Origin of the sequence: Xenorhabdus sp. SGI240, assembly GCF_040081915.1 — a bacterium.
GTDB lineage: Bacteria > Pseudomonadota > Gammaproteobacteria > Enterobacterales > Enterobacteriaceae > Xenorhabdus > Xenorhabdus bakwenae.
On the sequence record NZ_JBEBMB010000010.1, the window covers coordinates 1 to 47,211 of the forward strand.

At 47.6% G+C, this 47,211-nt stretch carries 67 protein-coding genes and 2 pseudogenes; 20 read left to right on the forward strand and 49 right to left on the reverse strand.

From position 1 onward, the window contains the following. The 15 genes from ABLA76_RS03695 to ABLA76_RS03765 form a co-directional block, all read right to left on the reverse strand. A partial coding sequence (locus ABLA76_RS03695; protein WP_348986910.1) for a phage tail protein occupies positions 1 to 724 on the reverse strand: 724 nt, incomplete at its 3' end. After that, positions 721 to 1,329 carry a phage tail protein I gene (locus tag ABLA76_RS03700; protein WP_348986911.1) on the reverse strand — a complete coding sequence of 203 codons (609 nt, stop codon included), beginning with the start codon at positions 1,327 to 1,329 and terminating at the stop codon, positions 721 to 723. The genes ABLA76_RS03700 and ABLA76_RS03695, both read right to left, overlap by 4 nt. Further along, positions 1,322 to 2,230 (reverse strand): baseplate assembly protein, encoded by a 909-nt coding sequence (locus tag ABLA76_RS03705; RefSeq protein ID WP_348986912.1) that lies wholly within the window; start codon positions 2,228 to 2,230, stop codon positions 1,322 to 1,324. The genes ABLA76_RS03700 and ABLA76_RS03705 overlap by 8 nt, the downstream gene beginning before the upstream one ends. 2 nt (positions 2,231 to 2,232) lie before the next feature. After that, on the reverse strand, positions 2,233 to 2,574 hold the full coding sequence (locus tag ABLA76_RS03710) for a GPW/gp25 family protein (protein WP_348986913.1): 342 nt from the start codon (positions 2,572 to 2,574) through the stop codon (positions 2,233 to 2,235). Beyond that, positions 2,571 to 3,209 carry a phage baseplate assembly protein V gene (locus tag ABLA76_RS03715; RefSeq protein ID WP_285811020.1) on the reverse strand — a complete coding sequence of 213 codons (639 nt, stop codon included), beginning with the start codon at positions 3,207 to 3,209 and terminating at the stop codon, positions 2,571 to 2,573. Before ABLA76_RS03715 ends, ABLA76_RS03710 begins: the two co-directional genes overlap by 4 nt. 66 nt (positions 3,210 to 3,275) lie before the next feature. After that, the gene (locus ABLA76_RS03720; protein WP_348986914.1) at positions 3,276 to 3,953 is read right to left on the reverse strand and encodes a phage virion morphogenesis protein; all 678 of its coding nucleotides are present in this window, start codon (positions 3,951 to 3,953) and stop codon (positions 3,276 to 3,278) included. Continuing rightward, positions 3,913 to 4,329 carry a phage tail protein gene (locus tag ABLA76_RS03725; protein ID WP_348986915.1) on the reverse strand — a complete coding sequence of 139 codons (417 nt, stop codon included), beginning with the start codon at positions 4,327 to 4,329 and terminating at the stop codon, positions 3,913 to 3,915. The genes ABLA76_RS03720 and ABLA76_RS03725 overlap by 41 nt, the downstream gene beginning before the upstream one ends. Positions 4,330 to 4,339: 10 nt before the next feature. Continuing rightward, positions 4,340 to 4,801, reverse strand: a complete 462-nt coding sequence (locus ABLA76_RS03730; protein WP_348986916.1) for a lysis system i-spanin subunit Rz — start codon at positions 4,799 to 4,801, stop codon at positions 4,340 to 4,342. After that, on the reverse strand, positions 4,798 to 5,193 hold the full coding sequence (locus ABLA76_RS03735; RefSeq protein WP_348986917.1) for a structural protein: 396 nt from the start codon (positions 5,191 to 5,193) through the stop codon (positions 4,798 to 4,800). The genes ABLA76_RS03730 and ABLA76_RS03735 overlap by 4 nt, the downstream gene beginning before the upstream one ends. Next, the gene (locus tag ABLA76_RS03740; protein WP_047769483.1) at positions 5,186 to 5,509 is read right to left on the reverse strand and encodes a phage holin, lambda family; all 324 of its coding nucleotides are present in this window, start codon (positions 5,507 to 5,509) and stop codon (positions 5,186 to 5,188) included. Before ABLA76_RS03740 ends, ABLA76_RS03735 begins: the two co-directional genes overlap by 8 nt. Before the next feature lie 3 nt (positions 5,510 to 5,512). Then, positions 5,513 to 5,716: a tail protein X gene (locus ABLA76_RS03745; protein ID WP_047769485.1), complete on the reverse strand. Its 204-nt coding sequence runs from the start codon at positions 5,714 to 5,716 to the stop codon at positions 5,513 to 5,515. Then, positions 5,716 to 6,180: a head completion/stabilization protein gene (locus tag ABLA76_RS03750; RefSeq protein ID WP_285811010.1), complete on the reverse strand. Its 465-nt coding sequence runs from the start codon at positions 6,178 to 6,180 to the stop codon at positions 5,716 to 5,718. Before ABLA76_RS03750 ends, ABLA76_RS03745 begins: the two co-directional genes overlap by 1 nt. 86 nt (positions 6,181 to 6,266) lie before the next feature. After that, the gene (gene gpM, locus ABLA76_RS03755) at positions 6,267 to 6,926 is read right to left on the reverse strand and encodes a phage terminase small subunit (protein ID WP_348986918.1); all 660 of its coding nucleotides are present in this window, start codon (positions 6,924 to 6,926) and stop codon (positions 6,267 to 6,269) included. Positions 6,927 to 6,929: 3 nt separating this feature from the next. Then, positions 6,930 to 8,012, reverse strand: coding sequence for a phage major capsid protein, P2 family (locus ABLA76_RS03760; RefSeq protein WP_348986919.1), 1,083 nt, complete (start codon positions 8,010 to 8,012; stop codon positions 6,930 to 6,932). 12 nt (positions 8,013 to 8,024) lie between these two features. Continuing rightward, complete coding sequence (locus ABLA76_RS03765) at positions 8,025 to 8,855, reverse strand: GPO family capsid scaffolding protein (RefSeq protein WP_348986920.1); 831 nt, start codon at positions 8,853 to 8,855, stop codon at positions 8,025 to 8,027. A 160-nt stretch (positions 8,856 to 9,015) separates the two neighbouring features. On the opposite strand from ABLA76_RS03765, the gene ABLA76_RS03770 reads away from it, so the two are divergent. Continuing rightward, on the forward strand, positions 9,016 to 10,773 hold the full coding sequence (locus ABLA76_RS03770) for a terminase ATPase subunit family protein (protein WP_348986921.1): 1,758 nt from the start codon (positions 9,016 to 9,018) through the stop codon (positions 10,771 to 10,773). Beyond that, positions 10,773 to 11,813, forward strand: a complete 1,041-nt coding sequence (locus ABLA76_RS03775) for a phage portal protein (protein ID WP_348986922.1) — start codon at positions 10,773 to 10,775, stop codon at positions 11,811 to 11,813. Before ABLA76_RS03770 ends, ABLA76_RS03775 begins: the two co-directional genes overlap by 1 nt. A 350-nt stretch (positions 11,814 to 12,163) precedes the next feature. Here the strand turns inward: ABLA76_RS03775 and ABLA76_RS03780 are convergent, their stop codons facing one another. From ABLA76_RS03780 to ABLA76_RS03835, 12 genes and pseudogenes are all read right to left on the reverse strand, one after another. Continuing rightward, the gene (locus tag ABLA76_RS03780; protein WP_348986923.1) at positions 12,164 to 12,502 is read right to left on the reverse strand and encodes a hypothetical protein; all 339 of its coding nucleotides are present in this window, start codon (positions 12,500 to 12,502) and stop codon (positions 12,164 to 12,166) included. 18 nt (positions 12,503 to 12,520) lie between these two features. Further along, a complete protein-coding gene (locus ABLA76_RS03785) occupies positions 12,521 to 13,210 on the reverse strand; it encodes a hypothetical protein (protein ID WP_348986924.1) in 690 nt (229 codons plus the stop codon). 1 nt (position 13,211) lies between these two features. Next, complete coding sequence (locus ABLA76_RS03790) at positions 13,212 to 13,412, reverse strand: hypothetical protein (protein WP_047769500.1); 201 nt, start codon at positions 13,410 to 13,412, stop codon at positions 13,212 to 13,214. Between the two features lie 20 nt (positions 13,413 to 13,432). Then, positions 13,433 to 14,431: pseudogene (locus ABLA76_RS03795) on the reverse strand (DNA cytosine methyltransferase); the annotation flags it as partial. Next, on the reverse strand, positions 14,431 to 14,688 hold the full coding sequence (locus tag ABLA76_RS03800; RefSeq protein ID WP_047769505.1) for a hypothetical protein: 258 nt from the start codon (positions 14,686 to 14,688) through the stop codon (positions 14,431 to 14,433). The gene ABLA76_RS03800 and the pseudogene ABLA76_RS03795, both read right to left, overlap by 1 nt. After that, on the reverse strand, positions 14,685 to 16,808 hold the full coding sequence (locus ABLA76_RS03805) for a replication endonuclease (protein WP_348986925.1): 2,124 nt from the start codon (positions 16,806 to 16,808) through the stop codon (positions 14,685 to 14,687). The genes ABLA76_RS03800 and ABLA76_RS03805 overlap by 4 nt, the downstream gene beginning before the upstream one ends. Continuing rightward, on the reverse strand, positions 16,805 to 17,623 hold the full coding sequence (locus ABLA76_RS03810) for a Dam family site-specific DNA-(adenine-N6)-methyltransferase (protein ID WP_348986926.1): 819 nt from the start codon (positions 17,621 to 17,623) through the stop codon (positions 16,805 to 16,807). Before ABLA76_RS03810 ends, ABLA76_RS03805 begins: the two co-directional genes overlap by 4 nt. Next, entirely contained in the window at positions 17,613 to 18,023 is a 411-nt protein-coding gene (locus ABLA76_RS03815; RefSeq protein WP_348986927.1) for a hypothetical protein, read from the reverse strand. Before ABLA76_RS03815 ends, ABLA76_RS03810 begins: the two co-directional genes overlap by 11 nt. Position 18,024: 1 nt before the next feature. Continuing rightward, complete coding sequence (locus ABLA76_RS03820; protein WP_047769513.1) at positions 18,025 to 18,246, reverse strand: TraR/DksA family transcriptional regulator; 222 nt, start codon at positions 18,244 to 18,246, stop codon at positions 18,025 to 18,027. Continuing rightward, on the reverse strand, positions 18,239 to 18,433 hold the full coding sequence (locus tag ABLA76_RS03825; RefSeq protein WP_053014247.1) for a DUF2732 family protein: 195 nt from the start codon (positions 18,431 to 18,433) through the stop codon (positions 18,239 to 18,241). Before ABLA76_RS03825 ends, ABLA76_RS03820 begins: the two co-directional genes overlap by 8 nt. A 75-nt stretch (positions 18,434 to 18,508) precedes the next feature. After that, a complete protein-coding gene (locus tag ABLA76_RS03830; protein ID WP_047769517.1) occupies positions 18,509 to 18,868 on the reverse strand; it encodes a DUF5347 family protein in 360 nt (119 codons plus the stop codon). A gap of 124 nt (positions 18,869 to 18,992) precedes the next feature. Next, a complete protein-coding gene (locus ABLA76_RS03835) occupies positions 18,993 to 19,229 on the reverse strand; it encodes a hypothetical protein (RefSeq protein WP_053460693.1) in 237 nt (78 codons plus the stop codon). Between the two features lie 142 nt (positions 19,230 to 19,371). Between ABLA76_RS03835 and ABLA76_RS03840 the strand changes: the two genes are divergently transcribed. Beyond that, positions 19,372 to 19,530, forward strand: coding sequence for a hypothetical protein (locus ABLA76_RS03840; RefSeq protein WP_348986928.1), 159 nt, complete (start codon positions 19,372 to 19,374; stop codon positions 19,528 to 19,530). Between the two features lie 17 nt (positions 19,531 to 19,547). On the opposite strand, the gene ABLA76_RS03845 is transcribed toward ABLA76_RS03840, so the two are convergent. The 4 genes from ABLA76_RS03845 to ABLA76_RS03860 all read right to left on the reverse strand — a co-directional run bounded on the left by ABLA76_RS03845 (position 19,548) and on the right by ABLA76_RS03860 (position 21,049). After that, the gene (locus tag ABLA76_RS03845; protein ID WP_348986929.1) at positions 19,548 to 20,330 is read right to left on the reverse strand and encodes a hypothetical protein; all 783 of its coding nucleotides are present in this window, start codon (positions 20,328 to 20,330) and stop codon (positions 19,548 to 19,550) included. Positions 20,331 to 20,357: 27 nt separating this feature from the next. After that, on the reverse strand, positions 20,358 to 20,549 hold the full coding sequence (locus ABLA76_RS03850; protein ID WP_348986957.1) for a DNA-binding protein: 192 nt from the start codon (positions 20,547 to 20,549) through the stop codon (positions 20,358 to 20,360). 125 nt (positions 20,550 to 20,674) lie between these two features. Continuing rightward, positions 20,675 to 20,890 (reverse strand): DNA-binding protein, encoded by a 216-nt coding sequence (locus tag ABLA76_RS03855; protein WP_285810998.1) that lies wholly within the window; start codon positions 20,888 to 20,890, stop codon positions 20,675 to 20,677. 6 nt (positions 20,891 to 20,896) lie between these two features. Then, complete coding sequence (locus ABLA76_RS03860; RefSeq protein ID WP_348986930.1) at positions 20,897 to 21,049, reverse strand: hypothetical protein; 153 nt, start codon at positions 21,047 to 21,049, stop codon at positions 20,897 to 20,899. A 117-nt stretch (positions 21,050 to 21,166) separates the two neighbouring features. Between ABLA76_RS03860 and ABLA76_RS03865 the strand changes: the two genes are divergently transcribed. From ABLA76_RS03865 to ABLA76_RS03890, 6 genes are all read left to right on the forward strand, one after another. Beyond that, entirely contained in the window at positions 21,167 to 21,508 is a 342-nt protein-coding gene (locus ABLA76_RS03865) for a helix-turn-helix transcriptional regulator (RefSeq protein WP_285810996.1), read from the forward strand. Between the two features lie 224 nt (positions 21,509 to 21,732). Further along, the gene (locus ABLA76_RS03870) at positions 21,733 to 22,116 is read left to right on the forward strand and encodes a helix-turn-helix transcriptional regulator (RefSeq protein WP_285810994.1); all 384 of its coding nucleotides are present in this window, start codon (positions 21,733 to 21,735) and stop codon (positions 22,114 to 22,116) included. A 62-nt stretch (positions 22,117 to 22,178) separates the two neighbouring features. After that, the gene (locus tag ABLA76_RS03875; RefSeq protein WP_285810991.1) at positions 22,179 to 22,718 is read left to right on the forward strand and encodes a hypothetical protein; all 540 of its coding nucleotides are present in this window, start codon (positions 22,179 to 22,181) and stop codon (positions 22,716 to 22,718) included. Positions 22,719 to 22,724: 6 nt separating this feature from the next. Continuing rightward, positions 22,725 to 22,997: an integrase gene (locus ABLA76_RS03880; RefSeq protein WP_348986931.1), complete on the forward strand. Its 273-nt coding sequence runs from the start codon at positions 22,725 to 22,727 to the stop codon at positions 22,995 to 22,997. Between the two features lie 92 nt (positions 22,998 to 23,089). Next, entirely contained in the window at positions 23,090 to 23,464 is a 375-nt protein-coding gene (locus ABLA76_RS03885) for a DUF2511 domain-containing protein (protein WP_348986932.1), read from the forward strand. Between the two features lie 2 nt (positions 23,465 to 23,466). Then, the gene (locus ABLA76_RS03890; protein ID WP_348986933.1) at positions 23,467 to 24,468 is read left to right on the forward strand and encodes a tyrosine-type recombinase/integrase; all 1,002 of its coding nucleotides are present in this window, start codon (positions 23,467 to 23,469) and stop codon (positions 24,466 to 24,468) included. Between the two features lie 294 nt (positions 24,469 to 24,762). Here ABLA76_RS03890 and ABLA76_RS03895 read toward each other — a convergent pair whose 3' ends face one another. The 5 genes from ABLA76_RS03895 to ABLA76_RS03915 form a co-directional block, all read right to left on the reverse strand. After that, entirely contained in the window at positions 24,763 to 25,779 is a 1,017-nt protein-coding gene (locus ABLA76_RS03895; protein WP_047769540.1) for a tyrosine-type recombinase/integrase, read from the reverse strand. Further along, positions 25,779 to 26,000, reverse strand: a complete 222-nt coding sequence (locus tag ABLA76_RS03900) for a DUF4224 domain-containing protein (protein ID WP_047769542.1) — start codon at positions 25,998 to 26,000, stop codon at positions 25,779 to 25,781. Before ABLA76_RS03900 ends, ABLA76_RS03895 begins: the two co-directional genes overlap by 1 nt. 71 nt (positions 26,001 to 26,071) lie before the next feature. Further along, entirely contained in the window at positions 26,072 to 27,454 is a 1,383-nt protein-coding gene (locus tag ABLA76_RS03905; protein WP_348986934.1) for a DEAD/DEAH box helicase, read from the reverse strand. 42 nt (positions 27,455 to 27,496) lie between these two features. Continuing rightward, on the reverse strand, positions 27,497 to 28,342 hold the full coding sequence (locus ABLA76_RS03910; protein ID WP_348986935.1) for a Rha family transcriptional regulator: 846 nt from the start codon (positions 28,340 to 28,342) through the stop codon (positions 27,497 to 27,499). Positions 28,343 to 28,352: 10 nt separating this feature from the next. Next, positions 28,353 to 28,529, reverse strand: a complete 177-nt coding sequence (locus ABLA76_RS03915) for a hypothetical protein (protein ID WP_348986936.1) — start codon at positions 28,527 to 28,529, stop codon at positions 28,353 to 28,355. A gap of 125 nt (positions 28,530 to 28,654) precedes the next feature. Between ABLA76_RS03915 and ABLA76_RS03920 the strand changes: the two genes are divergently transcribed. Then, complete coding sequence (locus ABLA76_RS03920) at positions 28,655 to 29,086, forward strand: Arc family DNA-binding protein (protein ID WP_348986937.1); 432 nt, start codon at positions 28,655 to 28,657, stop codon at positions 29,084 to 29,086. Here ABLA76_RS03920 and ABLA76_RS03925 read toward each other — a convergent pair whose 3' ends face one another. From ABLA76_RS03925 to ABLA76_RS03980, 12 genes are all read right to left on the reverse strand, one after another. Then, a complete protein-coding gene (locus tag ABLA76_RS03925) occupies positions 29,087 to 29,221 on the reverse strand; it encodes an Arc family DNA-binding protein (RefSeq protein ID WP_348986938.1) in 135 nt (44 codons plus the stop codon). Beyond that, positions 29,218 to 29,487, reverse strand: a complete 270-nt coding sequence (locus tag ABLA76_RS03930) for a VRR-NUC domain-containing protein (protein WP_348986939.1) — start codon at positions 29,485 to 29,487, stop codon at positions 29,218 to 29,220. Before ABLA76_RS03930 ends, ABLA76_RS03925 begins: the two co-directional genes overlap by 4 nt. Beyond that, the gene (locus ABLA76_RS03935) at positions 29,444 to 29,686 is read right to left on the reverse strand and encodes an ANR family transcriptional regulator (RefSeq protein WP_348986940.1); all 243 of its coding nucleotides are present in this window, start codon (positions 29,684 to 29,686) and stop codon (positions 29,444 to 29,446) included. Before ABLA76_RS03935 ends, ABLA76_RS03930 begins: the two co-directional genes overlap by 44 nt. A 9-nt stretch (positions 29,687 to 29,695) precedes the next feature. After that, complete coding sequence (locus ABLA76_RS03940) at positions 29,696 to 29,965, reverse strand: hypothetical protein (RefSeq protein WP_348986941.1); 270 nt, start codon at positions 29,963 to 29,965, stop codon at positions 29,696 to 29,698. Between the two features lie 3 nt (positions 29,966 to 29,968). Beyond that, a complete protein-coding gene (locus tag ABLA76_RS03945) occupies positions 29,969 to 32,029 on the reverse strand; it encodes a DNA polymerase (RefSeq protein WP_348986942.1) in 2,061 nt (686 codons plus the stop codon). Next, a complete protein-coding gene (locus tag ABLA76_RS03950) occupies positions 32,022 to 32,663 on the reverse strand; it encodes an Nmad5 family putative nucleotide modification protein (protein WP_348986943.1) in 642 nt (213 codons plus the stop codon). Before ABLA76_RS03950 ends, ABLA76_RS03945 begins: the two co-directional genes overlap by 8 nt. A gap of 53 nt (positions 32,664 to 32,716) precedes the next feature. Next, the gene (locus tag ABLA76_RS03955; protein WP_348986944.1) at positions 32,717 to 33,277 is read right to left on the reverse strand and encodes a DUF2815 family protein; all 561 of its coding nucleotides are present in this window, start codon (positions 33,275 to 33,277) and stop codon (positions 32,717 to 32,719) included. 33 nt (positions 33,278 to 33,310) lie between these two features. After that, positions 33,311 to 34,597: a DUF2800 domain-containing protein gene (locus tag ABLA76_RS03960; RefSeq protein ID WP_348986945.1), complete on the reverse strand. Its 1,287-nt coding sequence runs from the start codon at positions 34,595 to 34,597 to the stop codon at positions 33,311 to 33,313. A 2-nt stretch (positions 34,598 to 34,599) separates the two neighbouring features. Then, positions 34,600 to 35,391, reverse strand: coding sequence for a hypothetical protein (locus ABLA76_RS03965; protein WP_348986946.1), 792 nt, complete (start codon positions 35,389 to 35,391; stop codon positions 34,600 to 34,602). Between the two features lie 242 nt (positions 35,392 to 35,633). Further along, positions 35,634 to 36,035 (reverse strand): hypothetical protein, encoded by a 402-nt coding sequence (locus tag ABLA76_RS03970; RefSeq protein ID WP_348986947.1) that lies wholly within the window; start codon positions 36,033 to 36,035, stop codon positions 35,634 to 35,636. Between the two features lie 5 nt (positions 36,036 to 36,040). After that, on the reverse strand, positions 36,041 to 36,451 hold the full coding sequence (locus tag ABLA76_RS03975) for a helix-turn-helix transcriptional regulator (RefSeq protein ID WP_348986948.1): 411 nt from the start codon (positions 36,449 to 36,451) through the stop codon (positions 36,041 to 36,043). A gap of 411 nt (positions 36,452 to 36,862) precedes the next feature. Then, positions 36,863 to 37,540, reverse strand: coding sequence for a S24 family peptidase (locus ABLA76_RS03980; RefSeq protein WP_348986949.1), 678 nt, complete (start codon positions 37,538 to 37,540; stop codon positions 36,863 to 36,865). A gap of 144 nt (positions 37,541 to 37,684) precedes the next feature. Between ABLA76_RS03980 and ABLA76_RS03985 the strand changes: the two genes are divergently transcribed. The 7 genes from ABLA76_RS03985 to ABLA76_RS04015 all read left to right on the forward strand — a co-directional run bounded on the left by ABLA76_RS03985 (position 37,685) and on the right by ABLA76_RS04015 (position 42,959). Beyond that, positions 37,685 to 37,885: a helix-turn-helix domain-containing protein gene (locus tag ABLA76_RS03985; RefSeq protein WP_348986950.1), complete on the forward strand. Its 201-nt coding sequence runs from the start codon at positions 37,685 to 37,687 to the stop codon at positions 37,883 to 37,885. A gap of 13 nt (positions 37,886 to 37,898) precedes the next feature. After that, positions 37,899 to 40,157 (forward strand): DUF5906 domain-containing protein, encoded by a 2,259-nt coding sequence (locus tag ABLA76_RS03990; RefSeq protein WP_348986951.1) that lies wholly within the window; start codon positions 37,899 to 37,901, stop codon positions 40,155 to 40,157. A 392-nt stretch (positions 40,158 to 40,549) separates the two neighbouring features. Next, entirely contained in the window at positions 40,550 to 40,942 is a 393-nt protein-coding gene (locus ABLA76_RS03995) for an antiterminator Q family protein (RefSeq protein ID WP_285810611.1), read from the forward strand. Positions 40,943 to 41,597: 655 nt separating this feature from the next. Then, complete coding sequence (locus ABLA76_RS04000) at positions 41,598 to 41,921, forward strand: phage holin, lambda family (protein WP_285811547.1); 324 nt, start codon at positions 41,598 to 41,600, stop codon at positions 41,919 to 41,921. Continuing rightward, positions 41,918 to 42,322 (forward strand): structural protein, encoded by a 405-nt coding sequence (locus ABLA76_RS04005; RefSeq protein ID WP_348986952.1) that lies wholly within the window; start codon positions 41,918 to 41,920, stop codon positions 42,320 to 42,322. The genes ABLA76_RS04000 and ABLA76_RS04005 overlap by 4 nt, the downstream gene beginning before the upstream one ends. Next, on the forward strand, positions 42,319 to 42,777 hold the full coding sequence (locus ABLA76_RS04010; RefSeq protein WP_348986953.1) for a lysis protein: 459 nt from the start codon (positions 42,319 to 42,321) through the stop codon (positions 42,775 to 42,777). The genes ABLA76_RS04005 and ABLA76_RS04010 overlap by 4 nt, the downstream gene beginning before the upstream one ends. Next, positions 42,777 to 42,959 carry a Lar family restriction alleviation protein gene (locus ABLA76_RS04015; protein ID WP_348986954.1) on the forward strand — a complete coding sequence of 61 codons (183 nt, stop codon included), beginning with the start codon at positions 42,777 to 42,779 and terminating at the stop codon, positions 42,957 to 42,959. Before ABLA76_RS04010 ends, ABLA76_RS04015 begins: the two co-directional genes overlap by 1 nt. A gap of 58 nt (positions 42,960 to 43,017) precedes the next feature. On the opposite strand, the gene ABLA76_RS04020 is transcribed toward ABLA76_RS04015, so the two are convergent. Next, on the reverse strand, positions 43,018 to 43,230 hold the full coding sequence (locus ABLA76_RS04020) for a KTSC domain-containing protein (protein WP_193851173.1): 213 nt from the start codon (positions 43,228 to 43,230) through the stop codon (positions 43,018 to 43,020). 386 nt (positions 43,231 to 43,616) lie between these two features. Between ABLA76_RS04020 and ABLA76_RS04025 the strand changes: the two genes are divergently transcribed. The 3 genes and pseudogenes from ABLA76_RS04025 to ABLA76_RS04035 all read left to right on the forward strand — a co-directional run. Then, the gene (locus ABLA76_RS04025; RefSeq protein ID WP_348986955.1) at positions 43,617 to 44,186 is read left to right on the forward strand and encodes a terminase small subunit; all 570 of its coding nucleotides are present in this window, start codon (positions 43,617 to 43,619) and stop codon (positions 44,184 to 44,186) included. Between the two features lie 4 nt (positions 44,187 to 44,190). Beyond that, positions 44,191 to 45,810: a TerL protein gene (locus tag ABLA76_RS04030; protein WP_348986956.1), complete on the forward strand. Its 1,620-nt coding sequence runs from the start codon at positions 44,191 to 44,193 to the stop codon at positions 45,808 to 45,810. Then, positions 45,810 to 47,155: pseudogene (locus ABLA76_RS04035) on the forward strand (DUF1073 domain-containing protein); the annotation flags it as partial. The gene ABLA76_RS04030 and the pseudogene ABLA76_RS04035, both read left to right, overlap by 1 nt. Positions 47,156 to 47,211 lie beyond the last annotated feature (56 nt).

Sequence of the window (47,211 nt, forward strand, 5' to 3'; positions counted from 1 at the left end):
CATCCGATAAACCGAGGTTTTTCACAAACTCCGGTTTGTTGGGAATATCTGCGCCGTTCTTGTTTTTCTCCAGGCAACTATTGGCATTATTATTCGCCGTCGCCGCCAAATCATACGCCGCCCTGACCGCTTTCGGGGTTGCCGCCTGTGTTTCGCTGTTGCTGTCCACTGCGCTGCTCAGGATCACAAATCCCTTTTCTTTCAGTGTCGCGTCAGGATGGCGGCGGCTTTGTTCATGCTCGCGGATAGCGTTAGCGACCACGGCATCCGCATACTCGCGGGTGGCCAGCACCACGGACGGATCAATTTTCAATGTCACCGCGTCCGTATGGCTGACAATCAGCACCATGCGAATAGTTTGAGTACGCCCAGAACCTTCCTGCAATTGCGGCTTGTAGGTCTCCGCGCAGTTGCCGACCGCAATTAAAATGCCGTCCTTATCAAACAGGCCAATTTCCCGTATCCACCAACCGCCTTCATTTTCCGGTATAACCTGTTCAGCCATAATCTGGTTGGTGTTTTTGGGATCAACACTCAGGACATTAATCGCTGCACGGCGGCGTTCGTTAACGAGTTTAGTTTGTGCGGTGTCCGGTGTCGGCAATTTCCCGCCCCCATCGCCCACCGCCATATGGGTGATGTTCAGTTTGGTGCCCAGTGCGGCGGCATTGGCGAGTTTGTCCGCGCCCAGCCGGGTTAACAGGGCAAAGAATTTCGTGCTCATGATTTAATCCTCATTTCATCAATAACATGGACTGCCACGCCCACCACGTCAGCGCCGGAGACAACCACTTCTTTAGGTAAATAGGGGTAGACAGTCAGGCTATCCCCGCTGTAGCTGGTCACAGCACAATAGGCTGTACCGCCCGTTTCCAATTGAATGGACATGCCAATCAAATGGCGAGAGGCGGGCTTGGCATCAAAAATCAGACGTTCCAGTTCCTGATAGGTTTCAGCCGTAATACCGGTTTCCATCACGCCGATATCGAGCCGGAAAGTGCCCGGCGCCTCGTTGGTCTGCCACCACTCAATCACGCGGATCAGGTAACCGAACGGCTCGACCACGCGCCGGATAGCACCAATGGTGCCCTTGTGCTTATGCACAAACATTGCCGCCTTGATGGATTCACGTTTGGTGCGTTCGGGCCAGTCCATATCCCAGCGGTCAACCGACCACGCCCACGCCAGATACGGCAACAACGGCACCGGACAATGATCGGGGTTCCACAGGTCACGGAGGGGGACAGGAATAGCCGCCAGACTGGACAGGGCTTCGGCGGCGGCCACTTCCAGCGGTGAGGAACCAACCGGCAGCAAGCGGTTATTCATCGGACCCCCCGATAGTCACGGTGGCACGGGTACAGAAACTCGCCTGGGTTTTATCCAGTATCATGTCCTGTGCGGGGGTTTTCAGTTCAACACGTTGTACGCCGGGGACATGCAGTGCGGCAAAAATGGCACTGCGCACGATATCGCGGCCAATCCGGTGCTGCTCGGCGGTATAACGCGCCAGTCTGGCCCGTGCATCCTGCAATATCGGCTCGTATTCGGGCGTGGGATAGCAGTACAACACGGCGTCAATGTCATAATCAATAATCTTGGCCGATTGCACGGTCAGGCGGTCGGCGACGGGGCGCACGTCCTCATCATTCAGGGCGTGACTGACAGTAGCAATCAGCTCATCACTGGCAGCGCCGTTCCCCTCACGGGATAAAATACTGACTGTCACATAAGCCGGCGCGGGGCTAACAACCGAGGCATCGGCGACACGACCGTCAGCACTGCGTGCATGGTATTCATAGGCACCAACGGGACCGGCAACGCTCAGTCCCTCAAACGCCTGCGGAATACGCACGCGATAATCGCGGTCAGGCTCCAGCACGGCAGGCACCGGCGGTACGGCATTATTGTCAGCCGGCTGCAATATCAATCGACTGACGTTATTGTTTGCGCCCAGCTGGTCTAAATCACTGCCGCCGGCATACGCTACCATCGCCGCCCGCGCCGCTTCATTAATGCGCTGGCGCAGCAACAACTCACGGTAGGTATTTTCCTGTAACAGCTTGGTAATGGGTTCCGATTCCAGTGCTAAAGTGCGCGTAATAGCCTCGCGCTGCTCCAGTGGGTACAGAGCAATGAACGCGGCCTTACGCTCCGCAAACAGCGTTTCAAAATCCAGCGGTTCAACCACATCGGGCGGGGGTAACTGACTTAAGTCAAGGGTAGGCATTGTCACCTCACTGGCACGGAAAACGCAATCGGATCACGGGCGGGGGAATAATGGCCGCTGATATCGACCGTCATTTGTCCGGCCGCATTTTGACTGAGTGTTATCGCCGTGACGATGATGCGCGGCTCCCATTGCTGGATAGCGGTATAACAGGCCGCCATCAGTTGCAGGCGCAGCGCTGGGTTTTGAGGTGCATCTATCAGTGCCGACAACAGGGAACCATACTGACGGCGGGCGATCCGGCTGCCCACGGGCGTCATTAAAATATCGCTGACGGACTGGCGAATATGGTTAATACCCGTCAGTTGCTCACCGGTCTGGCGATTCATACCCAGATACCTCATGAGACGGGGCCTCCTGACGTGCCGTCACCACTGCGGACACCATTGTGCCGGTGTGAATCGACCACAATTCCGTTAGAGCTGAATTGGCCGTCAGTGTGGGTGATATTGCCGCGCATCGTCCCGCCGTCCCGGATCTCCAGACTGCCTGTGGTCAAATGGTGCGTACACATCACGGTCGGGGTATCCAGGGTGATTTGGTTGCTGGCCGTACAGGTGATATCCGGTGCGGTGACATGGACAGACACTGCCGCATTCACGGTGGCTGTTTTAATCCCCGTGACCGTTAATGCGCTGGTTTGGGGTTCGTATTCAATCACCGCCCCGTCGGGAAAAACCAGGTGGGCGGCCGTCGGTGAGTGGGAAGGGGCCGGAAATTCGTCGGAAAAAATCGCTGGCAGCACAAAGGCGGTGGTCAGATCGCCGCCGATAGACAGCAATAAAACCTGTTCGCCAACACTGGGTGCCCACCATGTGCGGGCGCTCCCGGCTCTGGCGGTCAGCCAGTTCAGCCAGTCTGTTTCAAGATGCCCGGTTTCCACGCGACAAATCCCACGGGCAGTATCTACCCGGGTGACAGTGCCAATGCGGATCAGGTTGCGCAGCCGGCGCAAAAGTTCGGTAAATTGTGTGTTCATGCGCACAACATGTCACTGTGCGTACCGCTCTGCACGTTATCGGGGTTGTGCCAGTCCTGACACACATTAGCGGGTGAGATGCGCGAGGATTTGTTCTTCGATATGCGCGATATCCTGCGCTGTCAGCCCCAACAGGCGGCGTGATGGGTACTGAACTTCAATATTTTTGCCCCGCATCCGCTCTTTCAGGCCGAAATGATGGACGCGCGCAACAGTGGCCACTTTGGGGGCAAAGAAGATGGCCGCTTCTTTATCGCTGGCCGACAGGCGCAGGTAACGGGCGGTCGCCAGTTTCTTAAACATGCGGGTTTTCCTGCTGTTTTTACGGGTATTAATGCGATCGGTTTTGACTTCCAGAAAGCGCTGGATATCGTTTTTATAGAAGGTGCGCAGGCCCTTGCGCTCAGCATCATATCCCGTGATCACTTCGCCATTCTTACCCTTGCGGATCTGCCAGTTTTTCAAGGTGCGGGTTTCACCGCGCCAGACAAACTTCATGCCCCGCTGTACCTTGAGTATTTGCGCCTTGCGCTGGGTATAGCGGCTGCCGTCAGGGTTGCGCTGGGCGCGGATGCGTTGCATCTGGCTCTGGCGTAAGTCCCGTGCAATCTCGCGGGCAAGCTGTTTGCGACTGGCCGGGGATAGTTGGGTTAACAACGCCGTCAGGGCGGTATCCAGTGGCTGCAATTCGTCCGTTTCCATTTCACCACCGGTCAAACGGGTTTTCTGGCTCAGGAACAGCATTCACCGTGCTGACATCGCCCTGCTGAGTGACCACAATACGCTCAGTCAGTTTCAAATCAATGCTGATATCGGCGGTGGCGTCATTCAGGATATTCACGTCAAAGGTGAAACCGGTGCGGCGGCTATCAGGATTGGCGAAGATGTCCGGTTGATGCTCACGCAGCCAGTGCACTATCACTGCCATCAGAATATTCTGATCGCCGGGATAACTTTCCGCAATCAGGTTCAGGGTGTATTCATATTCGTAGGACAGTGATGATGCGGATGTGGCCACCACGGCACCGTCTTCCACAAACAGATGCAGGTATTCGGGGTTATCCCGCAGGTAAGGAATTTTCGTCGCCAGCACAGCGCGTAATAAACGGGGTTTATTCATGGGGCACCTGTTATTGACACTGAGTCTGAATATAGTCCTGTAATCCCCGGATCATTTGCTCGGTAGTGGCAATACGTTCTCGGAGTAACCAATAATTTCGGATAGCGGCGTCTGTAGGTCGGGCGCCGGCTGCATCAGCCATGCCGGGGGCGGCAGGGGTTGCAGCGGCTGGACAATTGGCTTTGATGTACACCCGCTCAGGGTGAACCAAAGCAGCGCTATGCAGCCGATCAATTTCAGATTTGGCATAAGTCAGCTCCTGTAAGCGTTGCGCATCCTGTTCAGCCAGATGTTTCAGGCGCGCCTGCTGCTGATTATGGAGGGCAATTTGCGCTGATAGGGATTGATTTAATGCCGCATTCTTTTCGGTGAGCCGCCCATTTTCCGCATACACAGACCAGACGGAAAAGGCGGCTGACCCCATCAATGCCAGCGCGATAAGAATAATGCCGGATTTGATTTGCCACTTCATAGCAATTCAAATGCCCGCGTAAAAATATCATCAGAATAAGGTTGCTGGCCGTTCTCCATCTGTATCATGGCCTGCACCAGCCGGCGCAGCGTGGCGGTGTTGTCCATATCGATCACTGCACTGCCGGGAACACCCACTTTCTGGCACACAAAGGCAATGTAAGCCTCGGTGTCATTTTCATTGGGCGGCGCCCAGCGGGCAATGATTTGCCGGATACTGTTTAATCCGTATTTGCGTTCGTAATTGCGCAAAATTTTCAGCGTGGCGCGAATACCCCATTCCGGCGCAATAAACTGACAGAATGCCTTATCGGTCTGGGTTTCACGCAATCCCTGCCAGTTATCCCCGTGGCGAATGTTGCCCGGATTGTGATTGTCAATGCCTCTACTCATGGGGTTTACCTCCCAGGCGTTTGTTAATGGCGCGGATCGCAAACTCACGCAGCTTCTCAACGCCAATAAACCCGATAGCCCCGCCAAGTGCCGGTGACACGCTGCCGGGGATGCCGAACAGTTCCAGTGCGCTGGAAATGCCCCAAGACAGTGCGCCGCACAGCAACGGTTCGACCCAGCGGTTCTTGCGCTCAACACCGTCATAAATCAGGCGGCCATAACAAATCAGTATCGCCAGCCCGGAGCCGGAAATCTGCGGCCAGGAGTGCCTTAGGCCGTTCAGTAAGTCGGCCCATAAATCAGGTTGTTTGTCCATCTCTTAGTCCCATAGTTGGATCATCGGTGTCACAGGCGCGGGTGCGATATCCGGCAGTTCCAGCGCCATGCCGTGGGGCAAAATGACCCCGACATCAGCCAGACCGGGATTGGCCTCCAGTACCTGCTCGGTAACACCGTGTGTGCGTCCATAGTGACGCCAGCACAGGGCGTCCACCGTGTCATATTGTTGTGTCCGTATCTGCATCAGATCAGTTCCACAATATTGTGTGTTGTGTCTTTAATGCGCTGGATGGCCCACACGGCATCACGGTGCAAATCATCGATAGCAGGCTCCAGTGAATCGGCTTTTTTCGTCCCGTCCGGCGTGGTGTCAATGTCGCGGTAACGCTCGCTAAGCCCGGCTTTTGCCGTGCAATACACCGCGCGGCGGTAAAGGTATAACAGTTCAGATTCGTCGTTAATCCGGCTGGCCGGAACCGATTTCAGGGTGTGATAGCCCTGGCTGATTTGTTGTGACTGCCAGCCTGCCAGCTCCCGGTTGGTTTCAATGACCGCATTTTTCAACGCTTCAATCAGGCGGCCCGAGGTCACCGTGCCATCACTGCGCATGGTGGCGCGAAAATCGGCAGTATGGATGGATGGCCAGAAATCACCGCTGGTGATAATTTGGTCTACTTCTTTGATCGGTTCGGGTGAAATGAAATCCATAACAGCCTCAAAATAGGTAGGGCGGTGGGCGAGAGGTCGAAAACGGGTTTCTTATCTCGCGCCGCCCTGGCGCGTTGGCACGTTCGTTAATCATCAGCGCGGTGTTGCGCTGACAAGATTTTTTCCAGTTGTTTAATATCCGCTTTCACCCCTGAGCGATCATTGAGTTCAAGGGCCCGCAGCAGCTCACACAACGCCGGTTGGGGAAAGCCATTATCACGCAAGCTGTAGCCCAACCATTTATGGAGTTCCCCACGGACTTTATCGGGCATATCTTCATGCTCAGTCAGTGAGCTGACGCGCTGTAATATCTCCAGTGGGATCGGGTTTTTCACGGTGTACGCGTCTTTGGCCCGGTCTGCCATTTCTTCCGCGATAGCACAACCTGTTGTACGTGATTGTCCTTCCGGCATGGTTAACTGGTGTGTTAACGCGTATTCGGCAATATCCAGCCCTTGCTCATAAACACCGGCATCAAAGCTCCACAACATGAGGTACATCAAAACGTCATCCTGTCCCCCTGATTGATTGTGGAGGGTTTCAGTGATCCACGTTTCATACAGCGGTAACGCTTTGCGTTTGTAAGTGGCTTTGCGTTCAAATGACTGGATTTTCCCTAAGTCTCGCTTGTGCTGACGTAACATCAGCTTCACTTGCGTGGTGACCGAGGGATCGGCCAGCCTGCCGCCATATTCAGCGGCTTGCCTGGCCTCCACTTGCATGCGTTTCTTTTCCCACGGGTTCACGGCTTATTCTCCGCTTTTATCTTCCGTATCGGCGGTTACGGCAGACTTGGCTTTGATTAGCGCAATGTTTTCGATTAGCGCGACACAATCGTAATCTTCGACGAGATAGTCTTCGTTAACGGATTCGTAGTTTTCCACCCGGTCGCGCTTTGGATTATCCAGCACCTGACGGCGACGAGAGTCTTCCTGCCAGTAAATAGACAGGTTATCCAGCCGGGTAATGAGCATCGCGTCTTTAGGGAAATACGGCACCCGCACCGCAGGTAAGCCGCCAATCCGTTTCTGGCTGATAATCACCTCCGCCGCCAACGCTTCGGTGTTGGCCTGGTCACGGTTAACGATAGGGAAATATTTATCGGATAGCAGCTGACGGCCACAAATGACCACCAGTTCGGTATCATCGGCGTACACTTCGGAAATGGCATCATCAACAGCCTGCATCACCAGCGCATCGAGGTTTGCGTAATCGCCCCCTTTACCCACTTTGATCGGTTCGGCGGTCGTAACATTACTGTCTTTATCGGTGGATGAACCGATCACATGGTCGGGCGCTTCCCGTCGGATTTTATGTAACCAACCCACGTTAACGTCCTGCAATAATTTATGAGTGGTGCGGTCAGAGGTGGCGGCGCGGTGTGTGCCGTTCCAGCCAATCATGATGCGGTCAAGCGCCTGGCGTTTGATAATTTCATCACGAATACGGCGCTGGAAATCGTCAAAAATGGCCCACATATCCAATTTTTCGTAACGAATGGCGGTATCAAAGTTGGTCTGCTTACAGTGATACTCTTGTTTAGACAAATCGGTGGGGTCGGTGGGTTCACGGTCTTTATCTTTAGTGTCCGTTGTCCCGGCAATGGTGGAGCCGATCCCTAAACCGATTTTTTCCCCGACTTGCGCTTTAACGGGAACAATATTGATCATCGTTAAAAAGGCGGCACTCAGTTGAATTTTGCTTTCCAGCTTTTGCGCGGCGGAAGGTTCGATTTCCACTTTTGCGGTGGCAAACGCCCCGGGTTCAACCCCGTAAATTTCGCTTAAACGGGTTAAGTAACCATAAAATTTAAACCGTGTTTCTTTTCTCATTGTCGTTTCCGTTTAGCAGTCCGTCAGGTTTTCAGTATTTTCGCCCTGACCGCCGAAAGCGTGGGGGCGTTGCGGGTTATTATCCTGCTGGCTCAGGGTGTCTTTCAGTGCGTCCAGTTCTGATTTCAGGTTTTCATTTTCCTGTGTCAAACCGGACAGGCTTTCAACCTGCTGAGTCAGCGTAGCAACCTGCGTGGCCGTGTTGGTCTGTTCTTCCGCACACAGTTCGATGGCCTGGTGCACGTCAGACAGGTTTTCATCATGATGTTTACGCTCTTTGGTGAATTTCGCCTTGATGCGGTCAAACAAATTGGGCATGGCGGGATTTCCTTCCTCTTCAACGAATTCGAACAGGGTTTCTTCGGCGGCAGTAAAGAGGTTATCTTTGTGCTGCTTACGTTCAGCAAGGTTGCTCTCACCCCCCTCAGCACCGCGACTGAATTGCAGCATGCTAGTGCCAAGACTGGCCGGATTATCCGTCACCGCCAGCCCGACCAGATAAGCGCCGCCCATATCCGAAAAACTCGGATTGATTTCCACCGAGGTATAGACTTTCTGGCGCTTTTTATTCATTTCAACCAGTTCAGGCGTCGGCGACAGCACGCCATACAGCGCCAGCTTGCCGGACAAGGGGCCTTCGCTGATTTCTTCGGTGTAGACGGAATCCACATCACCGAAACGGGGCATCCACGAGTAATTCCAGTGCTCCATATTGATACGGGCACCGTAAACAGTGGGGTTGTAATTCTTTTCGATATCCGTCAGCCATTGGCGCGGGACTTTGCGGCCATCCGTTGTGGCCCCTTCAACACAAAGGCGCACCGGCTTACTTTTTTTCGTCATTGCTCAGGCTCCGGCAATTGAATGTAGGTTCATGCGTAAAAAAAAGAGTAAGCCTATGTTTTCAGGGATGGACGATGGGTGACAATGCCGGGCCATTGTATGGGCAATGGCACAACGGGCGTGCAGCGCGGGAGGGATAGCCAGTCAGTAATCTGGCGGCATGAATACATCACAAGACCTTGACCCACGTAAGAGAGCTATGCACCTGTATTTTAGCGGGTATCGGATCGTGCGCATTGCTGAAATCCTCAACGAGAAAGCCGTCACCATTCACAGCTGGAAACGTCGCGATAAATGGGATGACATCACCCCGTTTGACCGCGTTGAAATGAGTGTGGAAGTGCGCCTTTGTACGCTGATCAGTAAAGAAAACAAGGAGGGAAAAGACTACAAAGAAATCGACCTGCTTTATCGTCAGCTGGAACGGCACGCCAAAATTCACCGTTATCAGGATGGCGGCAATGAGGTGGATTTAAACCCCAGGCTGGCCAATCGCAACAAAGGTGAACGTCGTGCACCTGAAAAGAACCTGTTTAGCGAAGCACAGATTGAAAAACTGGAAGCCCTGTTCTACGCCAATATGTTTGGTTATCAGAAAGTCTGGTATCAGTCCGGCCAAAAGCACCGTATCCGCAATATCCTCAAATCACGCCAAATCGGGGCAACGTATTTTTTTGCCCGCGAGGCGTTTATGGATGCGCTGATCACCGGACGCAATCAAATATTTTTATCGGCCAGTAAAGCGCAGGCGCACGTCTTTAAACAATACATCATCGAAATGGCCCGTGAAGTGGACGCTGATCTGAAAGGCGACCCAATCGTGCTGGCGAACGGGGCAACCTTATATTTCCTGGGGACAAATGCCCGCACCGCACAGAGTTACCACGGCAATCTCTATCTGGATGAATATTTCTGGATACCGAAATTTCAGGAATTGCGCAAGGTGGCATCGGGCATGGCCATGCACAAGAAATGGCGGCAGACCTACTTTTCTACCCCCTCCAGCCTGACCCACAGTGCGTATCCGTTCTGGTCAGGCAAACTCTTTAATCGCGGACGCCGCAAGGCCGAGCGTATTGAGGTGGATATCAGCCATCAGGCTTTGGTTGACGGCCGGTTGTGCGGTGATGAGCAGTGGCGGCAGATTGTGACCGTTGAAGATGCGGTGCACGGGGGCTGCAACCTGTTTGATATCGACCAGTTAAGCCTGGAATACAGCCCGGATGAATATCAAAACGTGCTGATGTGTGAGTTTGTCGATGATATTGCGTCTATCTTTAATTTGCAGTTAATGCAGAAGTGTCTGGTCGATAGCTGGGAAGTGTGGGACGACGTGCAACCCCTGATGATACGTCCGTATGCCTATCACCCGGTCTGGATTGGATACGACCCCGCCAAAGGGACGCAAAACGGGGACAGTGCCGGTTGTGTGGTTATCGCGCCGCCCCTGTTCCCGGGGGGTAAATTTCGGATACTGGAGCACCACCAATGGCGCGGTATGGATTTTCGCGCCCAGTCTGACGCGATTAAAGAGCTGACGGAACGTTATAACGTGCAATATATCGGTATTGACTCCACCGGGCTGGGTCACGGGGTTTTACAGAATGTGCGGGATTTTTTCCCGGCGGCCAAAGAGTTTGTTTATAACCCCGCGTTAAAAAATGCCCTGGTACTGAAAGCCTATGATGTGATCAGCCATGACCGGCTGGAATATGACGCCGGCAGCAATGACATCACCCAGTCTTTTATGGCCATCCGACGGGCAACCACCGCCAGTGGCAACCGCCCCACCTATGAAGCTGACCGCAGCGAAGAAGCCAGCCATGCCGACCTGGCATGGGCGACCATGCACGCCCTCTATAACGAACCTATCACGGGTGAAAACAGTAATCACCGCAATATTGTTGAGGTCTTTTAATGAGCCGTAAGAATAAGAAACGCCAGAGCCAGAAACTGACACAGACGCCGGATACCGCCTCAATGGAGGCATTTACGTTTGGTGACCCCATTCCCGTTTTAGATAAACGTGAAATCTTTGATTATCTGGAATGTGTACGGGTCGATAATTACTATGAGCCGCCCATCAGTTTTAACGGGCTGGCGCGTACGTTCCGCGCCGCACCCCACCATAGCAGTGCCATCTTTGTTAAACGTAACATCCTGACCAGCACGTTCATTCCGCACAAGTATTTAAGCCGCCAGGCGTTTGATAGCTGGGCGCTGGATTTTTTACTGTTTGGTAACGGCTATCTTGAGCTGCGCGATAACCGGTTAGGCCAACCGCTGACACTGAAACACTCGCCGGCTAAGTTCACGCGCCGGGGTGCGGATCTCGATACCTATTGGTTTGTGCAATATGGCTATGAGACCAAGCCGTTTGAATTTCAGACCGGGAAAGTATTTCATTTGATAGAGCCGGATATTAATCAGGAGCTTTATGGCTTGCCGGAGTATCTGGCGGCGATCCCGTCCGTTCTGCTCAATGAAGCCTCGACACTGTTCCGCCGCAAGTATTACCTGAACGGCAGCCATGCGGGGTATATCCTGTATATCAGTGATGCGGCACAGAAAACCGATGATGTGGATAAAATTCGTGAAGCCCTGAAAAGCAGCAAGGGTCCCGGCAACTTTCGCAACCTGTTTTTGTATGCGCCCGGCGGCAAGAAAGACGGCATTCAGACTATTCCGCTGTCCGAAGCCGCAGCGAAAGATGAATTTCTGAATATCAAGAACGTGAGCCGTGATGACATGCTGGCCGCACATCGTGTCCCGCCACAAATCATGGGGATCATTCCTGAGAACGCCGGCGGCTTTGGGGATGTGGAGAAAGCGGCTAAAGTGTTTGTGCGCAACGAACTGCTGCCACTGCAAAGCAAGATGCAACAGTTGAATGACTGGCTTGGGGAAGAAGTTATCCGGTTTGACCGCTATTCGCTGGAGATGGACAGCAACGATTAACCTCCATCACTTGATGATGCGACCGTCTGCGAGGCGGTCTTTTTTTTGCCCGAATGAAATGTAGTTTCAACTGTAATAATAATGTGATGAAACCTGATTTTGGCACGTCATTACACGCCACCACGCGCAGTCGTGACCCCGCCGCGCCTGCCCACTAAATGTGTCGCTTTTTATGCACCTGCAAGGGATCGCTCCAGAAGCGCCAGTACTGGCACTTGGCGGGGCATGAGATCCTGATTTGATCTTGCGGATTGATGCACGGAATGTATGGATTTATGCAGCCATGACTAAGAACAAAAATAACCCGCATTGAGGCAGGGGTTACTACCATTTCGTGACATGTCACATGATCACAATTGTAGTTTTAATTTATGCCAGCCTAATGTGTTCCAGCACGCTGAGTCACCAGAAAAACAACATTCGGCCACAGGAAGACCATCGCCACATTTGCCACATCGTCGCGTTGCCAATGCCTGCATAGTCTGCTGCAACTCCGCATCATCTTTGCGAATAAGCAATGTCAGGTATTCAACCACATCGTAGGGTTCACGCCCCGGACGTCTCAGGGCACAATTGCGCTTCAACATCGCTAATTCTTGATTATCGAGCAACAATTCTATTTTAGTGACGCCAGCTTTCTGCTGGCGTTGACGTTGGGCGGCTTTACGTTCTGCGGGGGATTTCGCCATTGGGTTTGTCCTCTCTGGTTACCAACGGGGATGAGGCAAGCGGCACAAAAACAGCTCTTCAAATGCCTCTTGTGACCATGCCTTACGAAGTTGTTCTTCATTAAATCGATTTTCAACATCATCGAACAACGTTACCGTATCGAAAAAAGCAGGGCCACGTCCGATACAATTTCCAGTAAAAAACCGCTTATAAGCTGCCTCTCCGTTATCTCCTGAAGCTCTGGATGAATAAAACGTTCTATGCGAGTTCTTATGTATTGATAGACTCAAAGCTAATTGTATCAACTGAACGGGATTATCCGACCAAGCCCACTCTGACACATACACATCACCAGACAATGCAGCAACATGGCTGTTTTCATGCGCAAAGCGGATTTCAGCGCCATTACTAAGCCTCAGTGACTTAATATCGTCTGCCTGCTCAATCAGGCGCTTTTGCTGCTGAGGGAAATACTGAGCAACGTTATGAACAAAAAACGGCAAGAATTCCTTATTTGACATAAAAAACTTGTTCCGGCCTGTCCGACAGGCATCACTTAAGGCTTCTAGTACGGAATAATAATCAGCACCCACCTGTCTGGCTTTATGCAAAAAGCGATTTCGGTGATGTTGATTGGCTTTCCAGCGTGCCTGCCAGACAAATAAACCTGACTCAAATTTATGATTGATACTGTTAACAATTTCAGGGGTTAAATTTAAGGTAATCATTTTATCCTCTAAAAATCAGCATGCCAGCAGCTAAATCACGCTGAACTATTTGCCGCAATACGGCATCCCGACGCGATTTAGTCATTTTAGGTGGACGCTGGCCGGGTTTATTTCTGGCGTTTTTCCGCCATTTTTTATAGCAAGCACAGTACACATCGAAATCAGCTTTCAATAACTCACTGGCAGTTGTCAGTTTTTTCATGGTTGCCTCATCTGCATTAAAATCCGTTTCCCAATCCATGCCATCACAGGCACAGCCATTGAATTACCAATTGCCCGATAACGGTGACCGTCAGGACAATTTTCCAATGTTTTTCCGTTCCACGGGATGTGGGTGTGATTATCCGGAAAACCCTGTAGCCTCTCGCACTCAACGGGCGTTAAACGACGCACGGCATCCTGCGTTGTAATGAGATCAGTTGCGCTTTTATCATCCCGTGACCTGAGCGTTGACGAAATATCATCCACTTTATACTCACCAAACGACAGTAATCGGCAGGTCATCACCCCGATACCACCGATAACAGCGCAACTTCCAGCATTGCCGGCAACCGTTTTTCCCGCCGTTCTGCGCGGTTCAGGATTCCGGCGCACGCGGTCTGGCTCAAAAAGTACCGTTGCGGGACAGATGTCTGTTCGAGCACTTGAGACAACAAACACACGACGGCGTCGTTGGGCCACTCCGAAATATTGAGCGTCGAGCACTCGCCAGGCGACATTTCTTTGTGGTCCAGACACATAACCAGAGTTTGTCCATCTCGTCCCTGATGGCTGCAACGGGGCATCTTCTCCGGCCAGCCCTGCAAGAAAACAACCGAAGGCATTATCCCGGCTGGATAATACGCCGGGCACGTTTTCCCAGACGATGATAGATGGCTGTTTTCCGTTTGCTGCCCTGACTGAATCAATAACATTAGCTAACTCCACGAATGATAGTGTTAATTGTCCCCGTTCATCGCCCAACCCATTACGCAGACCTGCAATACTGAACGCCTGACAGGGTGTCCCGCCGACCAGAATATCCGGCGCATCGGCCTGATTTTCGGCAATCATGACGGGGATATGGGTCATATCCCCCAGATTGCGGACATACGGCCAATGGTATTGCAATACTGCGCTGGGGAATTTCTCAATTTCACTGAACCATGCCGGAAACATCCCCAGCGGTTCCCATGCCACGCTGGCGGCTTCAATACCGGAGCAGACCGAGCCGAAACGCATCATTTCGCTATTCTCCCCACTAAATCTGCCGCGATTTCCTCTATTCGCTCACTGAGTTGCTGCAATGTACTGATATCATTGCTATCAACTCCCATTGTGATTACATCGCGGGTTAGATGCGCTAACTGTGTGTAATATCGGAATGGCGTCAAAGACTCCTGCCCGGCATTTTTCCCTGTTTTGGCTATCATCTTTTTATTCAGCGTGAATGAACGACTATCCGATGTAATCACGTATTTACCCAAATTGATTCTCATAACTTCCTCATTTCACCAAGATTATTAATCCGCTGCCGCAGTGCCTCGCGGCGCACCTGTTTCTGCCGTTCCGTTTCCACCGGAATAAAACGCCCGTCCATCCATAACCGGAATGGCTGTTCATTGATGCTAATTTTTCCACTCATGATTAATGACCGCGCCATAAATCGGCTAAAATCCATCCCGATTGAATCGGCATAGTCAATAATTTTTTCCACTAAATTTTTATTGTCGTTAATCGTCCTCCGTGCCTCCGTACAGTTATTGACAGAACTCCAAGAGGCGGCGGAGCCGCCAGAAAAAGCCAACCCCTCACCCGCAGGTGCGGCACCAGACTTAGGCACAATTTTCCATTTGACAGTACGGGTAATAAAAGAAGAGGACTCGCCCAAACGGGGCGAGTAAATACCAGAAATACGCTGAACATCTTCACCGTAGGCATTACCTTGTTCAGTGACCTCATAAGCCAGACGCACAGTGAGATTTTTACGGGCAACCAATGGCCCGCCCTGAAATTCGGTATAAGCTGACCAGTTACCCACATCAGCGGCAAAGCGAACGTTGTCCATGTCCTCATCCGGCAAAATCTGCTCGTCACCGCGTAAGCGACGGAGTTCACGCCAGACAGATACCGGCGCACCGCCAATTTGCTGGAACTGACGGATACGCCAGCGGCTCGCCCAGGCAGAGACTGAACGCGACATATCTTTGAGGCTTTCCCCCGTCTCGCCGTCCACTTCACCATCCAGCGCATAGCCATCAATGTTTTTTGAGATATATTTGGCAATGTAGCCGGTGGCACTGCCTTTTTCTGGATCGATGGGTTTCACCAGAAAACGGGCATTGCGTGCGACATCACTGTTTAATTCGTGAGCGTCCTCCTGCATCGCATACTCCCGTACAATGTCGCGCATCCGTTCGACATGCTCAGGGAGCATAAATAACAACAAGTGCCAATGGGGCGTGCCGTCATGATGGGGTTCAACCACACGGAAACCGAAAACGCTGATACCGGCACGGGAATACGCCGCACGGATCTTCGCCCAGACACCGCATAAATACTGTTGCGTATCACGCGGACTCGCGCCGTTCCAGTTCTTCACAAAACCGCCGCCACTGTGAGCCGAATGATATTTAGACGGTGCGGTGATGGTATAAAAATCACCGATACACCCCATTTCATTGGCTAAATCCTCAAAACCACGCATCCGGATCATCAGTTCACAGCGGCGAACGGCCGGATTGGCAATGCTGCCCAGGACCTTATCCACGAGTGAAATCCGGTCACCGTCTTCGTTTTCTAACTCAAACTGTTGCAGAAACTCCCAATTGCGGCGTTTTTGCTCTGTCCATTCACGCAGCGTCGTGCGGGAAACATACGGTGACGCTGATTTCTGCACCTGCCCGACGGCAATCGCCATATGCTCAGATTGGACATCGCGCAGGCGCTTCAATCGGCCGTACCACCATTTGTCGGACATCAGGCGCAACAGACCGGCGCATAATTGGTCGTCTGTCACCGCGCCGCCCTGGTTGATCTGTTTCCAATAAGGGGGAGTTGTCCCTGCCTGACGCGCCAGCGTGGCGATTCTCCGGTAGACAGCTGACAAACGCAGTCTGGCTTCGTCCTGACTATCAGGGGGATGATTGATATATCGGGCTGAAATATCGTCGTAACTGTCCGACATAAATCGGGCGATATCCCACGCCAGTTGTTTGATATCTTTGCGCTCAAATGTCACCAGACGTTCCAGTGGCTCGATAAAAGGGAAGGGGGTTACACCAGAAGCGCGATGCTGGAATTGGTAACGCTCAAAAACTTTATTCAGCCGTGGTAATACGCTCTCACCAATGGTTTTCCGCAAAAACGCATTAGCACGACGGCGGCCATTACAGCCGGATTCAGTAAAGATTTTTATGTAACGATTGGAAAAATACGTCGCTAAAAAGTCAGGCATTTGCCCTATAAATTGATGACGCCATGCGTGGTCTTCGGGGTTGATATCCCACAACAGACGTTCAGCCATCGTCGCACCCATTGGCAAACCCGGCTGAAACTCTTCACGCTGGCGACACATTGAGATCCATGCATCGCTGTTGTGTTCCTGCAATTTGCTCATGCCCGCGCTTCCAACACCGCAATAATCTCTCTCGCGGGTTGACGGTTGCCATTGGCGGCAATCGTGCGCGGGGCGTCGATTTCATGGATAGTGAAACCGAGATCGGCATAAAGCGATTTGGCCGCAATGGAATTGGAGGCAATGACTGGTACGCCCAGATTAAAATTCAGTCTGAGTAACTCTACGGCGAGTTCCTCATGGGCAGCGGGCGTAAAATCAACGGTATGATATTGCGTGAATCCTGTACCGTGAGTCAGGTACGGCGGATCGCAATACACCACGTCACCATAATCAACGAGAGTTAAAGTGTCCTGCCATTCCAGATGTACAATTTCAGCTTTCGCCGATTTTTCGGAAAACGACCAGATTTCAGTCGCTGGAAAATAAGGGGTTTTATAGTTCCCAAAGGGAACATTAAATTTCCCCCTACGGTTATAACGACATAGGCCGTTGAAGCAATGGCGGTTTAAGGCTAAAAACAAGCTGGCGCGATACAACTTATTCTCAGCCCAAATCTGATAAAAATTAAATTTATCCCTTAATTCATAATATTCTTCGTTGCCCCGAATTTTTGAAAAACACAACGAAGCAACATGGGTAAACAAGTCGCCGTCAGCCTGAATACTCTGATACATATCAATCAAATCGGCATTCGCATCAGCAACTAAATACTCTGGGTAATCGGTATTCATCATTACCGCACAGGAACCCGCGAACGGCTCAACCAGTCGTTGACCCGCAGGCAAGTGTGGCAGCAATTTATCCATAATGCGGGATTTTGAACCCGCCCATTTGAGGATGGTTTTATTGGCCATTGTTATCACCCTCATTAAAGAAATAATCAGGAGTTAACAAATCATATTCATAAAAACAAATAGAAGATTCGTCAGGGGCATTGAAGCGCCCCCTAGAATAAACAACTTCACTAATTAGTATCGTCGTCCGATATCCGATATCATCAAGAAGAAAATCACTGGCGCCTTTCTGAGTAAGCACAACATAATCGCCGCATTTAAAACGGCCATATAACAGTTTATTATTAAAAATATTTTCAACACCGATACTTCTAATAAAAAACGAGTCACCGAAATAGTCAGGAAACGCAAAACCAGTATCATCAATCGAATTACCTACAACACCAATACAGCGATTTTTATTATTTTTTATGCTATCAAACATTTCTTTATTGATATTCACATAGTAAAGATTACTCATTTCACACACTCCGGTAATGTTTTTGTTTCAGTTCAAACACGTCCTGACAGGTTGCACAGCGGGTCACACCGGCAATAATCATGCGACGCTCTTTGGGAATAGGATTACCGCAATCTTCACACTCAAACGCAGAAACCCCGACCGGGCGGTTAACATGGGCGGCTATCCGGCACGCCAGCATTTCGGCGATGCGTTCACAGGCGCGGTCGAGTTCCCTAGACATAACTCCACTCCTGCGCCTGGTGCTCGATATTCTCAGCCTCACTTCTCAATAATTCGGCTGACGCGGCATGATCCAATTTATTCGACAGAATATGGGCGGCGAGATTTTCCAGACGAGAAGCAGCCCGTGTGGCTAAATTTTTGCGCTCATCTTCTCTGTTTATTTTTATCAATTGTTCTATTTCCATTATTTTATTTCCTGTTTTTAGGTAATAAAAATCCCTGCGAGTTGACGCATTAATCATTGAAACGTTTGTTATAAATTAATGTTCAATTAAATTCGGCATAACTAATTTACTCGGTATTCTTTCTGCTACCGCTTTAAATTGATTCATGACCATAATTAACGAACGAATTTCTTCTTCCGTGAATTCACTAACCTTGGTGTTATAACGGGATTTATCAAACCCTGCTAAATAAAACATAACATGCAGCAGTTTTTCATTGTTCATGACACGGTTATTTGTGCGGTCACGCATACATTCAATGAAATCGGCCAGTTGGCTGTTTGATTTTTTAATATCGCAAACAATCGGAGCCAGTAACTCAGCGGTTTTATTCAATCCGTTGATTTGTTCATCCAGCGTTAATGAGACAGCGCGGTAGGGTTCAGTATTCGCCATTGCATCACCTCATAATAGGGATAATAACGGGGTTAACATTGTTGTCGCCAAACCAATTGAGATTAAAATATCACCCAAATGGTTTTTATTAGTGACTTTTTTATTAAAATCATCACTGGAAATTTTATATTTGTGTTGCACTCTCTTTAATTGGTTCATCTAACCGTTCCTCATATAACTGCCGACAAAAATCAATGGCCTGTTCTTTGGAATTAAATTTACCGTAGCAATATTCACCGTCCCCGACCTGATAACGGATGAATGGGCAAACAGCGCTGATACGTAACGGGCGAATGAATAACGTACCGAATTTAATTTTCCCCTTGTTTAATTCCTCTGGTGTTGGAATAGTATTTCGCATATTTATTACCCCATCGTTATTATTGTTTGCCGACTTTTAGCCATGTCCGGCGCATGGTACTGTGGTATCTTCTTTGCCTGTGGTTTCTTTGAGCGGAGACTCAGGCGAAAAACATCAACCACCCTATAAAAGGAGCATAAAAATGACAAAAGATGAAAAAGTTTTATTTCTGTTCGAGCAAACAATAAAAGCAATCGATATGCACTATGGAAGTGAGACGACTTCCCTGAATAACATTGAATTTCAGTTCAATAGATATTATTCATCGCTTGAATCACTGCTTGACCAAAAATTACTCTAATCAGGTGTAAAAGTTAATTAATCACCTTTATTAATTAAGCCTTCAAATAATTCATTGAGGGCTTTTTTGATAGTTAAACAGTTCTTCTCAAGCAGTAATTTCAAACTCTTTTCATCATCACCCCAATTGACCCCTAATGAAATCATTCTCTTGAGTACTGGCAATCCGTAAATAACATAGTTGTTATCTTTTCTATATTCTGAAAAGGCGTGATGAAGAGTCCGGGATATTATTAAGGCTTCTTTTTCAGGCGTCACTCTTTCCCATACGGCATAACGATGCAAAACATCTTCCAAGCACAAAGTCATTTCACGGGATAGGATGTCATTAAGCTGATTGCCTTCATCAGACACCTTTAATTCTGCCGCATTTTTAGAAGTCAGGGACATTAGCGCCCGAGCATGAATTTCGGCAGATTCGCGGTCGAGGTGAATTAGGCCACGGCCTAAATTCATGTAATCATGTTCATCTTCATACCATTCAAGTTTATCAGTGATAGAACCTAGCATGCAGAGCGCCGGAACATAATACGTACGATTTAGCTCCAGTGGCGCCCTTACTGGTTCCGGTACATCAACCAACGGTTGAGGTTGAGATTGCACTTCCCCAAACCCAATATGCACAGACTTAGAAACGTGATAATCATGACCCGTTGCCATCTGCATAAACTGCATCAGCGTGTCCTGGATAAATTCAGGTGTCACTTCAACTTCGTTTTTGACATCATCAAAAACATCATACAGACGCGACATCAGGGCTAACTGCCGTTTTGAACGGTTCAGGGATGTTGAGTTTTTCATTTTATTACCCTCTGTTGAGTTAATATTTCAGCTATTTGCGATAACATCTTTCAACATAGCGATCATGTTGACTTCTAGCGTATCGTTGACTCTTTTCTTCGGTCTGGTGATGATGCGGCCATCAGCGACCATTGCACGACATGTAACCAAAGGGGTTTGGGTTATTTCTGAATACCTTTTGAGTAATACATATGCAAACTGCGCCAGCGTGTCCGGGATATATTCAGGGGTGATTGCCACCTCGTTTTTGAAATCATTAAAAACATCATACAGGCGCACCATCAGGGCTAATTGCTGTTTTGAACAGTTCAGGGATGTTGCGTTTTTCATTTTATTACCCTCTGTTAGATAATTTTTTGGCTGTTGTTATATGCATCCATCAACATAGCGATCATGTTGACTTCTATCATATCTTTAGCTCTTTTCTTCGGTCTGATAATAATGCGACCATCAGCGACCATTGCACGACATGTAGCAAAAGGAATTTTGGTTATTTCTGAGTACTTTTTGAGTGATACATAGGCTGATTCGATTTTCACATCAAATAAGATATTTCTCATAACTCATCACCGAAAATTCTGTACAGCGCTCATATAGATGATATGTACCATGCTGGATTTTGAACGACCTTCTCTGATAGCAATAGCATCTAGTTCTTTAAACTCTTCATCAGAAAACCGGACATGAACCGGATTTTTATAGGCAGTTCCTCGCGGCAATCGCGAGCGCCTTACATGCTTATCTTGTGTCATAATGTTATATTGTGATCCACTAAGAAACATTAACGACATTTAAACACAAAATTTTGTGTTTTGCAAAGAGGTAGTCACAAAAAAATGTGTACGATCGGTTTTAGACTGCGTGAAGAACGTACAAGACTCAACCTAACTCAAGCTGAGTTAGCTGATATAGGAGGGATACACAAAAACACTCAGGGGAATTATGAGAATAATCAGAAGTCTCCAGACGCTAAATATTTAGAGCGCCTAGCGGCATTAGGTGTTGATATTTTATATATAATTACTGGTAATCGTTCTTCTCGACCTGACATATCAATAGATGAAAAAATATTGGTTGAAAACTACCGAGCAATGAACGAAGAATCACGCCGCAACATGCAAGCTGTCGGTTCTGCATTTGCACAATCCGCACCTGATAAACAGGTGAAGAATGGATGATAGTTATACACACCATTACCAATCATTTATTCATAAATTTACAAAACTCCATCATGGCATAATTAACTATATTAAAAGTAACAATAAGAAATTATGTTTGTTTGTAATTGTGATCTGTGAATATATTTCACTTATGCCGTAATGTTACATTGCTAATCACTAACTATTTGTTTTTTATGTTTTTGAGCGAAATACATTCAATTTGGCATAGGAGATACTTATTAATGAGCACAATAGGATTCAGGATAAAAGAGGAACGTGAGCGATTGGGACTTAGTCAAACGGACTTTGCATACTTGACAGGGTATTCCAGTCAAACGCAGATTAATTTTGAAAATGACGTTCTAACCCCAGAAAGTCTATACTTACAAGAAATAGCAAAGCATGGATTCGATACTGTCTACATCATTACAGGGCTGAAAAAACAACCAATATTAGCAGATGAACAAGAAATAATAGATTACTATCGCGCCATGAATTCGGCGTCACGCTTAAATCTACAAGCGGTTAGCAATACGTTTAGCAATACGCTTACATACCCGATCACCATCAGAAGCAGAAATGTAACAAATGTAACGAACGATTGCGCCTCAAATTTACATCATTAACAATTTTGGGCGCAATCATTTTTATATTTCATTATCATATATTATTAAGGAAATAGTGTCTTATGGAACTAAAACAGTTTATTCCCAGTTGTATGATGATTGTTTCCGCTTGGTCTAGCTTTGTTAATGCTACCCCTGTGAATGAGCTATACAAAAAAGCCATAAATAATATTGTGGATAACGTCCAATGTAGCGAACAAGTATTCACGCTAGAAATACCCCGTAAAATTGGCGATGAAGACGAAATACAATATAACACGCAATTTACTAACGATGTTTTTGTTAGTTTTTCCAAAGATATCAATACAAAAGGCAAATTCAATGTTGATATTAATGTATACCCCGCTCCTAATACATTGACTGAGCAACTTACCGCCTTTTGTGTTGTCTCTGCATTTCAAGCAGCCATAGATCCCAGCAGAACTACGAATGAATATATGAAACTAAGTACTAAAATGTATTCATTAGCCTCAAAATCAAAATCTGGACGTTATTATCACCAGTCAAAGAACTACGAGCATTCTGCATATATCGATGTTCAATCAGATAAACCCACCTTAACCTTCCAATTTTCTCCGCAAGGTTATGAATTACCGAGGTAGTGAACTATGGCAGTAAGCAAACTTTCCAATGGTAAATGGCAATGCCAATGCCAATGCTTCCCTGACGGCCGTAATGGTCGTCGTGTCAGACGCCAATTCATAACAAAAGGTGAGGCGATGGCATTCGAGCGGCAGTTAATGCAAAAGCAAACTCTGAATATTGATATATCCAATGCGATTAAATTGAGCGAATTGGTTAACCGTTGGTATGAATTACATGGGAAAACGTTAAAAGATGGAGAGGCGCGAAAAGCAAATTTTGCAACTGAACTCTGGTGAGTTTGTATGACTGCATGAATATTTTGATTCGTAATCATTTGAATTTTTAATTGTATTGATTTGTAGCTAAAAATAATTAGAGAGTAATTAACATGAGAAAATTTTTACTGATTTTATCTAGCGCACTATTCCTTACAGCCTGTGATTCAGAGCAGTCTGAGCCAACCAAACCCTATAATAGCCTTGAGATCAGTCAAGAATCATATGGCGATAAGTGGGCTTTCAATGCGGATAAAGTTGAGTTGCAGTGTTATAAAGGCGGTGCTTTTGTCGAAGATCTCTCGGATAAGGATAATACCGTATATGGATTAACAGGATTAGCTAATACATTAAAAACCAATGGCAAAAAAGAAGCACAAAACATTAATGGCTCTTCTTTCTGGAAAGATAATCTATCCACAGGTGCAAAAGTAAATCTCAGCCCATTTACAAATGAAGCTCTAACACTATGTGATAACAAAGGTTAATTATGGCTGTTAGTAAACTTCCTAACGGTAAGTGGCAATGCCAATGCTTCCCTGACGGCCGTAATGGCCGTCGTGTCAGACGCCAATTCACAACAAAAGGTGAGGCGATGGCATTTGAACGGCAGCTAACGCAAAAGCAAACTCTGAATATTGATATATCCAACACGATTAAATTGAGTGAATTGGTTAACCGTTGGTATGAATTACATGGGAAAACGTTAAAAGATGGAGAAGCGCGAAAAGCAAAATTAAAAGCAATATGCGAGCGATTAAAAGACCCATTTGCTAAAGAGTTTAATAAGAATATGTTTGCTGTTTATCGTGAAGAAAGATTAAACGGCAAATGGAATGCCAAAGGGCGCAAATCACCTAGCCAATCGACTGTAAACAGAGAACAATCATACTTACACGCTGTTTTTTCTGAGTTGACTCGTTTGGGTGAATGGGAAGGTGAAAATCCACTTAATGGCATTCGGCAATTTAGGGAATCAGAGAAAGAATTGGCGTTCCTATATCCCAACGATATTAAGCTACTATTAGCTGAGTGTGATAATTCCAACAACAAAGATCTCGGTAATGTTGTGCGGCTCTGTTTAGCTACCGGTGCCCGCTGGAGTGAAGCACAGGATTTGAGCCAATCTCAGCTAATGAAATACAAAGTCACATATACAAAAACCAAAAGCAGCAAAAACAGAACGATACCAATATCACAGCGACTGTATGACCGCTTCCCTAAAAAGCGAGGTAAATTATTTTCCAATTGTTACGATGCTTTTGAAAATGCGGTTAAAAGAGCAGGAATTGATTTACCGGAAGGACAATGCACCCACGTTCTTCGGCATACCTTCGCCAGTCATTTTATGATGAATGGAGGTAACATTTTAGTTCTGCAACGCATTTTAGGGCACAGCACAATTAACATGACTATGCGTTATGCCCACTTCGCACCTGACCATTTAGAACTAGCTTTAACACTGAATCCTTACGATCAACTTGACGAGTAATTTTGTTGGCAGCAGTGCCAAACAAATAGCAATAAATAGTAATATTTAGCACATACAATACTTTGATTTTTTTTAACTTATTGTTTTTAAAAGTGGTGTACTAGTCTTTAAAATCCCTCGGCTGTAAGGCTGTGCGGGTTCAAGTCCCGCCCTGGGCACCAAATAAAAACTTGATGTAAAACATCGAGTTAGGGTTAGAAAAAGCCACCTTTACGGTGGCTTTTTTGCTTTGACTCAAATCACCTTTCACTATTTGTTCACTATATCTGTTCACTATATTTTTTGACCAACCATTTACTTTTTTTGCCCCCCAACAACGGGGACAACTTTAATTTTTCTATCGTATCGTGCCGTTTGGGTGATGTTTTTATGTCCAGTGATTTTTTGTTTTTCAGCCAGCGTACCATCTAGATCCGAAATTCCCTTGGCTTTCAGGTCATGAAATGTAAAATTGAAATCCAGCTCGGGAAATTTTTCTATAGCAGCGGCTCTGGCTTTTTTCCAGCGGCTGTTAAAACCATCGCGGGTATATCTAGATCCGTTACGCTGGTGGAGTACATAGATACTACTAACACCACTATCCAATGGTAGCGTTTTGCTCATCTTCACCACATCTTCCAGACGTTCTGTCCAGCCTTTTATTTGTGCGACACCTGTTTTTCCCTGTTTAATAAATATGCCGTCCTCCCGTACCTGCGCGTAGGTTAATGCCAGCACATCAGCCTGACGGGCGCAACACAGGTAGGCCAGTTCCATTGCAACCCGAACTACTGGAGGGGCAACGGAATAGAGTGCATTATATTCAGCATCAGTGATATACCGATCCCTCGAAATTTCCTTAAATTGCCTGACGCCCTTACACGGGTTACTGCGTACTAGTCCTCTCTCATACCCCCAACCATACACACGTGACAAAAAGTTTTTTTCGCGATTAGGTTGTGTCCGCGCTTTTAATCCGCGCTTGTCCATGTACTTACGAATATGCTCCGGTTTGATATTGTCCGGTAACATGTTCCCAAATACAGGTAACAATTTTCCTGCATATTTTCGGTAATCGTTTTTGGTTTCGGTAGCTAGGGCGGAAAAATCAGGCGAGAGAAAAAACGCCTTAACCAGACCGTTTAGCGTCTCGTCGTTTTTCTGGTCGGCGATTAATTTCTCGTAGGCAACCCAAACTTCGGCCTGAGTCGCCGAAAAATCACATAGACGAACTGTCCGGCTGTCATAGGTCTGAAATTCAAACGCAGATCGCCCCCGTCGAACTCGCGGGGGCATCCAGTTATCCGCGGGGTTATTGCGTTTTCTACCCATTAGTCTAACGCTCCAAAGTTAGGTTCTTGAGGGGCAGGAGCATAGTTTCTGACTCGCTGCGAGAACGGGTTGTTAAAATGCTCCCATGTGGTTCGGGGTCTCCCGTCCCGTCGAACGATAAAAAATATGCCAGCTTCTTTTAGCGTTGCACATTGTTTAGACGGGATTTGGTAGCCCGTCAGTTCGGCGATATCGTCATCGCTAATAATACCGGTTTTCATACCTGTATTGACCTCGATTATCTGTTAACCGTTCAGGTTGAATATCAATGTTAAGTAAACGGCGCAGCTTATTACCGGCGTTTCATAGCCTCTAATAAAATGTCCTGAACTTCCCGTTTGGAATTACGCCGTTCCATCACCAGCTCATCGACTGTATCGGTTGCGATAATGTGGTGAATAAACACAGGGCGGTTGTGCCCTGCCTGTATCTGTCGGGTAGGGCCGATACGTTCATTGATTTGCTGATACTGTTCCAGATCCCACCAGTGAGAGAAAAACACTAAGATGTTGCCGCCATCCTGTAGATTTAAACCGTGACCGGCGCTGGCAGGGTGAGCGAACATTACGGGGATTTTCCCGGCGTTCCAGTCGCGCAGGGTCTGCGGGTCTAAATCAAGGTGCCTGCCTTTGGGAAATGCTTTCAGTAACCTTTCTAAATCGTGTTTCCAGTGGTAGGCGACCAGTACAGGCATACCGCCAGACTCATTAATGATGCTGTCTAATGCCTGAATTTTGGCGTCGTGCAGTTCCTGCCAAGCGCCGTTCTCGTCAGTATAGATAGCCCCGCTGGCGATTTGCAGACATTTAACGGTTTTGGCCGCCGCGTTCAGCGCCTCAACCCCGATACTACCCAACTCCATGAACAGCTCTTTTTCCATCGCGCGGTACTGTTGCCGGACTGCGGACGGTAAATCGACACGAATAACATTGTGAATTGGTTCCTGAATATCGAACCAGTCCGCCGCGTTGAGAGCGATGGTCACATCGTTTAGTGCTGTTTGCATTTGCTCCTGAGCAAACGGCCACGGTTCCAGTTTCACCCATGATTGCCCAGGGAACCGAATACTATTGAACCAGCGCGAGGTGAACGCACTGTACGTCCGGCCCAGTCGTTCGCCCTGATCGATAAACCACGATTGCCCCCATAAATCGACCAGACCATTAGGAGAGGGCGTGCCGGTTAAGTTCACCCAGCGGCGTACATGTTTATGTGCAACTTTAGCCAGCGCAGCCGCGCGCTTGCCCCCCTTACGTAACCGGAACGATTTTAGCCGGGTGCTCTCATCGGCAATGACGGTAGCGAACGGCCATTTGTCCCCCAGCGTTTCCACCAGCCAGACAAGGTTATCGTAGTTGGTGGTGAATACGCTGGCGTTGGTGTTTTTGAGCGCGTCCCTGCGCTCTTTAACATTGCCCACAATGGGCTGAACGTCGATATTGTGGAAATGGTTCCATTTGTCCGCCTCATCCGGCCATGTGGAACGAGCCACACGCAACGGGGCCAAAACTAGGGTTGGTTGGGTTTCCATACCCACCATATAGAGATCTTCCAGTGCAGTTAGTGTTGCTACAGTTTTGCCCATACCCATTCCTGCCCACACATTGCAGCGGGGTAAATCCAGTTCGTGATTAATAATAAGGTTTTGGTAGGGGCGGGGTGTGAATGGTTTCATAGAGTACCTTTTAAACCCCACGTTACAGCGGGGTGCTATGGGTTAAAATAATTCACTGATATCTACGCCGTGTACTTCAAGCCACGCTTGCAGTGGGTATATGACTTCGTGGCAGTTTTGGTAAATGTTGTAGGCCATTGGGTAACCATCGGTGACGGGGTCATAAATATTATTCTCATCTAACCAAGCATTTAATACTTTCCACCCGTACATTATTCCCGTTGCTCGCCATACGGCTTGTTGGGACGCCCATTCTTTACTTGCACCGAAACGGGCAGCCATTTCTTCACGTTCCCGTATGGCTCGATTGGCGACACGTTGATATGCAGAATTACGTTGAAGTGCCTTTGCTTCTCTTTTCTGGCTGATTTGGGCTTTTGTGCGGATGGCTTCGTCGCGTTCTTCGGAAACTTCTTTGATCGTTTGGTCTTTCAAAAGGAGGTTTTGAGATTGCCCCCCAATTATTTCTAACAATAGTTTTGGATTGTTTACTAAATCATCTACTGAGAACTGCGGGATTTGAACTGCTGGAACTGCGCTACCTGACTCCAAAGCGAACCAACGATCAATAACTGCTGCGCGTCTCTTAACATCGTAACCAGTAACCAAGATTTCAGTATGGCGACGGTCAAGTAAATATTCCCAAGCATTGGGGTTGTTCGTATCATAGTGCACGCAATCAACACCTTGATTTGTAACGTAAATCAAATCTGATTTACGTATATAATCCTTATCTTCACTGCCATATAAGGCCGATAACATAGAGCGAATGTCGCGACCTACATTTGTATGGTTCTTGCACGTCAGTTTCGCAATCTCACGGCTGCTCATCATAATAGGTTGTTCTGTACTTTCATTTTCGAATGCTAAAAATGTAACGTTTTGCATGTTTATACCTTTAGTTAGTGGTTTCTACGGTTGATGCTTTTTGTGCTGCTTGCTGGGCGAATTCAATAAGTTCAAAAGCAAGCGATGATCCTGCTTCAATAGTGCTCAATAGCTGAGCTGTATCCAGAATGTTTCCAATGATTGACAGCAAATCGGCGTGGGTTAGTTGCGAAACTTTTATAGCCATTGTTGTTATCCTTAAAATAATGAACCACGGTGGTTCATTTGCAATTAAGTAAACCACCGTGGTTCATTGCTGTCAAGCCCACCGTGGTGCATAATTACAAAATTGCTTTTTAGAGGTTGGTAACGATGAGTCGCGAAGATGCACAAATGAAGATCCGCTTGCCAGCGGAACTAAAAGAACAATTAGAAAAAGCGGCAGCGGAAAATAAGCGGTCAATGAATGCCGAGGTTTTGCAACGTTTGGCTGAAAGTTTCGGTGATAATTTTTATCAAGGAGTTACTACGTCTAGTGATTATGAGTCTAAAATTGAATCAATTGATAAAAAGTTAGACACCTTAACAGACAAACTTAGTGAGTACTCTGCATGGATTAAAGAAAGTGAGGGACGTGGTATTTTTCTACCAAATAGTGAAGTATCCGAAGGACAGCCTCCTTTTGTTCGTGTTAGCGGTGCAGATATTGATGACGAGAATAACTGCTATAAATATATTGAAGTAGAGGGTAAACGCTATTATTACGCTTGGTCAGTTGAAGAGAAAGATGATAATAAAAAATGATTATCTTTTTTTTATCCTAAGGAGTATTTCAGCGTTTATTGACCTCATGTTTTCTGCTGCTGATTTCTTTAATTCTTCAGCTAATTCTCGGGGAATTCTAAGTTTAAATTGTAAATACTCATCGGATTTACTCATAATATTATCCCCTCCACATTTTTACTATCCAAAACCACAACCTCTTGTCCCAGTGCCCTGAGCCGTTCGTGTTCCCGTAACTGGTCAGGGCGAGGTTTTTCGCCCGGTGCTTTGCACTCGACAAATATCACACGCCCATTGGGTAAAACAACAATACGGTCAGGAACACCACGGCGACCAGGGGAAACAAATTTATAGGCAATGCCGCCCGCTTTTTTCACCTCAATAACCAGATGTCGCTCTATTACGTCCTCTCTGATTTTCATTGAATTGATCCCGTTCAATTTGTTTTAGGCAAAAATCAGAACGAATTTCTGCCCATTTAATGTTTAATTCATTGCGCGAATGCCGCGCCGCTTTATTCCACACTTTTGATGCCCGACGATAATCGCCCTCGCGTTCAATTTTTGCGGCCTCGCGCGCAACCCGATAAAATAACGGGCTGTCTCGGTATTTAAATGACATAGAAAATTCTCAGGTACGGGAACAAGTACATTGACCAACAAACGCGAGCGTAAGTGGCGATGGATCATCGGGGTGAGCAATTAGATCAGTGTGGTATATCGTTTTACGGTAAATAACAGAGTAACCGTCATTTTTTATTAGAAATAATTCCCCTGTAACCCCGCGGGTTTTGAACGAATACCCATCACGGGGGGTAGTTATGTTAAAACAACATTTTTCGCCAATAACGACAGGTTTAGGTTCACCGTAATAACCACGGCATTTTTGACAACGTTCCATAAATTATTCCTTTTTATATCGATATGACTCAAACCCGCCCGCATTCAACGGCAAATCTAAAGCCCAGTCGGGATTTGTAGCTAACAATGAACTGAGATGCTCATGGGAGTAATCGGGGGTGTCAGGCGCTTCCGTCAACACTTCATCATGTACGGTTAGCACAATGTCATAGCCCGCGTAGCCAATGAGTGGCATGTTACCTGCCAGTACATCACGTGCAGCGGCCTGTGTGACGTTTTCGACCAGTTTCCCGCCGTAGGTTTTGAGCCGTTGCCATTTGCGGCTGTACGGGTTAGTGCCCATGTAACTGATCTGCCCGTCATCGAGACGAGGTGAGGGATAACACACTGCGCGACCCGATGGCAAAACAATACGGAGCCAAGCGCCATCGCGGCGAACTCGCAATTTACGGCAAGGTATTGTGACACTGGGCGAATTGATCGCCCGCTTTACTGCCTCCTCCAGTTCATACCAGAACGGCACGGTAGCGGTATGGGCGTTACGCCACATGCGTTTGAGCGAATCACAGGTAATGAAAACGCGCTCGCTCAGTCCGTAAGTCTGATTTTGTTCGACTGATTTCTTGTACCAGCTCATGGCATCACGCTGAACTTTTACCGGGATATTAGGTAACGCAGCGGTCGCCAGTTCGTCTAAATCGAGTGCATAGGTGAGGGCGAATGTGACAAACGCAGCGACGCCACCGCCGTAACCTAGCCCCAGTTCCATGACTTTACCGATCTGGCGCTGGTCTTTTGTGACGCCCTCTGGCTCGATGTTGAATGCGCGGGCGTAGGCTAATTTGTAGAGGTCTGCGCCAATACCGCTATCGTATTCGCTAAACGCTCGTAGTTTCCAGTCTTCACCCGCCAGCCACGCGAGCATTCGCCCCTCAATGTTGGACAGGTCACTAACGACGAGCTTCTTGCCGTTCGGCGCGATGATAACGCCGCGCAGGGCTGAGCTGGTCAATTCCATGACGTTATCGAACAGCAGATCTGCACAATCCGATTTCAACGCCTCAATACCGGTGTCTATAGTGGCCTGATTGAGGGTGGCTCTCGGTAAATTTTGGGGCTGGAATAGGCGTCCTGCCCAACGTCCGGTACGTGATGCGCCACAAAATTGTAATGTTCCGCGTAAACGCCCATCGGCGCTTATCCCGTTCATTAGCGCTTTGTATTTACTGGTACTGGTAGTGCTGGCTTGTAACCGGATGGTGAGCAATTCCCGTAACGCGACGGGTAGATCGGGGTCTGCTATGCGTCGTTCCAACGTGCTTTTTTGCATATCAGGTAATTCAATACCAAATGCCGTGGTGATATGCCGTAGCATGGCGTCACGCTGGGTCGCGGCCTGTACATCACCCTCGGTCAATGCCTGCGTGCGTTTTGCCAACCGTTTCTGTTCCTGCTCAACGGCTGCGATGGCTGATTTTGCCAACTCGATGTCCATATACACGCCACGGTCATTAATTCGCTGGTCATAATGCCAGAGTGCCAGCTCATCGCCCTGATAGTTCCATTTGGGTAGGCGTTTATGTACCTCGCGCATGGCGACGATATCTAGCGCTGCGTACTCAACGAACCGTCGCCACTCCTCCGGGTGGGTATCGCTGGTGGCGCGGCGAATGGCGACATTTTTCGGGCGGGGTTTGCAGAATAATTGGATCAGCGCTTTGCCCTCCTTGTCTTTGGCTCTGTCTGATGGGATACCCAGCACCTCACACAATGCCCCTAACGCACCAGGTAGACCATGCGCCAGCGCCTGAACCATCGTGTCACGCCAGCGGCTGATATCGTGGTCAAATCCAGGCCAATAACAGCGTAAAACTGTGCGGTCAAAATGTGAATTGTGTGCGAACAAATTCACTGAGGGTGTGAGTAGGGCGGTACGTAATTCGGTAGGTATGTCCATACCGCTAGTGATGTCCCATACCTGAACGGGGTTGTCATCAATCGCCCACGCAAACAACATGATTTCTGCATGCGCGGCGTAGGCGTGAGTGCCATTTTTGATCGGTATTTCACTATAGGTTTCGAGGTCGAGCCACAAGTTAGTCATTGTCCGCCTCTGTCGGTAGCCCAATTAACTCATTAAGTGCCTCACGGCGAACGGCAGGAACTGGTGCAGCTTTCGCCGTTGATTTAGGCAATAATTCGGCGGCTTCCGGCCATTCAGTCAACAAACGTTTTACAGTGCGAACTTTGGCTAACGCCGCTTCCACATTATTGGTGATATCTTCCCGTTGGTTTTCTAATTCGTTGTAACGTTTTTCCAATTCATAGAATTCATTAACCAGCGGGTTATCAGCCAATATTACACTGGTATTTCTAGGGGTGATTTTAGTTACTCGTTGTCTGCTATAACGTTGACAGCCTCGTTCTCGTGCGCCATTATAAAACGCCCACACAGTAATACCTGCTAAATTAATTTCAATATAACTGGATTCACGAATAGGAAAATCATCTTCGCGTACGGATTCAGGTATTTTATTAGCCAGTGTTTTTATTTCAGAAATAATATCATTTATTCCCGAATCCATATTCTCGCCGCCGATAGCCTCTATTCTAACTTTTTCAGCCCAATCAGCACGGTCTTTAAATAACTGTTCTTCTTTTTCAAATATTCCCGATTTAGTCAGCGCATTTTTAACAATTTCGCTTTTTATATCTTTAGTTAAATTTTTTTGTGTCATGGTTTTTTACCCTAATAAATGCCCCGCTAATTATGCGGGGCAATAATAGTTAATTAACTAAAAATATCAGCTTCTGCGTCAGCACCTTCGCTGATATCGTCAAAATCATCTACTGATGCAACTCCGCCACCTGCGAATGCGTCGCCATCTCGGAAGAACTGAACACCGGCCAGTGACGCCGAAATGCCTTTGCCGTTATTGTCGTAGGCAAAAATATTGATGGTGGCATTTACATAACAACCTGAATAGGGGCGACCATCCTGAGCAGTGAGTGGCGTTCTGTCACGATCAATAACCAAAGGGCGCGATTTATTACTGGCGGAAATATACATACACCCCGGGTAGCCGTCATAATCGGGTTTATCATCGCCATCACGGAAATTAAAACGCATGTTATTTCCGCGAATAGATTTTAAAATAGATTCCGCTTTAGCACCCCATTTTTCAGTTGCCACTTTTTTAATTGCGGCTTCAATTTGATTAATTAACTCTTTTTGGCGCTCCTTGTCGATTAAAAAAGTAGAGCGAAATTTAAAATCGCCTTGGCCGTTAACTTGGGTTGCTTCATATAAATCAGGAAATGCCAAACGTACAATTGGTAATTTAATTTTCATGCTATTTTGTGCCTGGTTATTGGTTAGATGTAATTATGCGAATATATCGTCTGATATATCGTCAAAATCATTTATGGGGTTGACGTCCAATGCTGGACGGGGATCGGATTCCGGTACAACAGTGGGTTTACCGTCAGCCCGAATAATAAGGGGTTCCAGTTTGGCCCATCGGCGCGGGTTGTCCTTTTTAATCAGCTTTTCCGCTTGGGTCGGACTGATAATTTTCTTGGCGTACATCTGGTCTTGTTTGAGCTTAAACGATTTCAACATCGCTTCAGCTTCTGACTCTATACCCCAAGAACGGTTGCCCTGTTTACCCTCGACCAGTTTAAATCCGGGTATGGGATGCCCTGCATTCAACTCATCGCTGACGCGGGCACGGATCGATTTGCACCAGCTTTCAACAAAATCTACCTGAGCGTATTTAGAGGCCAGTGTCTGGTTGTCATAAAGTGGGATTTGCTCGGTTGCTTGTTTTATTTGCGGCTCTAATGGTTGCGTCAGATCGTCAAAATCATCTAAGACAGTGTTCATCACGTGCTTCGCTAATGCAGGGCAATCCGCCTTTGCCTTGCAGAAACGACACTGTTTATCGCCTGGGGTGAAACTGTCAGCGGGCAGTGTTTCTACGCCATCACACTGAGCGATATTGAACATGATAATGACCGATGCGGCGGCATCTCTGGCGCGTTCCCCAAATTGCCGTAACTCGTCGACATTGACCGTCCATTCTGATACATGGTTTAATCGGGGCTGGTGGATGAATAAACGCACTGTGTTAAAATCGTACAACATATCGAACTGATCGAGGGCACCTAGCGCGTATAACATCAACTGCTCATTGCTCTCTGCATCAACACGCACGCCGCGGCCGTATTTCAGGTCATGGATTTGTAGCTCATTACCGTTGATGATTATCGCGTCCGCCGTGCCGAATGAATTTTCGACGCCAATCACATCGGAAAAATCGACACGTTGCTCGACCAACAACTCATTACCCTGAGCCAGCCCCCATACCGTTTCGACATAGTCACCCACTGCCTCCACCATCTCATCATCGACGGTTGGGGTGTTGGGTTTGAGCAGGACGTTTTGCCCCAGATACTCGGCGGTGGTTTGCCCCATAGTGCAGGGTTTACCTGCTAGTGTCGGGTTTTGGCGATTACGTAATACTGTTTCGGCGAGGGTATGTGCCGCGGTGCCCTCCAGCGCGAACGGTGATTCGGTATTTGGCAGTCCAGCCTCCATCGCCAGACTGCCATGACAGCGCAACCAGCGATGTGATGCTGAGGGGGATAGTTTTGCGTGTACCTCCGGCATAGCTATTCCTCCACCCACGCGGCCTCAGCCATTTTTAAAACCTCTGGGAGTTTTTCTGGAGGGATATCGCTAACTTTTATAGCTCCAAATTTCTGTACTATGCTGACAGCCTCCCTGCGATACCCCCCTTTTGACAGACGTAATAATGCTTGTCGGGCCTGTTCAAATATTACTGCGGGATCAACCTCTGGCTCAGGCTCAGTGGTCTGTTTGCCCTCATCCAGCAATGCCAATGCAAACTCGCGGCGTTCGGTAATGCCTGGTATTTCGTCCCAGCTCGCTACCATTTCCAGACACAAATCCAAAATAACAGCGTTCGTCAGTGATTTTAATTCCGGTAGACCTTGTAGTGCACAGTCCAGCGCGTCTACCTGTCCGTTGCGGGCTTTACCCACGCCATCAATAACCGCGCGGGCCTGCGCCAGTTTATCTGTGGTCAGGTTGTGGGCATCCTGTTTGAACAATACGGCAATGGCGGCCACGGTTTCCAAATCCAGCGTTTCGATATCAACAGGAGTGTTATCTATGACTTTTTTAACACTGGATTTTTTCGGTTTGGCGGGTCGGCTATCCCCCGCCTCATCAACAGCCTCTGCAAGGATTCCCTCAACCACCACCTCCTCCCCCGGGAGTTCCATAGCGTAGGTTTTAAGGTCTGCCTCATGTATGCCAGAATTAGCAGCCGGTGCTACCGCTGTTTGAGACGTAACAAATGTCGAAAGGAGTTGTGATAACAGCGCGTTATTTGTTTCCAATAACGCATTATTTTTATCTAAAGATGCTTCTAAGCTCATTTTCCAGCCCTTTTATTATGAATACAAAGTGATTGGGAATTTACTATCAGGATTGCGTTGTAATTCTTCGAGTTTCCGTTGCCAGCGCAGGCGGCGAACGGTGTTATTTACCGGGTATCGGTCAACCGGTATTATTTTTGGTTTCATAACGCTTTTTTACACACCAAAAAGCACACCCACCAAAACTGGCAGATGGGTGTGGTAGCCAAAGGACGATGGTTTGGTACGGACGTAATGCGGTTTTATTTCGTAGCGGTCAGCGCTATCAACGCCCGAGCGTGCAGTTCGGCGGATTCGGGGTCGAGGTGGATTAGTCCGCGTTGCAACCATTCGATATCACAGGTATCGTTACCCCACGTGACCCGGTTTGCGTAGAGTGAGATACTGTTGATTGACGGAGTATAATACTCAGTGCCAATCACCAATGGCCCCCTCACTGGCTCTGGAACTTCGATATCCCCGATTTTGATAGTACGGGGTTTCAGGCGATACTCACGGTCGAACCAGAATGCAATAGGTGTAATGCAATCATCCCAATCGTTATTGGTGAGCGTTTTACATTGAAAATGTCGCCATGGTTCATTATCTGTTTGCGCTATTTCTGCGTATGTCGCCATTAAATCGGCGTGAATATGTTTAGTCATTGTTATTAGCTCTCAATAAGTTTTGAAAAACCGTGTACTAAACTTTCGGCCAGATCTTCTAAGCTATCTGTGCCAGGATATAATCGTTCCTCACGTGTCACTATTTCGCAGTACGTATTAATGACGGCGGCCTGTACTTCTGGCGGGAAATTCTGGTATTTCGATGCTGGCGTACTATCGGTAAAGTGGATATAGGGGTTACCACCGTCAAGATCCGCTAAATCGAGTTCCATTAGCCCGCTAGTTGTGCGTCCGAAATAGTCTGCAATGGTTTTCAAAGTAAAGTATTTAGGATCCACTTCGCCGGACACTATTCGGTGTAGTGTTGATTGGGGTATTTCAAGAGTTTCAGCTAGCTTGGTTACGCTTTTTATCCCATGTATCGCCATTAGGTACGATATGTTTCTTATTAGCATTTTAGTTATCTCATGTTGTAGGTTGGCTCACCATAGACCACTCATTGAATGGTCTACAGTTAGCCGCTCTTTATTGGTAATTTTCCTCCTATAGGTTGAGTTTTGCGTTCGCACACTCCCTACCGCCAGTGTTGCCCGTTCGCGCCCATTTATGGGGCTAATCTTCCCATCGACCGGATCGCGCTCGATGGTACGTCGCATTTCATGCGTAGGGGTCTAAACAGCAGGTAGTGTGCGTTCCGACTTTCTAAATTGTTAAAGAGCGGGTGGTAATTCCGAAAACGGTTTTTAAAATCGATATAGAAGTTATATTCCATTAGTGATGTTTGTGTCAACCCTAAATCGGGTGTAATTTGCGAAAAAGAAGGCCGTTATTTAACGGCCTAACTTATTTATTTGATTTATAAGGAGTTATTTCTTTATGAGATTTGGCTTTGCGATACCGGCGATATAATGTATGGACTGAACCGTATTTTTAGGTATGCGAATGGGGGCAACATCTTCATTGATAGGGAGTACATGGTACTGCCCATCTCTTTCAAATAAGTATGTTTTAACGGTAGTGTTACCGTCTGTCGTTATGATCAAAACTTCGTCCCCTGGAGTTGGTGGTTGGTTAGGTTCGACAACCACGAATTCGCCGTCTTTTATGCGGGGCATCAATGAAGTATTTGTACATTTCACGGCGTATGCGTCTTTATCATATGATGGCCAGCGTAGATATTGGCTATGTTCATCACCTCTCTCAGTTAATTCGAACTCCTGCACGTTGCCACTAATCACAATGTCACTGCGTACTGGTATGTTAGTGAAAGTATGAGAGTAATATTCCCCATCCACTTCAACAATAGCTGTTGGCTGGGTATCTTGTAAATCACACTCAAATAGCTCTATCGGGGAAATCCCAAAGAAATCCGCAAGACGTTTTAATGTTGTGTACTTCGGGTCTTTGACCTCACCTGCATATATTCGGTGTAAAGTTGATTGCGGTACTTTTAAACGGTTAGATAACTCCGTCATACCGCTGATGTTATGTTTATACATTAAGTACTTGATATTTTTAATTAAAATGCTGAGATCTGATGGCATTCGCTTGCACCCCTAAATTATTTTCAATCACGCCTAATACCTGCATTTGCATATATTAGCTGTTTTTTGTTTCTTATTTCGGGTGGAGTTTGAACCCGGTTTAGGGTACATTTACCTATATCTTAAGCTGGAGGATTTTAATATATGAACCTTATTTCACCCCATCAAATGGTTAGAAGACTGATTGAGTCTGGTTTTACTCAAACACAACTGGCCGATCTGACAGGTGTTAGCCAATCGTCTTTAAGCCGAATTTTTATAGATGAGAGTAACGACCCTCGTTTATCTACCGTTAGAGCTATTGAGCGTTTTTATACGGAATTTGTGAAAGAAAATAACAAATAAGGCGCGTACCCATATGTCAGAACAAACAAACTGGGGGGCGACGCCTGATGAATGGTTCCATATGGATCTGATACTGGGCTGTGCGGAGAAGCTGCTACCCGTGGTATGTAATCCTGATGCCCTCGTTTCCCCTGATTCATCCTTGAAAAGCATTGGCAAAACTCCTAGCCGTTACAATCGGTTACGGCAAGTGGTGGGTATCCCCCGGTGGACAGAAAAAATAGTCACGGATCCGGATATTACAACGTGGTCGGGCGAACCTGATTATGGTATTTGCATGCGTACCGGGTTAGGTGCAGTGGCGCTGGATTGTGATAGCGAAGATGAGAACGTACAGGCTCAGATCCAGGCACTATTGGTCAAACTATTAGGCAAACTGCCTCCGCGCCGTTATCGCAATAACAGTAATAAGTGCCTGTATTTGTTGTCAGTTAAGGGCGAGTATCGTAAGCGTATTCACCGTCTGGCGGATGATTTGGGTATCATTGAACTGCTGGCCGATGGTCAGCAATTTGTGGCTGCGGGCACGCATCCTAGCGGTGCTCGCATTCAATGGGATGGCGGTTTACCCAGCGACCCGCTCGAAATAACGCCTGAACAGTTAGAAATGCTGTGGTCAGCATTGGCTGAACAACTGCCCGTTGCTGTGTCTACCGAAGCGAGTGTTGCCGGAAAACTCCGTGATCGCGGCATATCTACCCCCAATGCTACTGACGAGACCGCCGACTATCTGGACGCGAACGGCTGGACGTTGGGCGTTGGCAAAAATGGCGAGCGCTATATCACATGTCCGTTTGCGGACGGACATAGCATTGATAGTGACCCGACCAGTACCGCGTATTTTCCGTCAAGTACCGCGGGGTTCAAAGTGGGGCATTTTAAGTGCCTGCACGCCTCGTGTGCACATCGTAATGATGGCGATTTCCTCAATATTATTGGGTTTGGGGTGCGCGATTTTGAGGATCTGACCGAGCAAGAAGGCGCACCGAATTTCACTGATATCAATACCGATATGACCAGCCATTTTATTGAGCGGTTTATCTATGTTGTGAAAGGGGATCAGGTCTGTGATCTGTCCAGGCCTCCCTATCGTAGCATCATGGATATGAAGTCGTTTAAAAACCTAATGGCTCCGTTCCAGTTTCCGGCTATGGGGAAAGGGCAGCCTACACCTGCGACTAAACGTTGGCTGGAACACCCTAAAAAACTGGTTGCGGAGAGCACAGGGTATCACCCAGGTAAAGGGCGACTCATACAGGGGCAAGATGGTTGGCTAGAAATTAATGAGTTCTATTTACCTGAACACCAGAAAGTGGCCAATTTCACCAAAGCGGAAGCCATTTTCCTTAAACACATCGCGTACTTAGTGCCGGGTGAGTCCCAACGTTTGTTTTTTATCGCCCGTCTCGCATGGATGGTTCAGCGACCAGAGCGCCGTTGTCCGGTTACCGTGCTTCATATATCCGTACTGCATGGTACGGGGCGCGGCTGGGTTATTCAGTTAATGGAATCGATATTAGGCCATTGGAATTGTACCCGAGCAAAGATGGATGTGATTTGTAAGAACCAATATCACGATTATCTGTACCACTCGTTGTTGTGTACCGTCGATGAGGTGAAGGAAAACATAGAGAAACGTTATTCAGTCAATGATCAGCTTCGTGATTTGCTGACCGAACCCCGGTTTGAGGTCAATAACAAGTACGGCAAGAAGATGACAATGGATATCTTCACGCACTTTCTGTTTTTCTCTAACCATATCGACGCTATTTACTTGCCTCCAGAAGACCGCCGTATTGCCGTGTTTGGTGGCCCTGACTTTTTGCAGGGCGACAATTACTTCAAGCAGTTGTACCAGGCACTAAAAGATCCAGAGTTTATCGCTCAGGTCTACTGGTATCTGATGGGTATCGATTTAGATGCGTTTGACTGGCAGCGTGCCCCAGAGACCGAAGAACGGCAATTAATGATTGATAGTAGCCGGACAGATGCCGATAAGGTGCTATTCGACTTGTTGGCTGACCCCCCAGTTGCTGCTATGACCTATCAACAAATAGTGAGTTATATCGTCGCGGAACTTGGTCTTGACGCTGATATCAATCCGAAGCGTGTTAGCGGCATTTTGCGAAGTAAAGGGTTGGGGCAGGCAGGAGCTATTAAGTTCGAGGGGAAGACGGAGCGACCTTGGGTATTGGTAAAAAATCGCAAGTTCAGTAATGAACAGCTTCGCACTGAGCTAGAAAGTTGCAAAAAATTACTAATTGAGATGTAAAAGGTTGCAGATAGGTTGCAGATAAAAACAGACCTGCAACCCTTTAAAATAAAATAAAAACAATATGTTAGATGAAAAAGGTTGCAGGTTGCAGTTATTTTTAACATACACATGTGAGAGAGATTATATACACCTCATATATATGTCTCATATGTATATATGTTTTAAACATCTGCAACCCGCAACCTAAAACGGGACAAACCAGAAAATACGCGGGGTTAGGCAGGTTGCAGATAGCTTTTTATCTGCAACCTATCTGCAACCCAGAAGTATAAAAATTGAAGCAAGAGGCCATCGAGCTTGGTTTAGCCTTTAATAATCACACCGGCACGTAAGCACGACGGCAACTGGTAAAAATTTTCACAGTACACGAAACTACAGGGCAAAATTCTATGCGCAATATTCAGCAAGTTTTAGTTCGATGGGGCGGGTGGTCGTCAAATCTAACCAATGTTGGCTGGTCGTCTGTTGCTGCGGGGTTCAGCGGCCTCCTGCCCGCGAACGGCGATACCCGGCTGACATGCAGCGACGAGGACGGATTGATCATTGATTTGTGCGTGGCACGACTCCAGGCAATAGGGCAGGGCGAGGAATTGGAATATATCCAACAGCATTACATACACGGGCGTTCTAAACGCGAGATTGCCCGCCAATACGAAACAAACGAGCGAGAGGTCAGGCACCGTATACAATGCGGTGAGCGTTTCGTAGCCGGGTGTCTAGATACACTGGGAATTCAATTAGATATGGATTTAATGGTTAAAAAGAAACCAATCGAAACATGAAAACTAGTGCGACCCGCAAAAACTGTGCTATTGTGATAGGAGTGGTTTTTATACCCTGCGAAAAGGCGCCCAATGTTAGGCGCCTTTTCTTTTGGGCGAAAAGTGGAAACTTGGGAAAACAACCGTTAGACATCGAGATTTACCTGAACCCTAATAGTGGCGATTTGTTAACAAAATGTTATATCGAGAAATGACCTAAAATGAGCGAGAAGATTGTCGCTTTTACATGTTTGGGGTGACATTTTGATTGAGTTGAAAAGTCGGGGTTCGTGTAAGAACCATTATGTTAAATAGAACCTGTTTTTAACAAATTATCTGTGCCATTCGTTGACCGCTCACAATCGTTTAAATCTCGCTATACGGGGGTATTTTGAGACGGCAACTGGGGTGAGCGGTCAGCCAATGGCATATTTGGTCGCCAACTACCGTTAGTGTTGGGTGCGTTGCGGATTTACCTATTCCAGCCGACCGCAAACGCTCATATTGGCAGGATCACAATTTAACATCTGAAATTATGCAGGGTTATACCTGCTATAAGCGGCGCACATTGCGTATCTACGCCCTCAATTCTGAGGGCGGCATCTCCTATTAACTCAATCACAGGGGTAACCATCGTTCACCCCCACGGACGCCCATTGTTCAAATGGGGTGGAATATGAAGATGAAAGAAAATCCTGATTTATGGGCTGACATGTTAAATGGCCTGAAAAACTCATGGCCACAGATATCCGGCTCTGCTTTAGCTATCGTAATTTGTTACGGACGCCTGATTTACGACGGCGTGGAACGAAAGAACCGCTGGGTAGAGGCGCTGCTCTGTGGTGCTTTGTCATGGAGTGTATCCAGTGGGCTAGAGATGTTTGGCATTCCTATCAGTTTCGCACCGGCTATCGGTGGCGCTGTTGGATTTATTGGCGTTGAGAAAATACGCGAGTTTGCTATTCGTGCCATCAATAAACGGTTGGGGGGTAAACAGTGAGCAGAGGCATTAGCAATAACAACCCGGGCAATATTGACCACAATCCCGCTAATAAGTGGCAGGGTCAAATTGGAATCGAAACAGGTGTAAAAAATCCTCGGTTCTGTCTGTTTGAATCACCGGAATATGGTATCCGGGCACTCATGAAGTTGCTGACCAATTACCACAAGAACGGTTATCAGAGTGTGGCCAAGGTGATTAATCGCTATGCTCCAAATAACGAGAATAACACCTCAGCCTATATCAAGGGTGTTGCTAAGGCACTGAATGTAGACCCGAATCAGGTTTTGGACATCAATAAACCCACATTGATTGCGCTGGCTAAGTCCATCATCCGGCACGAGAACGGCAAGCAACCTTATTCCGATGACACTTTCACACGGGCATTTGAGATGCTATGAGATTCAACAGCCAGCACTTCACCCTTGGTGCTTTTGCTGTCGTCGCTGGCCTGTTCTGGTTCTATTACAGTGAGTATCAGGACAAGGCCGAAGAATACCGTAGTTTAAAGCTACAGTATGACGAACAGGTTGCCATCAACACCAACCAGCAAGAGCGCATCCAGCAACTCCACGAATTAGATACCCGACACACTCAGGAACTCGCCAATGCCAAATCTAAACTTGATGAGCTTAGCGATACTCTCCGCACTAACGTTAAGCGCGTGTACGTCAAAGCCGAGTGCCCCGTGTCTAAAGCCGCTGCCCCCTCCGGCGTGGATGGTTCAAGACCCGCCAGACTGGCGAAAGACGCTGAACAGGATTATGTACGTCTCCTCGGAGAACTTGAAACCCTCGAAGCCAAGTTCCTCGGATTGAGGGATTGGGCGAAGATTGAATGTGGGAGAAAAAAGTAATGGCAGACAAACTCAAACCGTGCCTGTTTTGCGGTAGTGGGGATACGGAAATAAACTCATATTCGGATGACACGTGGTTTTTTGTGCAATGTACTGACTGTGGTGCATGTGGGCCAGAGGAGGAGTCATCGGTCACTGCTGTATCTGTGTGGAATAACGCATCACCACCTCAGAGCAAATGATACTGAGGTGGTGAGAGTGATAACAAAAAGCGAGGTATTAGCCTCGCCAAGTTAATAATCATCTAACCTTACGGTATGGGTAAACGTTTTTGATGTATTGGTGGAAGTACTTTCCTTTGGAAGAAGCACTTATCAATCCTTGATGTACATTGGCTGGAACACCATCGTATTGATATATTCCTCCACTATGAAAAGCTATTTCCAATGTTCTCGTGACTTGGTCATAACCAACAGAATGAAGGTTTGAAGATGAAACAGATACACGATTCAATTTCTAAATCTCCTTTATACGGGAAAAGTCCCGAGGAGATATTGGAATACTTTAAGAAATATAACTTTGTGGACGATCACGGGCATCGCCTTGAGATGTGCCAAGATTTCATTGATTTGATCAATATCACAGTAAGCAAAGAATAAGTATTTATCAATTTAAAGAAATTAACACGCTAAGCCACCACACTCCGCGGTGGCTTTTTTATTTCGGTGTCCATTCCCTGAGTGGGGCAGGAGTGTGTTAGAGGGCGGTGTCAGTGGGATAGTTTCTCTCTGTAATCGCTTTGCGATTATATCCAACCAAAGTGATTAAAAAGTGATCTGCATAACATTTGCTGCCACCCGCGTTAACGGATGGCTTTTTTCTTTTTAGGAACTCAGAAAATGACCAGTACAAAAATGACTACAAAACAAAAAACGTTTTGTCGTGAATACCTGGTCGATTTAAACGCAACGCAGGCAGCAATCCGAGCAGGGTACAGCCCGAAACGTGCCAGTGAAATTAGCTATCAATTGATGCAAAAACCGTTTGTTATCGCGCTGATCGATGAGCTGAAACAGACGCGCAACAAACAACTGGGGATTGATGCTAACTATGTACTGATGCGCCTCGTTGAAATCGACCAGATGGATGTGGCTGACATTCTGGAGGAGGATCTTAGTATCAAACCGTTGTCTGAATGGCCGGAATCGTGGCGTCGTTATCTCAGTGGGTTCAATCTGGCTGAGATGTTCGAGGGCAGAGGCGACGACCGCGATATGGTAGGCATACTCAAAAAAATCAAATGGCCGGACAAAGTTAAAAATCTCGAATTGCTGGGTAAACACATCTCTGTTCAGGCATTCCGTGAGAATGTGAAAAACGAACTGACGGGAGCGAATGACGGCCCGATAGCGGTGGCTAAACTGACACCCGAACAGGCAGAGGCTGCCTACAAGAAAATGATGGGGTGATGCAATGCCTGTGCCGTTTCCGTTTGATTTTCGTAAACCCGATTATAACGCGATATTCGAATGGCGGATGGAGCGGTTACAACGCATTCGCCAGAACCCCACGCTATTACCTGCGATGCGGACATTTTACCGCGATAATCCAGGGCAATTTATTATTGACTGGGGCATGACGGTAGACCCCCGCAACGTTGAGCGGGGTTTACCTGCCCGTATCCCCTTTATTCTGTTCCCCCGTCAGGAGGAATGGATTGAATGGTTTATGGAATGCTGGCGTACTCAGGAACCGGGGATCACTGAAAAAACCCGCGACATGGGGATTAGCTGGCTGACCATCGCCACGGCCAGCTCAATATGTCTGTTCAATCGGGGGGTTGCTGCGGGTTTCGGTTCTCGCAAAGAGGAGTATGTCGATATGCGGGGTTCACCCAAGTCGTTGTTTGATAAGGCAAGGAACTTCATCAACTTATTGCCCGCCGAATTCAGAGGCACGTGGGATATTCGCAAACACGCCCCCCACATGCGTATTCTGTTCCCTGATACTGACTCAGTTATTACAGGAGAAGCGGGCGATGGTATCGGGCGGGGTGACCGTGCGTCATTCTATTTTGTGGATGAGGCCGCGTTCCTCGAACGTCCAGCGCTGGTGGATGCCTCACTGTCTGCCACAACCAACTGCCGACAGGATGTTTCGACACCGAACGGCATGGCTAACTCATTCGCCCAACGCAGGCACAGTGGCAACATCAAAATTTTCACATTCCACTGGCGAGATGACCCACGGAAAGACGATGCCTGGTACAAAAAACAGGTGGAAAAACTTGACCCGGTCACGCTGGCGCAGGAGGTTGATATCAACTATCAGGCGTCGGTAGAGGGAATATTGATACCGTCTGAATGGGTGCAGTCTGCGGTTGATGCGCATATCAAACTCAGTATTCACCCCACGGGTATTCGCATGGGGGCGATGGATGTTGCCGACGAGGGTAAAGATAAAAACGCGTTTTCATGGCGGCACGGCGTCTTGTTGGGGGGAATCAAAGAATGGTCTGGCAAAGGCAGTGATATTTTTGGTTCCGTTGAAAATGTCTTCGGTTGGTGTGAGCAGAATAATCTAGATTCGTTTCGATTTGACTCTGACGGACTGGGCGCGGGTGTACGGGGTGATGCCCGTATTATCAACGAACAACGTAAATCACTGCGAATGAACATGATAACCGCGACTCCGTTTCGTGGGAGTGGTGCCGTGTTCGATCCTGATGGCGAAGCTGTGCCGGGGGATGCATTCAGCGAACCCCGACTAAATAAAGATTTTTTCGCCAACGCGAAAGCGCAGGCATGGTGGGCGCTGCGCACCCGCTTTCAGAAAACCCACAGGGCAGTGAGTGAGGGGCGTTTTTACGATCCTGATGAGCTGATAGCTATTTCCGGTGAAATGCCGCTGAAAGATAAACTCATTATGGAATTGTCACAACCTACCTATTCTGTGAATGGCGTCGGGAAAATAGTTGTGGACAAAAAACCGGACGGGACTAAATCCCCCAATCTGGCTGACTCAGTCATGATCCTTTACGCCCCGATGGATATCTCAATGGAAATCTGGGAAATATTAGGACGAGGTTATTAATGGCGAAAAATAATCGCAAACCGCAGCTCACCGCAGACAGCTACGAGAACATGATGGCGCGTGTTGGGATGCACGCACCGAACCAGCACGCGGCGTCTACGTATCGTCCAAACTGGACGAGCGTAACCAAATGCTGATAGAAAATGCGTACCGTTCGTCCTGGATTATCGGTGCTGCGGTGGATTCGGTGGCCGACGACATGACCCGCAAGGGTTTTCGCATCACCTCAGAAATAGACCCCAAAGCGCGTGGTGTGCTGGAATCACTGTTTGATGAGCGGGAACTGTGGGAAAACCTGAACAATATCATCAAATGGTCACGGCTCTACGGCGGAGCGGTCGGATTAATTCTGATTGAGGGGCAGGCGCCATTTACGCCGCTACGTCCTGAAACTATCGGCAAAGGCAAATTCAAAGGGCTGTTGCCCCTCGACCGCTGGCAGGTTGAGCCTGATTTAAATCGCCGTATTAAAGAGATAGGTAAAGATCTGGGTAAGCCCGAATTTTACCAAATCACGAATACGGGGCGTGGGATACCCGCATGGAAAATTCATCACAGCCGCTTGATTCGGTTCGATGGTGTAACCCTGCCATACCAGCAGGCGCAGACCGAAAACGAGTGGGGTATGTCGATTGTTGAACGCATTTACGACAGGCTCACGGCATTCGATAGTGCCACAACCGGTGCGGCACAGTTGGTTTATAAGGCGCATCTGAGAACTTACAGTATCGACAAACTGCGAGAAATCATTGCGATGGGCGGTGCGCGATTGGACGCGTTGCTCAAACACATGGACATGATCCGTCAGTTCCAGAGCAACGAGGGCATGACGCTGATGGATAAAACCGATGAGTTTGAAACGCATCAATACTCGTTCAGTGGTCTGGATAATGTGCTGGCACAATTTGCTGAACAAATATCAGGCGCGGTGGGTATTCCGTTGGTACGTTTGTTCGGGCAGTCGCCACAGGGTTTTTCTACCGGCGATGCGGATCTTGCCAACTACTACGACAATATCGGCACCCAACAGGAGAGGCGGTTACGCCAACCTATCCGCCGTTTATTGGATGTGATGCACCGCTCTGAGTTTGAGAAACCATTACCGGATGATTTTACATTCGAGTTTAATCCGCTGTGGCAAATGTCCGATCTCGACCGCTCCACAATTGCAGTGAATACCGTCAACGCCCTGAATGGCGCACTCGATGGCGGCATGATGAATTTACAGGCAGCCATGAACGATTTACGCGAAATGGCTGATGTTACGGGCATTGGTGGCTCAATAACCGATGAGGATATCAACAACGCTGATGATGGTGCACCGCCTCAACTCGATGAGCTGGACAGCACGATACTACCCAATACCCTCGTTGAAAATACGGTCATGTACTAAATAGTTAG

Bases quoted from the DNA above. Each gene is read 5' to 3' on its own strand.
- ABLA76_RS03700 (WP_348986911.1), bottom strand. From the start codon at position 1,329: ATGAATAACCGCTTGCTGCCGGTTGGTTCCTCACCGCTGGAAGTGGCC.
- ABLA76_RS03705 (WP_348986912.1), bottom strand. From the start codon at position 2,230: ATGCCTACCCTTGACTTAAGTCAGTTACCCCCGCCCGATGTGGTTGAA.
- ABLA76_RS03710 (WP_348986913.1), bottom strand. From the start codon at position 2,574: ATGAGGTATCTGGGTATGAATCGCCAGACCGGTGAGCAACTGACGGGT.
- ABLA76_RS03715 (WP_285811020.1), bottom strand. From the start codon at position 3,209: ATGAACACACAATTTACCGAACTTTTGCGCCGGCTGCGCAACCTGATC.
- ABLA76_RS03720 (WP_348986914.1), bottom strand. From the start codon at position 3,953: ATGCTGTTCCTGAGCCAGAAAACCCGTTTGACCGGTGGTGAAATGGAA.
- ABLA76_RS03725 (WP_348986915.1), bottom strand. From the start codon at position 4,329: ATGAATAAACCCCGTTTATTACGCGCTGTGCTGGCGACGAAAATTCCT.
- ABLA76_RS03730 (WP_348986916.1), bottom strand. From the start codon at position 4,801: ATGAAGTGGCAAATCAAATCCGGCATTATTCTTATCGCGCTGGCATTG.
- ABLA76_RS03735 (WP_348986917.1), bottom strand. From the start codon at position 5,193: ATGAGTAGAGGCATTGACAATCACAATCCGGGCAACATTCGCCACGGG.
- ABLA76_RS03740 (WP_047769483.1), bottom strand. From the start codon at position 5,509: ATGGACAAACAACCTGATTTATGGGCCGACTTACTGAACGGCCTAAGG.
- ABLA76_RS03745 (WP_047769485.1), bottom strand. From the start codon at position 5,716: ATGCAGATACGGACACAACAATATGACACGGTGGACGCCCTGTGCTGG.
- ABLA76_RS03750 (WP_285811010.1), bottom strand. From the start codon at position 6,180: ATGGATTTCATTTCACCCGAACCGATCAAAGAAGTAGACCAAATTATC.
- ABLA76_RS03760 (WP_348986919.1), bottom strand. From the start codon at position 8,012: ATGAGAAAAGAAACACGGTTTAAATTTTATGGTTACTTAACCCGTTTA.
- ABLA76_RS03765 (WP_348986920.1), bottom strand. From the start codon at position 8,855: ATGACGAAAAAAAGTAAGCCGGTGCGCCTTTGTGTTGAAGGGGCCACA.
- ABLA76_RS03770 (WP_348986921.1), top strand. From the start codon at position 9,016: ATGAATACATCACAAGACCTTGACCCACGTAAGAGAGCTATGCACCTG.
- ABLA76_RS03775 (WP_348986922.1), top strand. From the start codon at position 10,773: ATGAGCCGTAAGAATAAGAAACGCCAGAGCCAGAAACTGACACAGACG.
- ABLA76_RS03780 (WP_348986923.1), bottom strand. From the start codon at position 12,502: ATGGCGAAATCCCCCGCAGAACGTAAAGCCGCCCAACGTCAACGCCAG.
- ABLA76_RS03785 (WP_348986924.1), bottom strand. From the start codon at position 13,210: ATGATTACCTTAAATTTAACCCCTGAAATTGTTAACAGTATCAATCAT.
- ABLA76_RS03790 (WP_047769500.1), bottom strand. From the start codon at position 13,412: ATGAAAAAACTGACAACTGCCAGTGAGTTATTGAAAGCTGATTTCGAT.
- ABLA76_RS03800 (WP_047769505.1), bottom strand. From the start codon at position 14,688: ATGAGAATCAATTTGGGTAAATACGTGATTACATCGGATAGTCGTTCA.
- ABLA76_RS03805 (WP_348986925.1), bottom strand. From the start codon at position 16,808: ATGAGCAAATTGCAGGAACACAACAGCGATGCATGGATCTCAATGTGT.
- ABLA76_RS03810 (WP_348986926.1), bottom strand. From the start codon at position 17,623: ATGGCCAATAAAACCATCCTCAAATGGGCGGGTTCAAAATCCCGCATT.
- ABLA76_RS03815 (WP_348986927.1), bottom strand. From the start codon at position 18,023: ATGAGTAATCTTTACTATGTGAATATCAATAAAGAAATGTTTGATAGC.
- ABLA76_RS03820 (WP_047769513.1), bottom strand. From the start codon at position 18,246: ATGTCTAGGGAACTCGACCGCGCCTGTGAACGCATCGCCGAAATGCTG.
- ABLA76_RS03825 (WP_053014247.1), bottom strand. From the start codon at position 18,433: ATGGAAATAGAACAATTGATAAAAATAAACAGAGAAGATGAGCGCAAA.
- ABLA76_RS03830 (WP_047769517.1), bottom strand. From the start codon at position 18,868: ATGGCGAATACTGAACCCTACCGCGCTGTCTCATTAACGCTGGATGAA.
- ABLA76_RS03835 (WP_053460693.1), bottom strand. From the start codon at position 19,229: ATGCGAAATACTATTCCAACACCAGAGGAATTAAACAAGGGGAAAATT.
- ABLA76_RS03840 (WP_348986928.1), top strand. From the start codon at position 19,372: ATGACAAAAGATGAAAAAGTTTTATTTCTGTTCGAGCAAACAATAAAA.
- ABLA76_RS03845 (WP_348986929.1), bottom strand. From the start codon at position 20,330: ATGAAAAACTCAACATCCCTGAACCGTTCAAAACGGCAGTTAGCCCTG.
- ABLA76_RS03855 (WP_285810998.1), bottom strand. From the start codon at position 20,890: ATGAGAAATATCTTATTTGATGTGAAAATCGAATCAGCCTATGTATCA.
- ABLA76_RS03865 (WP_285810996.1), top strand. From the start codon at position 21,167: ATGTGTACGATCGGTTTTAGACTGCGTGAAGAACGTACAAGACTCAAC.
- ABLA76_RS03870 (WP_285810994.1), top strand. From the start codon at position 21,733: ATGAGCACAATAGGATTCAGGATAAAAGAGGAACGTGAGCGATTGGGA.
- ABLA76_RS03875 (WP_285810991.1), top strand. From the start codon at position 22,179: ATGGAACTAAAACAGTTTATTCCCAGTTGTATGATGATTGTTTCCGCT.
- ABLA76_RS03880 (WP_348986931.1), top strand. From the start codon at position 22,725: ATGGCAGTAAGCAAACTTTCCAATGGTAAATGGCAATGCCAATGCCAA.
- ABLA76_RS03885 (WP_348986932.1), top strand. From the start codon at position 23,090: ATGAGAAAATTTTTACTGATTTTATCTAGCGCACTATTCCTTACAGCC.
- ABLA76_RS03890 (WP_348986933.1), top strand. From the start codon at position 23,467: ATGGCTGTTAGTAAACTTCCTAACGGTAAGTGGCAATGCCAATGCTTC.
- ABLA76_RS03895 (WP_047769540.1), bottom strand. From the start codon at position 25,779: ATGGGTAGAAAACGCAATAACCCCGCGGATAACTGGATGCCCCCGCGA.
- ABLA76_RS03900 (WP_047769542.1), bottom strand. From the start codon at position 26,000: ATGAAAACCGGTATTATTAGCGATGACGATATCGCCGAACTGACGGGC.
- ABLA76_RS03905 (WP_348986934.1), bottom strand. From the start codon at position 27,454: ATGAAACCATTCACACCCCGCCCCTACCAAAACCTTATTATTAATCAC.
- ABLA76_RS03910 (WP_348986935.1), bottom strand. From the start codon at position 28,342: ATGCAAAACGTTACATTTTTAGCATTCGAAAATGAAAGTACAGAACAA.
- ABLA76_RS03915 (WP_348986936.1), bottom strand. From the start codon at position 28,529: ATGGCTATAAAAGTTTCGCAACTAACCCACGCCGATTTGCTGTCAATC.
- ABLA76_RS03920 (WP_348986937.1), top strand. From the start codon at position 28,655: ATGAGTCGCGAAGATGCACAAATGAAGATCCGCTTGCCAGCGGAACTA.
- ABLA76_RS03925 (WP_348986938.1), bottom strand. From the start codon at position 29,221: ATGAGTAAATCCGATGAGTATTTACAATTTAAACTTAGAATTCCCCGA.
- ABLA76_RS03930 (WP_348986939.1), bottom strand. From the start codon at position 29,487: ATGAAAATCAGAGAGGACGTAATAGAGCGACATCTGGTTATTGAGGTG.
- ABLA76_RS03935 (WP_348986940.1), bottom strand. From the start codon at position 29,686: ATGTCATTTAAATACCGAGACAGCCCGTTATTTTATCGGGTTGCGCGC.
- ABLA76_RS03940 (WP_348986941.1), bottom strand. From the start codon at position 29,965: ATGGAACGTTGTCAAAAATGCCGTGGTTATTACGGTGAACCTAAACCT.
- ABLA76_RS03945 (WP_348986942.1), bottom strand. From the start codon at position 32,029: ATGACTAACTTGTGGCTCGACCTCGAAACCTATAGTGAAATACCGATC.
- ABLA76_RS03950 (WP_348986943.1), bottom strand. From the start codon at position 32,663: ATGACACAAAAAAATTTAACTAAAGATATAAAAAGCGAAATTGTTAAA.
- ABLA76_RS03955 (WP_348986944.1), bottom strand. From the start codon at position 33,277: ATGAAAATTAAATTACCAATTGTACGTTTGGCATTTCCTGATTTATAT.
- ABLA76_RS03960 (WP_348986945.1), bottom strand. From the start codon at position 34,597: ATGCCGGAGGTACACGCAAAACTATCCCCCTCAGCATCACATCGCTGG.
- ABLA76_RS03965 (WP_348986946.1), bottom strand. From the start codon at position 35,391: ATGAGCTTAGAAGCATCTTTAGATAAAAATAATGCGTTATTGGAAACA.
- ABLA76_RS03970 (WP_348986947.1), bottom strand. From the start codon at position 36,035: ATGACTAAACATATTCACGCCGATTTAATGGCGACATACGCAGAAATA.
- ABLA76_RS03975 (WP_348986948.1), bottom strand. From the start codon at position 36,451: ATGCTAATAAGAAACATATCGTACCTAATGGCGATACATGGGATAAAA.
- ABLA76_RS03980 (WP_348986949.1), bottom strand. From the start codon at position 37,540: ATGCCATCAGATCTCAGCATTTTAATTAAAAATATCAAGTACTTAATG.
- ABLA76_RS03985 (WP_348986950.1), top strand. From the start codon at position 37,685: ATGAACCTTATTTCACCCCATCAAATGGTTAGAAGACTGATTGAGTCT.
- ABLA76_RS03990 (WP_348986951.1), top strand. From the start codon at position 37,899: ATGTCAGAACAAACAAACTGGGGGGCGACGCCTGATGAATGGTTCCAT.
- ABLA76_RS03995 (WP_285810611.1), top strand. From the start codon at position 40,550: ATGCGCAATATTCAGCAAGTTTTAGTTCGATGGGGCGGGTGGTCGTCA.
- ABLA76_RS04000 (WP_285811547.1), top strand. From the start codon at position 41,598: ATGAAGATGAAAGAAAATCCTGATTTATGGGCTGACATGTTAAATGGC.
- ABLA76_RS04010 (WP_348986953.1), top strand. From the start codon at position 42,319: ATGAGATTCAACAGCCAGCACTTCACCCTTGGTGCTTTTGCTGTCGTC.
- ABLA76_RS04015 (WP_348986954.1), top strand. From the start codon at position 42,777: ATGGCAGACAAACTCAAACCGTGCCTGTTTTGCGGTAGTGGGGATACG.
- ABLA76_RS04025 (WP_348986955.1), top strand. From the start codon at position 43,617: ATGACCAGTACAAAAATGACTACAAAACAAAAAACGTTTTGTCGTGAA.
- ABLA76_RS04030 (WP_348986956.1), top strand. From the start codon at position 44,191: ATGCCTGTGCCGTTTCCGTTTGATTTTCGTAAACCCGATTATAACGCG.